The organism is Shewanella sp. SG44-2, from assembly GCF_014164215.1.
Lineage (GTDB): Bacteria > Pseudomonadota > Gammaproteobacteria > Enterobacterales > Shewanellaceae > Shewanella > Shewanella frigidimarina.
The window spans coordinates 1-46,944 of sequence record NZ_JACJEU010000032.1 but is presented as its reverse complement, the minus strand read 5'-3'; the positions used below and the strand labels follow the sequence as shown (position 1 = coordinate 46,944).

The 46,944-nt window shown below is 39.6% G+C and carries 45 protein-coding genes and 2 tRNA genes; 14 read left to right on the top strand and 33 right to left on the bottom strand.

Features of this window, described 5'->3' with window-relative positions:
• The 21 genes from H5181_RS20610 to H5181_RS17795 all read right to left on the bottom strand — a co-directional run.
• The coding region (locus H5181_RS20610; RefSeq protein WP_220491829.1) for a hypothetical protein at positions 1–309 on the bottom strand (309 nt) is incomplete at its 3' end.
• A complete protein-coding gene (locus H5181_RS17890) occupies positions 310–1,137 on the bottom strand; it encodes a hypothetical protein (RefSeq protein WP_182751668.1) in 828 nt (275 codons plus the stop codon). It lies immediately after the preceding gene.
• 160 nt (positions 1,138–1,297) lie between these two features.
• Positions 1,298–2,173, bottom strand: a complete 876-nt coding sequence (gene rfbD, locus H5181_RS17885) for a dTDP-4-dehydrorhamnose reductase (protein WP_182751667.1) — start codon at positions 2,171–2,173, stop codon at positions 1,298–1,300.
• A gap of 1 nt (position 2,174) precedes the next feature.
• Entirely contained in the window at positions 2,175–3,044 is an 870-nt protein-coding gene (rfbA, locus tag H5181_RS17880; protein ID WP_182751666.1) for a glucose-1-phosphate thymidylyltransferase RfbA, read from the bottom strand.
• 52 nt (positions 3,045–3,096) lie between these two features.
• Entirely contained in the window at positions 3,097–4,167 is a 1,071-nt protein-coding gene (gene rfbB / locus H5181_RS17875; protein ID WP_182751665.1) for a dTDP-glucose 4,6-dehydratase, read from the bottom strand.
• A gap of 3 nt (positions 4,168–4,170) precedes the next feature.
• A complete protein-coding gene (wecB, locus tag H5181_RS17870) occupies positions 4,171–5,298 on the bottom strand; it encodes a non-hydrolyzing UDP-N-acetylglucosamine 2-epimerase (protein ID WP_162023646.1) in 1,128 nt (375 codons plus the stop codon).
• A 174-nt stretch (positions 5,299–5,472) separates the two neighbouring features.
• Complete coding sequence (locus tag H5181_RS17865) at positions 5,473–6,444, bottom strand: Wzz/FepE/Etk N-terminal domain-containing protein (RefSeq protein ID WP_162023647.1); 972 nt, start codon at positions 6,442–6,444, stop codon at positions 5,473–5,475.
• Between the two features lie 207 nt (positions 6,445–6,651).
• Entirely contained in the window at positions 6,652–9,399 is a 2,748-nt protein-coding gene (locus H5181_RS17860; protein ID WP_182751664.1) for an SLBB domain-containing protein, read from the bottom strand.
• 462 nt (positions 9,400–9,861) lie between these two features.
• Positions 9,862–10,371, bottom strand: a complete 510-nt coding sequence (rfaH, locus tag H5181_RS17855; protein WP_182751663.1) for a transcription/translation regulatory transformer protein RfaH — start codon at positions 10,369–10,371, stop codon at positions 9,862–9,864.
• A 591-nt stretch (positions 10,372–10,962) separates the two neighbouring features.
• Positions 10,963–11,520 (bottom strand): DUF4136 domain-containing protein, encoded by a 558-nt coding sequence (locus H5181_RS17850; protein ID WP_182751662.1) that lies wholly within the window; start codon positions 11,518–11,520, stop codon positions 10,963–10,965.
• A gap of 249 nt (positions 11,521–11,769) precedes the next feature.
• Positions 11,770–13,515, bottom strand: a complete 1,746-nt coding sequence (locus tag H5181_RS17845; protein ID WP_182751661.1) for a sugar phosphorylase — start codon at positions 13,513–13,515, stop codon at positions 11,770–11,772.
• Positions 13,516–13,541: 26 nt separating this feature from the next.
• On the bottom strand, positions 13,542–14,762 hold the full coding sequence (locus tag H5181_RS17840; RefSeq protein ID WP_059744135.1) for a hypothetical protein: 1,221 nt from the start codon (positions 14,760–14,762) through the stop codon (positions 13,542–13,544).
• 1 nt (position 14,763) lies between these two features.
• Entirely contained in the window at positions 14,764–15,624 is an 861-nt protein-coding gene (locus tag H5181_RS17835; protein ID WP_182751660.1) for an HAD-IIB family hydrolase, read from the bottom strand.
• A gap of 975 nt (positions 15,625–16,599) precedes the next feature.
• The gene (gene ruvX, locus H5181_RS17830; protein WP_102036446.1) at positions 16,600–17,019 is read right to left on the bottom strand and encodes a Holliday junction resolvase RuvX; all 420 of its coding nucleotides are present in this window, start codon (positions 17,017–17,019) and stop codon (positions 16,600–16,602) included.
• A gap of 179 nt (positions 17,020–17,198) precedes the next feature.
• Positions 17,199–17,759, bottom strand: coding sequence for a YqgE/AlgH family protein (locus H5181_RS17825; RefSeq protein WP_011638298.1), 561 nt, complete (start codon positions 17,757–17,759; stop codon positions 17,199–17,201).
• A gap of 33 nt (positions 17,760–17,792) precedes the next feature.
• Positions 17,793–18,122, bottom strand: coding sequence for a stress response translation initiation inhibitor YciH (gene yciH / locus H5181_RS17820; protein ID WP_102036447.1), 330 nt, complete (start codon positions 18,120–18,122; stop codon positions 17,793–17,795).
• 335 nt (positions 18,123–18,457) lie between these two features.
• Positions 18,458–19,471 carry a ferrochelatase gene (gene hemH, locus H5181_RS17815; protein WP_182751659.1) on the bottom strand — a complete coding sequence of 338 codons (1,014 nt, stop codon included), beginning with the start codon at positions 19,469–19,471 and terminating at the stop codon, positions 18,458–18,460.
• Between the two features lie 253 nt (positions 19,472–19,724).
• Positions 19,725–20,258, bottom strand: a complete 534-nt coding sequence (locus tag H5181_RS17810) for a glutathione peroxidase (RefSeq protein WP_123776346.1) — start codon at positions 20,256–20,258, stop codon at positions 19,725–19,727.
• Between the two features lie 128 nt (positions 20,259–20,386).
• On the bottom strand, positions 20,387–21,490 hold the full coding sequence (locus H5181_RS17805) for a hypothetical protein (protein ID WP_011638302.1): 1,104 nt from the start codon (positions 21,488–21,490) through the stop codon (positions 20,387–20,389).
• 238 nt (positions 21,491–21,728) lie between these two features.
• Positions 21,729–22,841: a PilT/PilU family type 4a pilus ATPase gene (locus H5181_RS17800; protein WP_123776348.1), complete on the bottom strand. Its 1,113-nt coding sequence runs from the start codon at positions 22,839–22,841 to the stop codon at positions 21,729–21,731.
• Between the two features lie 12 nt (positions 22,842–22,853).
• Positions 22,854–23,891: a type IV pilus twitching motility protein PilT gene (locus H5181_RS17795; protein WP_011638307.1), complete on the bottom strand. Its 1,038-nt coding sequence runs from the start codon at positions 23,889–23,891 to the stop codon at positions 22,854–22,856.
• 27 nt (positions 23,892–23,918) lie between these two features.
• On the opposite strand from H5181_RS17795, the gene H5181_RS17790 reads away from it, so the two are divergent.
• The 8 genes from H5181_RS17790 to H5181_RS17755 all read left to right on the top strand — a co-directional run bounded on the left by H5181_RS17790 (position 23,919) and on the right by H5181_RS17755 (position 31,425).
• A complete protein-coding gene (locus tag H5181_RS17790; protein WP_182751658.1) occupies positions 23,919–24,605 on the top strand; it encodes a YggS family pyridoxal phosphate-dependent enzyme in 687 nt (228 codons plus the stop codon).
• A 303-nt stretch (positions 24,606–24,908) separates the two neighbouring features.
• Positions 24,909–25,727, top strand: a complete 819-nt coding sequence (proC, locus tag H5181_RS17785; protein WP_182751657.1) for a pyrroline-5-carboxylate reductase — start codon at positions 24,909–24,911, stop codon at positions 25,725–25,727.
• Positions 25,728–25,962: 235 nt separating this feature from the next.
• Complete coding sequence (locus H5181_RS17780) at positions 25,963–26,511, top strand: YggT family protein (RefSeq protein ID WP_182751656.1); 549 nt, start codon at positions 25,963–25,965, stop codon at positions 26,509–26,511.
• Positions 26,512–26,531: 20 nt separating this feature from the next.
• Positions 26,532–26,846: a DUF167 family protein YggU gene (gene yggU / locus H5181_RS17775; protein ID WP_182751655.1), complete on the top strand. Its 315-nt coding sequence runs from the start codon at positions 26,532–26,534 to the stop codon at positions 26,844–26,846.
• A gap of 74 nt (positions 26,847–26,920) precedes the next feature.
• On the top strand, positions 26,921–27,343 hold the full coding sequence (locus H5181_RS17770) for a DUF4426 domain-containing protein (protein WP_165872337.1): 423 nt from the start codon (positions 26,921–26,923) through the stop codon (positions 27,341–27,343).
• 206 nt (positions 27,344–27,549) lie between these two features.
• Positions 27,550–28,224 (top strand): RdgB/HAM1 family non-canonical purine NTP pyrophosphatase, encoded by a 675-nt coding sequence (gene rdgB / locus H5181_RS17765; RefSeq protein ID WP_182751654.1) that lies wholly within the window; start codon positions 27,550–27,552, stop codon positions 28,222–28,224.
• Positions 28,225–29,364, top strand: a complete 1,140-nt coding sequence (gene hemW / locus H5181_RS17760; protein ID WP_182751653.1) for a radical SAM family heme chaperone HemW — start codon at positions 28,225–28,227, stop codon at positions 29,362–29,364.
• Between the two features lie 204 nt (positions 29,365–29,568).
• Complete coding sequence (locus H5181_RS17755) at positions 29,569–31,425, top strand: DUF885 family protein (protein ID WP_182751652.1); 1,857 nt, start codon at positions 29,569–29,571, stop codon at positions 31,423–31,425.
• A 455-nt stretch (positions 31,426–31,880) separates the two neighbouring features.
• Here H5181_RS17755 and H5181_RS17750 read toward each other — a convergent pair whose 3' ends face one another.
• The 5 genes from H5181_RS17750 to trmB all read right to left on the bottom strand — a co-directional run bounded on the left by H5181_RS17750 (position 31,881) and on the right by trmB (position 36,272).
• Positions 31,881–32,822: a LysR family transcriptional regulator gene (locus H5181_RS17750; protein WP_011638316.1), complete on the bottom strand. Its 942-nt coding sequence runs from the start codon at positions 32,820–32,822 to the stop codon at positions 31,881–31,883.
• A 410-nt stretch (positions 32,823–33,232) separates the two neighbouring features.
• Positions 33,233–34,045 (bottom strand): YggN family protein, encoded by an 813-nt coding sequence (locus H5181_RS17745; protein ID WP_011638317.1) that lies wholly within the window; start codon positions 34,043–34,045, stop codon positions 33,233–33,235.
• Between the two features lie 227 nt (positions 34,046–34,272).
• Entirely contained in the window at positions 34,273–35,187 is a 915-nt protein-coding gene (gene glsB / locus H5181_RS17740; RefSeq protein ID WP_011638318.1) for a glutaminase B, read from the bottom strand.
• 6 nt (positions 35,188–35,193) lie between these two features.
• Positions 35,194–35,520, bottom strand: coding sequence for a YggL family protein (locus H5181_RS17735; protein ID WP_011638319.1), 327 nt, complete (start codon positions 35,518–35,520; stop codon positions 35,194–35,196).
• Positions 35,521–35,555: 35 nt separating this feature from the next.
• The gene (gene trmB / locus H5181_RS17730; RefSeq protein WP_182751651.1) at positions 35,556–36,272 is read right to left on the bottom strand and encodes a tRNA (guanosine(46)-N7)-methyltransferase TrmB; all 717 of its coding nucleotides are present in this window, start codon (positions 36,270–36,272) and stop codon (positions 35,556–35,558) included.
• Positions 36,273–36,521: 249 nt separating this feature from the next.
• Here trmB and mutY point away from each other — a divergent pair, with 249 nt between their 5' ends.
• Positions 36,522–37,595, top strand: coding sequence for an A/G-specific adenine glycosylase (mutY, locus tag H5181_RS17725; RefSeq protein ID WP_182751650.1), 1,074 nt, complete (start codon positions 36,522–36,524; stop codon positions 37,593–37,595).
• 34 nt (positions 37,596–37,629) lie between these two features.
• Positions 37,630–37,908 (top strand): oxidative damage protection protein, encoded by a 279-nt coding sequence (locus H5181_RS17720; RefSeq protein ID WP_011638322.1) that lies wholly within the window; start codon positions 37,630–37,632, stop codon positions 37,906–37,908.
• Positions 37,909–37,999: 91 nt separating this feature from the next.
• Here H5181_RS17720 and H5181_RS17715 read toward each other — a convergent pair whose 3' ends face one another.
• Complete coding sequence (locus H5181_RS17715; protein WP_182751649.1) at positions 38,000–38,575, bottom strand: YceI family protein; 576 nt, start codon at positions 38,573–38,575, stop codon at positions 38,000–38,002.
• Positions 38,576–38,678: 103 nt separating this feature from the next.
• Positions 38,679–39,236 carry a cytochrome b gene (locus H5181_RS17710; protein ID WP_182751648.1) on the bottom strand — a complete coding sequence of 186 codons (558 nt, stop codon included), beginning with the start codon at positions 39,234–39,236 and terminating at the stop codon, positions 38,679–38,681.
• A gap of 974 nt (positions 39,237–40,210) precedes the next feature.
• Between H5181_RS17710 and H5181_RS17705 the strand changes: the two genes are divergently transcribed.
• Positions 40,211–40,286: transfer RNA gene (locus H5181_RS17705), tRNA-Phe, on the top strand.
• 6 nt (positions 40,287–40,292) lie between these two features.
• Positions 40,293–40,368 (top strand) — tRNA-Thr (locus tag H5181_RS17700).
• Positions 40,369–40,515: 147 nt separating this feature from the next.
• Here the strand turns inward: H5181_RS17700 and H5181_RS17695 are convergent.
• The 3 genes from H5181_RS17695 to H5181_RS17685 all read right to left on the bottom strand — a co-directional run bounded on the left by H5181_RS17695 (position 40,516) and on the right by H5181_RS17685 (position 43,161).
• Positions 40,516–41,217: a SapC family protein gene (locus tag H5181_RS17695; protein ID WP_011638325.1), complete on the bottom strand. Its 702-nt coding sequence runs from the start codon at positions 41,215–41,217 to the stop codon at positions 40,516–40,518.
• Between the two features lie 240 nt (positions 41,218–41,457).
• Positions 41,458–42,744 (bottom strand): NAD(P)/FAD-dependent oxidoreductase, encoded by a 1,287-nt coding sequence (locus tag H5181_RS17690; RefSeq protein WP_182751647.1) that lies wholly within the window; start codon positions 42,742–42,744, stop codon positions 41,458–41,460.
• Between the two features lie 78 nt (positions 42,745–42,822).
• Positions 42,823–43,161: a P-II family nitrogen regulator gene (locus H5181_RS17685; RefSeq protein ID WP_011638327.1), complete on the bottom strand. Its 339-nt coding sequence runs from the start codon at positions 43,159–43,161 to the stop codon at positions 42,823–42,825.
• Between the two features lie 424 nt (positions 43,162–43,585).
• Here H5181_RS17685 and H5181_RS17680 point away from each other — a divergent pair, with 424 nt between their 5' ends.
• On the top strand, positions 43,586–44,107 hold the full coding sequence (locus H5181_RS17680) for a GspH/FimT family pseudopilin (protein WP_162023664.1): 522 nt from the start codon (positions 43,586–43,588) through the stop codon (positions 44,105–44,107).
• A gap of 499 nt (positions 44,108–44,606) precedes the next feature.
• Complete coding sequence (locus tag H5181_RS17675) at positions 44,607–45,119, top strand: GspH/FimT family pseudopilin (RefSeq protein ID WP_011638329.1); 513 nt, start codon at positions 44,607–44,609, stop codon at positions 45,117–45,119.
• A 19-nt stretch (positions 45,120–45,138) separates the two neighbouring features.
• Here the strand turns inward: H5181_RS17675 and H5181_RS17670 are convergent, their stop codons facing one another.
• Together H5181_RS17670 and H5181_RS17665 are read right to left on the bottom strand one after the other, a co-directional pair.
• Positions 45,139–45,555, bottom strand: coding sequence for a type IV pilin protein (locus H5181_RS17670; RefSeq protein WP_162023665.1), 417 nt, complete (start codon positions 45,553–45,555; stop codon positions 45,139–45,141).
• 2 nt (positions 45,556–45,557) lie between these two features.
• Positions 45,558–46,944: pilus assembly protein (locus H5181_RS17665; protein ID WP_259397078.1), on the bottom strand; the 1,387-nt coding region annotated here is incomplete at its 5' end.

Sequence of the window (46,944 nt, the reverse complement as noted above, 5' to 3'; positions counted from 1 at the left end):
CGCAGATGCTAGTACACCTATATATATATTAACACTTAAAGAAAATCCGACAACGAGAAAAAATGAAAAAAACAAAATTGAATTTGCATATTTAAATGCTAAACCTATTTCATCATCAAAACTTTTATCACCATAGAATCTAAATATAGCTGCGGGTATCTGTAATGATAAAATAGGTATTAAAAAAAACTGCATCACTTGGTATGTAGATATTTGTCCAACTTCTTTAATATCTAGAAACTTGGCGAAAATAAACAAACCAAAAAAGGAACATGCTTTAGCTAGAAATAAAAATATGTACTTTGTCATTTACCCTACTAATAACTTAAAAAATATGTAACTTTTAAATTTAATTGAATATTTAACCGCAACATAAACCAAATATGATTCTAATAATATTCTTAGAACTCCATTAGGGTATGTTGCTCTAAAACCAAAAACCATATCACTAAATCTAACTGATGCTCTGGATGTATTATTACTATCACTCAACTCAGATAAGTCATGGCTTATTACCGATTCTAGCAAATAAATCCCAAACCCTAATTTATTATAATCTAATAAAAACTTAGTATCCGTAAAATAAAATTTAAGACGCTCATCATATTTAATTATATCTTTTTTCACTAATTCTACTTTTACGACCAGCCCACTATTAATAGCAACAATATCTCTGTCTTTAATGATACCTTTCCTATCTTTTAGTGTTGGGTCTAAAGTACCGAAAAAAAGTCGTAACCGCCCAGGACTGACTAGTGTGTCTCCATGAACTACTTTAGGAAGTAATAAGTAAACATTCATATCATTAATTACTTGGTTTATTTCACTGATATAATCATCTTCAATGATTGAGTCTTGATCGAGTAATATCGCATAATCAGAATCTTGTTCTAATAGGAATCTATTATATATAATAGGCAGTGCTTTATTTTCGAGGCTTTTAACTATTTCAATTTCAAATTTATCTTTTATTTCTTCATTTAGATAAATATTTTCATCGGAATACTTATTCATCCATATTTTCAATACGGGTTTATAATCAATATTCCGTAAATCTAAATTTGAAATAGCAATAAGTGATAATGATTCAATTAAATCAATTCCGTATGTTACAACTAAAATACTAACTTTTTTCATGTGAACTCATCAATTTATATCTTGATTATACTTTTATAACAAAAAGTTATATTTTTATATAAATGAAATTATATTTCAATTGGATTTATTCATAAAGTATCGTAGAGATTTTTTTTACTTAGGAAAATAGACATTTTGTATAAATTTAATACAAAAAAATTTATTTATTTTTTATCACATCTAACAATGCTTCTTGCCAATTACTTTGTTTAATAGAAAAATTATTTAAAATTTTATGGCAATCAAGTTTAGAGTTCGCAGGTCGTTTAGCCGGCGTTGGGTAGTCTGAAGTTGTAATAGCACTTAATTGGATTACATGAGAAATAATTTTTTGATCTAATGCTATTTCAAAAATCTTTTTAGAAAATTGAAACCAACTTACATATGGAAAACCTGAATAGTGATATATACCATATGCTTTATTACCTGATACTATTGATTTTGCAATCTTAATAATTGCACAAGCGATATCACCTGCATAGGTTGGGCCACCAAACTGATCAGCAACAACATCCAAGGAATTTTTAGTTTTCGCCAAACGAAGCATAGTTTTAACAAAATTATTGCCATGCTCACTAAAAACCCAAGCTGTTCTTAGTATAATATGCCTAGAACACGCTTGTGCAACTGCTTGTTCACCAGCCAGTTTACTGAGCCCATACTCACCTTGGGGATTGGTTTTATCAGACTCGGTATAAGAAGCACTACAGTCGCCAGCAAATACATAATCTGTCGAGATATGTATAATTGCGGCATTAATCGTATTAGCAGCAACCGCTAGGTTATGTGGCCCATCTCGATTAATAGCATAAGCTAATAAACTTTCTTGCTCTGCCTTATCAACAGCGGTATAGGCAGCTGCATTAATAATGATGTTTGGATTGAATTCCGCGATTATTTTATTAACTTCACTTTCGTCTGTAATATCAAGCTGAACACGGTCTAATGCTAGCAAGGTGACATCTGACATTATGCTTAGTTGGTCGACTAAACAACTGCCAACTTGGCCATTCTTGCCTGTAATTAAAATCTTCATATTATAATCCGTTAGCTAAACGAGCTAAATATTGACCATAGTTATTCTTCATCATTGGCTTTGCTATTTCAGCAAGTTGCTCTGCGGTTAACCACCCATTACGCCAGGCAATTTCTTCTAAGCAGGCAACTTTTAACCCTTGAATATGTTCAATTGTTTGTACAAAAGATGAGGCTTCGTGCAAACTTTCATGGGTACCTGTATCTAACCAGGCAAAGCCACGGCCGAGCAACTCAACATTTAAGTTGCCTTGATTTAAATACATTTCATTTAAGGTGGTAATTTCTAACTCACCACGGTGAGATGGCTTAACTTTTTTTGCCATTTCAACAACACTATTATCGTAGAAATATAGACCTGTAACAGCATAATTAGACTTAGGTTGAGTAGGCTTCTCTTCTATTGATATTGCTTTCATGTTTTTATCAAATTCAACCACACCAAATCTTTCAGGGTCTTTGACTTGATAACCAAATACTGTCGCCCCCTCTTCTCTATTTCCAGCACTCTTCAATGTTTTGCTAAACGACTGGCCATAGAAAATATTATCACCCAAGACTAAACATACTTTATCTTTACCGATAAACTCTTCACCGATGATGAATGCTTGTGCTAGACCATCTGGTGAAGCTTGCACGGCATAACTTAAGTTTATGCCAAAATCTGAACCATCTCCTAATAGACGTTTAAAGCCTTCGTTGTCTTCTGGTGTGGTGATTACCAAGATGTCTCTTATACCAGCAAGCATTAAAGTCGACAATGGATAGTAAATCATTGGTTTGTCATATACTGGTAACAACTGTTTAGATACACCTCTTGTGAGTGGGTATAAACGCGTTCCTGAACCGCCAGCTAAAATAATTCCTTTCATAAATCCTAAAACCTTATACGTTAAACATGCCAAATATTATAAAAATATACGATTAAGAGTTTATGCCTAAGCGTTCACGTTGATAGCTACCATCTTGTACATGTTGACACCACGTTTGGTTAGCTAAATACCATTCTATTGTTTTACGTAAACCCGTTTCAAATGTTTCTTCTGGCTGCCAGTTAAGCTCATTGCTCATTTTGCTGGCATCAATTGCATAGCGACGGTCATGACCAGGACGATCTGTCACATAAGTGATTTGCTCAGCGTATGGTGTGTCTTTTGGCATTAGGGTGTCTAAAATACTGCAAATGGTATTGACCACTTCAATATTTTGTTTCTCGTTGTGGCCACCAATATTGTAAGTCTCGCCTACTTTACCGGACGTCACCACTTTATAGAGTGCACGGGCATGGTCTTCAACATAGAGCCAATCTCGAATCTGGTCGCCTTTACCGTAGATAGGAAGAGCTTTACCTTCTAGCGCATTTAGGATCACTAAAGGGATTAACTTCTCAGGGAAATGATACGGACCGTAGTTGTTAGAGCAGTTAGTCACAATGGTAGGTAAACCGTATGTGCGTAACCACGATCTGACAAGGTGGTCACTTGATGCTTTCGATGCTGAATAAGGGCTACTTGGGGCATAAGACGTGCTCTCAGTAAATAATGGCAGCTTACCATCCTGCTCATCAGGATGAGGTAAATCACCATATACTTCGTCTGTAGAGATATGATGAAAACGAAATGCTTGTTTGGCATCGGCTGACAGAGTATTCCAATACTCACGAGTTGCTTCAAGTAATGTATAGGTGCCAACGATATTAGTTTGAATAAAATCTGATGGTCCAGTGATAGAACGGTCCACGTGAGACTCCGCAGCTAAATGCATCACAGCATCTGGCTGGTGTAGCTTGAAGACTCGGTCTAATTCTACTCGATCGCAAATATCAACTTGCTCAAAAACATATCGTTGACTCGACTCAATACTTACCAATGATTCAAGGTTACCAGCATAAGTTAATTTATCGACATTGACGACGCTGTCTTGAGTATTATTGATAATATGACGTACAACTGCAGAGCCAATAAACCCCGCTCCACCGGTTAATAATATTTTCATCAATCAAACCTTAGCTAGTATATTTAATATCTTCTGGCATGCAAAACCATCGCCGTAAGGATTGTGAGCAAAACTCATTTCCTTATACGCCGTGTTGTCCACCAAAAGCTTATTCAGATTATTTACAATTGCATCTATATCAGTACCCACTAACTTCACAGTTCCAGCATCTATAGCTTCAGGTCTTTCTGTCGTGTCACGCATAACGAGTACTGGCTTACCTAAAGAAGGAGCCTCTTCCTGAATTCCACCAGAATCGGTCAAAATAATATAAGAGCGAGTCATTAAGTAAATAAACGGCAGATACTGTTGCGGTTCAATTAGGAAGATATTCTCTATACCATCTAAGATCCGATTAACAGGTTCTCTGACATTTGGATTTAAATGCATTGGATAAAGGATCTGACAATTTGGATGAGCCTTAGCAGTCTGCGCTAATGCTTCGCAAATTCGTTCAAAACCACCACCAAAACTTTCACGACGGTGACCTGTAACCAAAATCAATTTTTGAGCTTCGTTCAGGAATGGAAACTGCAATGCCAAGGTTTGTTTTAATACTTCATCCGACTCAATCTTATCTTTAACCATTAAGAGTGCGTCAATGACCGTATTCCCAGTGACTGTAATATCATCGATATTAACATTCTCTGTTAACAAATTTAGTTTAGATGTTTCAGTTGGGGCAAAGTGATATTTAGCAAGTACACCGGTAAGTCTTCGGTTGCCTTCTTCTGGCCAAGGAGAATATATGTTTCCTGTCCGAAGACCAGCTTCCACATGACCAACTGGAATTTGCTCGTAATATGCAGCCAAGCTTGCTGCAAATGTTGTCGCGGTATCGCCATGAACAAGTACTACATCAGGTTTAAAATCTTGCAGTACTGGTTTTAACTCTTGAATAATTTTAGCCGTTATATCATTTAGCGTTTGGCCCGCTTTCATCAAATTGAGATCATAGTCTGGTGTAATATCGAAGAGTTCAAGTACTTGATCAAGCATTTCTCGATGTTGGGCAGTGACGCAACATTTCGCTTCAAACCGTTCATCAGATGCTAAAGCATGAACTAGCGGAGCCATCTTAATAGCTTCTGGGCGAGTTCCAAATATTGTAAGTACTTTCTTTTTCGTCATGACATCAGACCTAGTTTAGAAGAACATCTACAAAAAGATGTTGAATAATTACACATTAATACGTCAGTATTAATGTTACGATTTTAGACAGGTTAATCGTCGCTAATCTAAATAGAACGTAGGTTTTTACAAAAAACTATTTCAATAGTCTCTTTATTTAACCTTTTTATAATTTTATTTTTTAAAAAAAGACCTAATTAATACCAACATAACGGATAATATGCCGCCTAATATTAAACCTAACAAACATATTAATGCTCGCTTGGGTTTAGCTTTTTCTTCTGGAATTAATGCTGGGTCGATGGTTTTAAACACATATTCGTCACGAACTTCGGCAAACATAATAGTTTTTGCCTGTTCTTCTATTAATTTATACAAGACGGAACGTATATCTGCAATATTTGTCTGTTGTATCTGAGTCTTTAAAAACTCTATACTTTTCTCAGCTTCAGCGACATCTCTCTGTTTCATTTCTGTATTAATATCAGCAACTAACCAGTTAACCCATTGCTGTGCTACTTGCGGAGATAAATGTTCTATATATACAGTAACCATACCAGTATCTTTTGCAGAATTAACTGCAAAAATTTTACTGAATTCTTTATATGCTTCTTGCATTGATGGTTTTGCTTTAAACGGGGCATCAACTATACGAAGCCATTTTTTATCACTTACATTATATAGCTCATCATCATAGTTGATTGTATTACTAGCCATATCCCACGTTTTAGCTGCCATCAAGTCAGGTAAAATACTATGTTTTTGAATAAAGTCACTGATAAATTGACGAGACTTCATCACTTCGATAGCCATTTGGGTTTTATCGACACCACCGCCGCCACCTAAGTTGATGCCAGCCATGCTTGCCAGGCCACCAAACTGTCCTGCAAGTGCAGCTAAACCACCACCTTGCTCTGTGTCTGCAGGTGTTAACAGCGCTTCTGACTTATAGATATTAGGCTGGTTAATGGCAAAAATAACAGCGCCGATTGAAAATACAGCAGTGATGGCAATAATTAACCACTTGCCTTGCCAAATAACAGCAAAAAGTTCGCGTAAATCGATTTCGTCCTTTTGAACGCTTTCTGTTGCTTGTTGTGAGGTAAGGTTTCCATCATAAGCAGGTTGTAGGTTTTGTTTAGTCATAAGTCTTTTTTGTCTGGGAAGCAGTGCGCTTCGCTTCTAGATTCGAGGACGCTTCGCGGCTAGGTTCTATAAAATCTTGGTAGCAAGCGATATCAAGAGATGACAAGCGGTTAGGGGCAATTGCAAGCCAAGTACCTAGGTGCTCGACCGCTCTATCCGTGAGCGCAGCGTTCGCTTGTTATCGCTTTTTCATATCAGCGAAGCGGGCTAGATCCCTGAAATAGCAGCAAAGGCTACAGCAGAGTTATAAATAATCTGGGTGACTTGCGACCAAAGGGTTAAGTTATCTTTGTACTCTGTGTCTAGAGGGACAATAACAGTGTCTCCGGCTGAAATTTGAGAGTCGGAACTAAACCAGATACTCTTAGTTGGCATCATCACTGAACCATTGGCTTTTATAACATAAATTCGGTCTTCGTCTCCGCGCTCTCTAGAGCCACCAGACAGTTGTAAATATTCTTCTAACGTTAAGCCTTCTTTAAATCTATGCGTTGAAGGATGCTGAACCTCACCCATTACTGCAACTGTTTGCTTGGTCGTTGGAACATACAATACGTCACTGTCTTCAAGTTGAAGATCGGCTTCTGGGATACCTAATTTAATTGCATTTAAATCAACAACCAAACGACCTACCGCTTTTATGTTTTCCAAATCAGTTAACATTAACTGTACTTCTGAATAACTACTGGCTAAACCGTCTTTTGATACACCACGAGTCGCAATGTCTCTGCGAAGTTGATCGGCTAACTTCTTAATTTCGAGCTGCTCTTGTAAACGAACGGATTCACGAACAAATACTGACGCTGAAGGATATGCAAATTCAGTAAACCCACCTGCTCTAGCAATCACGTCTGATAGCCTTTCACCACGTCTAATGTTATATGTACCTGGAAACTTAACTTCACCTTTGATTTCAATAACTTTTCTTTCTTGCCACTCTGGAGTCGTCAGAATAGTGACCATATCACGACCTTTTAGCTCGAGATTGTCTTCTTGACTGCCATTAATTGCTGCATGAAGGTTAATGGTTTTATGGATAATATCAGATACTATTGACGTAGTATGTGTGCGTGTTAGTTCTGCTCGCTCAATGTAGGCACCTTCTAACAACCCACCAGCGGCTTTAAGCAAGTCGGTTACGTTAGCGTTATTTGTTAAAGGATAAACACCTGGATGGCGAATTTTACCTGCTATAGCGACAATTCTTATGCCTTGTTGTGCGTTACCCTGAAGAGTCAGTTTGGTTACGATAGGATATAATAACTCTTTTCGCGACATCACATTACTGAGCTTGATTAAGTCGCGGTCTTCAAAAAGATTTGATAGCATTTTGGCGACTTCGCTACTGACTAGCGACTGTTCTTCAGATTCTTTTTCACTTAAGACAACGCCCGCAATCTCGTTGGTATATTTTTTTGCTACTGAATTGTCTAATGTTTCGAACCCTACTTTGAAAAGATCTGCATCCAGTAATGAATCACCTTTCAATGCTTCAACTTTATTCACTCGTTTCTTTACTAACGAGTTTAATTCAAAGCGATTTTGAGTATCGTCATTAAAGTTAAATATCATCACTTTATCACGAGGCTGTAAAGCCAGGTTTTGTACAGAATTAGGAGAAGTAATGGCTTCACCTGGGGCAAACTGTAACGTCTCAATATCGCCGTGCTTATTTATTTCTCGAATAATTAAGCCATAATCTAAATCAGCAGATATGAGTAAATCCCCCCAAATTGATGGCATAAGATCGCTAATACGCTGTTGCTTCCATTGATATTTACCAGGGCGAACCACTGCACCAACTACCGTAATGGCATCTTCGTACTGATTAGAGGCATTTTTAACTCGAATGTAATCGCCAGCTTTAGCTAAAGTGTTGTTACCTTTGGCGGATGTTAAATCGACATTAACTATGGTTTTTAATCCATTAGTATTATAGCGCTCAATACTGCTATTTTTCGGATAGGCACCTTGTTTAATACCAGCAGCCATATTGATAACATCTGCAATGGTTTCGTTCTTTTTCAGTTCATAAATAGCTGGGCGCTGTACTTCACCAGCAACACTGACTAAACCGCCGATTGATGGGATGAATACCACGTCACCAGAACGGAGATTAATGTCTCCAGATGCATCACCACGAAGTAATAAATCATATAAGTCGAATGAGCCAATAAGCTTACCACTACGCTTAACTTGCACGTTACGAAGACTACCAATTTCATTTACCCCACCAGCAACGAATAACGCCTGAGTGATGGTTGATAAACTTGATACGGTATATGAGCCTGGTTTGTAGGCATCACCAGCGATGAAAATGCGAATTGAACGTAATTCACCCATGGTGATATTTGATTCAATGCCAATCATTTGCTGCTTTATGCGCTTAGACAGTTCTTGACGTAAATCGGAAAAGCTTAATCCGGCAACAGATACAGGACCTAAATCGGGAATTTGTACTGTACCATCACGATTAATGGTTAAACTGTATTCGTTGCTTTCTTTGCCGTATAACTGAACTTTAATAACATCACCAGGACCGACCATATAATCACTTGGTACAGGAACATCTGTTACTGGTGCAAAAGTTGTTGGTTCACCTTCAAACATTTCGTAACCGAAACGTTTTAGTGCGTCTTTGTCACTGTCTTCTTTAAAATCAAATTCATTCTTTTTATTTTTTTCTGTGTATTGATCTTTATCTTCTTTGTTGCCTTTATCATCACGGGGTTCAACTACGTTAGGATTAGTAACGTTAACAGAATTATTAGAGCTACCTGAAATCATTGATGGATCGATACCATACTGACGGGCGATTCGTTCCTGTTCTGCTTTAGGTAATTGTTTAAACTGTTCAAGCATCTGCGGTGTAGGTGTAACAGCATTTGCTTGTGTTGTTAAAATAATAAGGGCTGATAAGCCAGCTATTAACACGTTTTTGGTTTTATGTAACACCAGGTATCTCCAATATTATTTTTTTAATTAAAATGGTTCTAGGAACTCGCAGGCTCGCCAGAGGACGAACTTCGTCCTACTAGTGTTGCTGCGCTACTAGGGACAGCTTTGCTGTTAAGATTTTATAGCATCTAGCAGCGAAGCGCTCTCGCATCTAGATTTTTGATTATCGATTTTAAGACACGCTACCGCCCATGGATTACGGCTTCCAACATGCCCTTCGCTGTGCGAAATATATCTTTATCGCCGATATAATCTAAATAATCGGCGCGAAATTATACCTAAACGATAACTTTAATGTTGTAAGTAAATTGTTTTTTACTTACCTACAAATAGTAAAGTATATAAAAACATTAATATTGGTTCTTTTTTCCGACCAATTGGTCAAATAACAACCAAAGTTAAATATGTGAATAGACAATATCCTACAAGATCTAGGGCGGAAGTCTTAACATACTACTATTATTCTGTTTTGCTACCAGAAACAGGCGTTAGATTCGTCAACTCAACTAAAATCCTTTTCTGTTGCCCCATGATGTTAAATAACACATGGCAACGTTTATCTGGATTATTCTCGTCGAATATTGCTTCAAGGTCTTTAAACGGTCCATCGACAAATTTGACTTTATCGCCTTTGCCTAACGGTTTTACCTCTTCTGGTACATAACCTTGAACACGCCTTTTAAGCGCTGAAATAATTCTGTCGTCAATGGGAGTCATATCTTCTCGGCAGCCAACAATACGATTAGCACCACGTGTATTGTGGATTTTGCTTACACTGGTGACGAGAGGATCAAAATAGATAAACAGGTAACTAGGGAAAAGTGGTGCCGTAACCATTTGTGGTTTGTTGCGGACCATTTTTTGTTGGGTGATCATAGGTAAATAACTTTCGACTTCTTGCAAAGCTAAATTTTGCTGAGCACGTACTTCATGACGTGGTTTGCAATACAGTAAATACCAAGATTTCATTAATGCTCGCTTGTTTAAATTTGCTCATCTGTTTGAGCAAGTGACATCCCATTCACGGCTTGGGATATTAACAAAATTACTTAGCTTTTTGAATGAGTTTTTAGGCCTTAGTGCCTATAAATACAGCGTTTAAGTCATCATCTGGTTTTATATTAAGCAATAACACCATCATTTATTATCTACATTCAGAAGTAACTAATTGATTTATCGTTCGACATTTACTTAACACCTTTATCGCACGGAACTCCGTTAATCTTACTTTATGTATAATAAAAAGTTCTTAGTAATGCCAATCTGCATACGTTAGCTGTTAAAGATGGTAAAAGTACTGTCTCAACATGCGTCAATATCCTGAAAATCTCAACAGATTAAACAACATATTGACGATCTTTTATATCATGTTATTTCACTTCCATTTACGACAATCACAATCTGACTTTATCGATGTTTCAATTAATGACTCCATCGATAAATTATTGAAAAATGTTAATCATAAAGGTCAATTTGAGGCGATATAGGTATTTCTAGCCTACATAAAACAAAGCCTCGATAAACGAGGCTTTTATTAGACACTTTATGTTGCCTTAAAGTTTACTTATTTGGTTTGGGCGGATAATTCATCATTACTGTGCCAATTGCTTGATTTATAGTGCTAATTCGCTCTTCTGGGGTACTTTGTTCACGTACGGTATCAGCAACAGTACCACGCCAAATCAACTTACCCGTTTTGTTATCAACTAAGTCGACCATTAATGTACCAACATCGTATTCACGCACGGTGGTTTCACTATGAAGACTGCCACCTAATCCCCAACGAGGGCCGTAATATGGGTTATAACCGTAGTGACTATTAAAGGTATCGATATTAATTTTTTTATCGACTTTAGTGATGTAGTTAACTAATAAATCTGCATTTTGTTTGTCGGCTTTGCTGATGCCTTTTTGGCTTAATTGAGTTTCGATTGCAGCACGGATGCGTTGGTCCATGAGTCCGTCTAAATGATAGCCCGCATCGTCATTTTTTTTCTCTACCCATGAATAGGTTTTATATTGATCAAATGATACCGATGGGTCGAAGTCTGAAGTAGATTTCAAGGTACTACATGCGCTCAATGCTAACACTGCCGCAGCGATAATTAGGGTTTTCATACAGGCTCCAAAAACAAGACGTTAATGTTTATTAGCTTATAGAGAGCAAAGGCGTTGTCAAGTTAACAAGATTTTATAAAATAAAGAACGCTAGACTCTAGGACGCTTCGCGGCTAGATGCTATAAAATCAACAGCCTAGTATCGCTGCGAGTCAATCTTAGCTGCGAAGCTGTTTTAGCAGGACGTAGTCCGCCCTCTGGCGAGCCTGCGAGCTCCTAGAACCTAGCACCTAGCGGACCTAGTCCGCCCTAGATATGTACATTGCTTATCCACACGGTTTGGTAGGGTTGCAGTTGCATGGTTTGGGTGATGTCTTCTATTGGTTGTCCACTTAATAGATCAACCCAGTGTTCTGCAATTATAAGATTAAGTTCATTAATGCGAAGATCGGTGATTTGGTCTGATACGTTGCTGATACAAAATATACTTTGTTTACGATTACGACTTTGACGCCAAAAACCAAATAGCTGTAACCCTAGATGTAAGGTGAATTGTGTCGCATTGGGATGAAATGCAATTTGCTGAGTTCGGATATTGATTAAATTGGTCAGCTCGGTTAGCACTTGGCTATGATCGCTGCTGGCATCATTTAGTTGTTCCGTTAATTGATTGAGACCCCAACGATGACGGTTAATGGCGCGATTATGTGAAGTATTGGCCAGCTTTTGATAGTCGTTGCGGGTTCCCAATAAACTATGGATATAAATTCCAGGAATACCTTCGAGCGCTAACATAATGGTATGAGCGCACACAAAACGTTGCATCCCCCACTGGTCTTTACCTTTAGTGGTGCCTTGTAGCGCATCAAACAAGGCAATGTTCATTTCATAAGGTTTTTGGAGGCCATCTTCTGTGGTTCTGGATGATATTTGGCCGCCAAACTGTTTCATGGTGTCGACCAGAGTATCAATCTCATCTTCTTCAAGTAAGCCTTCTGCCGGGCGTAAACCAATACCATCGTGAGAAGCTATAAAATTAAAGTAGGTGGTGCCGTCTTGTGCGGGCGGCATACTCATAAGCCAACGCTTTAAGTATAAGCAACTGCCGGTAATAAGACTGTTGATCAGTAAAGGCGGCAATGAGAAGTTATAAATACAATGTGCTTCGTTCGCATTACCAAAGTAAGTTAAGTTTTGGGTGTTGGGAATGTTGGTTTCGGTAATGATGATGGCGTCTTGCTGAGCATGTTCAATTAATGTCCGTAATAAACGTATAACTTCATGGGTTTGCGGTAAGTTAATTGATTTATTACCGACTATTTTCCATAAAAAGGCTACTGCATCGAGGCGAAAAATACTCACACCCGCATCTAAATACTGACGAATGATACGAACAAACTCGATTAATACCTGTGGATTACGAAAATCAAAATCAACTTGATCATGACTAAAGGTACACCACACATGTTGAGTGCCGCTTGGTGTCTCTGTTGGTCTTAATAATGTTGACGTTCTTGGCCGAACCACCGCGCTTAAATCATCATCTGGCTCGGCAGTAAAAAAGTAGTCATGGCCCACGCCCTCACCTTTGCAGAAGTTCTCAAACCATAGGCTCCGACTAGAGCAATGATTGATCACTAAATCTGACATCAATCGCCTTTTACTGGCAATAGCACTGATGTCTGCCCACGATCCAAGGCCTTCGTTAACACTTGAATAGTCGATAACCGAGAAACCATCGTCAGAACTGTAAGGGAAAAACGGTAAAATATGCACAGCATTGATGCAACTTAAATAGCTGTCGATAAATTGTGCCAGCGTGGTGAGTGGCTGCTCACCTTGTTGGATCACACTGTCGCCATAAGTGATCATAATGATGTCTTTTTCAGACCAATGATTTACAAAGGGTTCGGGCACTTGGCAATACTCGGTGATACGCATTATATCGATGAGCTGTGCAGCCAATGCTGGCACACTTATGTCAATGTCGACATCGTTGTAAATACAACTAAGTTGTTGCTGCAGCTTTTGCTGTAATCCATCCATTACTGACATAGGGTGTCCTCTGGTCGATTTTGATGTTAGCTAAACTCAGCATTATCGGCTTCAACAGCAGCTTTAAGCTGCTCGAGCACGTCTGGCATGGCACTCACGACTCGGCTCCATGTTGGCATAAACGGGGTTTCCATTGGATTATCTAAAAAGCGTTGCCCTGCTGTGACAATATTTTGGGCAAACATTTCAACCGCTTTTTCTTCTAAATGTATATCGGTGGTTAAGCCGTTCATTAATGCATCATTATGATAGGTTTCGACATAATCGAGGGCGACACGGTAATAAGTAGCTTTGAGAGTTCGGAACGATTCAGTGCTAAAAGTATGTCCTTGAGTGGCTAACTTTCGGAAAAAGGCTTTAGTGATATCAATCGACATTTTAGACAAACCCGCGTCTTCATTATCCAATGATAAATCTTGATGTTTATGATCATAATTGTCAGCGATATCAACCTGACAAATACGATTATGGGCATAGTTACGCTGCATTTCTGACAGCACACCAATTTCTAAGCCCCAGTCACTTGGAATACGTAGGTCGTTGAGCACGTCTCGTCTAAATGAAAACTCACCCGCTAATGGATAACGAAAACTGTCCATATATTCTAAATATTCGTTGTAACCAACCACTTTTTTAAGTGCTTTAATCAACGGTGTGACTAATAGACGTGACACTCGACCATTAATTTGTCCATTAGAAATACGTGCATAGTAACCTTTACTAAATTCATAGTTAAACTGTGGGTTAGCGACCGGATAAAGCAGTCTAGCGAGTAATGATTTTTCATATGTCACGATGTCACAATCATGCAGTGCAACCGATTCTGTTTTACCTGAAGCCAAAATATAGCCCATGCAGTACCAGACATTTCGGCCTTTCCCCAGCTCTTTGGGGGCTAAGCCTAGCGCCTGCAGTTTGGCATCCAGCGCTTGTAAGCGTGGCCCGTCATTCCATAGTATTCGATGATGCTGCGGTAACTCACCAAAAAAGCTCAGCGCGTGTTTGTATTGTTGTAGATCGGCTCTATCTAATCCAATCACAATTTCTGATAAATACGGCACCTGTTTTAATTTACTAACAATATCTTTAAGTGCGGTGCCTTCTAGCTCTGAATACAGAGATGGCAAAATTAATCCTAACGGGCGCGTTTTTGAAAACTTAATTAAATCTTGCTCAAGCTCTTCATGGCTACGTCGGGTTAGATTATGCATTGTGGTGACAATGCCATTTTGATAAAAGTCGGCCATGTTACGCCCCTCCAAATGGTAGTTGGTTTAGCTGCGATTCAGCCGATGAAGACAATAGAGTTTGCTTAATGCATTCAGCCCAACCTTTAGGGCCGCATTCATTGCTTTTAATACTTTGTTTTGGGGTTGTTAATATGGGAAATGGGTGAACAGGTGACTTAATTTGTATTGCAAGGTCTGCTGCTTCGAGCATGGCATTGTCATTACCACTGTCACCGAGTGCAATTGTGGTCACTGGAACGTTATATTGCTTGGAATAGACATCGGCTAACCATTTCATTGCCTTGCCTTTATCACTATCTCCACCAACATGTAGAAAACGTCCACCCTGCAGGGTATTTGCACCAACGCGTGTCATCAACTCAATAAAGGCTTGTTTATTGGCTTCATTGCCTTGCCAAAGTATTGGCTCTGCATAATGCCTAATCAAAGCTAGTTTGGCATTATCTGGCGACAAATCGGTGATCTCACATAACACTTCAACCGATAAAGATGAAAAACCAATAAAGTCATCGTTAAATGCTTGTGCATGTTGGTTTAATAATTCAAGCCAGTATTGTCGCGGCTGACAAAACTCTTTTACCCAATAATATCCTTCGGTAAACGTCCCCTCTGGCTGTTGGTCAAAATAGCCAATTGGGATGTAAACAACTGCGCCATTTTCAGATATAAATGGTGAGTTAAAACCGATAGTTTGTTGTAGCTTCGCCATTTCGGCAAAGGTTTTACTGGTATTAGCGATAATAGGAATATTGCGTTCATTCAATGCTTCAATCACTTCAATGGCATCACTAAAGCTATAGTCAAAATGGTCCAGCAAAGTGCCATCGATGTCGGTAAAGATAAGTGGTCGTGTTGTCATATCGTATCCCTTTTCAATCATTGAACGCTGACTATCAAGAACGGTATCAAGCGACACAAAGCGATAACTAGCGATAACGAGCTGTGACGAGCGATATCAAGCGATATCAAGCGATAACGAGCGGTGACAAGCTTAAAGCCTAGAAGCTAATTCGCTGCGCGGCTAGATTCTATAAAAGCTGAAAGCCAACGTTCACTCGTTTCCACACCATCCGTTTGTTATCGATTTTTATTGCCCTATTCGTAAACACAGCGTTTGCTTGTTACCTTCTTTCATCATTCTATTTGTAAGTGCACCGTTCGCTTGTTATCGCCCGTTAGCGCTATTTCGTTATCGCTGTAACGCTATTAACTGATTAGGTAGATTCAGGATATGTGCCAAACGTAATAATGTTGCACCTTAATGGCACAAAAAACTTTAACCATTGATATAGTTGATTATATTTTCAGAACAAAAACGATGAAGTAAAAAGTATATTGAATAGGATCAAAGGACATGCGCGACAATGAATAATAGTTGCACCTTTTTGAGGCAGAAAAGAGGATAGCAAGCGGTAAAGAGTGGTAACGAGCGATAGAGCCTAGATGCTAGAACGCTACGCTGCTAGATTCTATAAAATCTTAGAAGCGAAGCGAACTATCCGCGTAGCGACCTAGCACTTAGAATCTAGATCACTAGAGCGCTACGCTGCTAGATGCTATAAAAGCTAAAAGACCTAGTAACTCGAACGGTACTGGAATCTGGTGACTAAATATTAGCAGCGAAGCTGTTCCTAGAAACCAAGCGCTCTATCCGCGTAGCGGCCTAGTACTTAGAATCTAGATCACTAGAGCGCTACGCTGCTAGATGCTATAAAAGCTAAAAGACCTAGTAACTCGAACGGTACTGGAATCTGGTGACTAAATCTTAGCAGCGAAGCTGTTCCTAGAAGCGAAGCGCACTATCCGCGTAGCGGCCTAGCACTTAGGCTCTAGATTAATACTGGTTTTCGAAATAACTTTCGATAATTAACACAGCTGACACAGCATCAACTTGACCTTTGGTTAACGCTTTAAAACCACCCAATTCAAATAAACGGGCTTTAGCATCTGCAGTGGTCAAACGTTCGTCTTGGGTGGCAATTTTAACGCCAAAACGACCATTAATTCGATTAGCGAATTTTCGAGCTCGTTGAGTCATCTCTTGCTCGGTGCCGTCCATGTTTAACGGTAAGCCGACTACAACGAGATCTGGTTGCCATTCTTTTAATAATTTATCGATATCATCCCAATTAGGGATCCCATCAACCGCTTTAATTGATAATAAAGGTGTGGCGCTAGCTGTAATGGCTTGACCTATAGCGACACCAATACTTTTGGTGCCGTAGTCGAACCCTAAAACGGTTTGTGGTTGCATGTATATCTCTTGGTTTAATTTTTAGAGGACGCTTTAAAAGCAACAGCCTAGAGCGCTTCGCGGCTAGATACTATAAAATCTTAGCAGCGAAGCTGTCCCTAGCAGGACACAGTCCGCCCTAGAAGCGCAGCGCACTATCCGCATTGCGGCCTAGAATCTTAACAGCGTAGCGACCTATTTTAAGCATGACCGACTTGGCTAGACATTTGCCAAATATCAAACCCGAGTTGTTGGGTCGCCATGAGCCACATTTGTTCAGGTTCAACATTAAATAGTAACTCTGGTGTGGCTTTGATTGTTAACCAGGTGTTGTCGGCAATTTCTTGTTCAAGCTGATCTTTACTCCAGCCGGAATAACCTAGTGCAACCACAAAATTTTCAGGCGATTTGTCAGAACCAATTGAGGCTAATATATCTCGAGAAGACGTTAGCATAGTATCTTCGCTAATTTCGGTACTGTTGACCCAATGTTGTTGAGGCGTATGTAACACAAAACCACGTTCGGGTGCCACTGGGCCGCCAATGAGCACTTGACTGTCAAGGGAGAATACAAACTCTGGCGATAAATAGAGTTCCATTTGCTCAAGCAGATCTTCAACCTCTACACCGATTGGACGATTAACCATTAGTCCCATGGCACCTTTTTGATCATGCTCACAAATGTATATCACCGAGCGCTCGAAAAATGTGTCATCTAATGATGGCATCGCAATTAAAAAGTGGTCTTTTAAGCTATCCATATGTTATCCCCAATAGTGTTTTAGCGTTTTGTATTATCCACCCGCTAATTTCACAGTGAAATTCAACTTTTCTAATATGGATTTTATTTGTTCGCGATTGTCAGTTTGTACTTCAATGCAGAAGTCTTTAACTGTACCACCACAGCCACATTGTTTCTTCAATTTTTGCGCTAAGTCTTTTAAGGCTTTTTCATCTAACTCGAGCCCTTTGATCACACTTACGCCCTTACCTTTACGACCTTTACTGTCTTTATGGATCCGCACTATGCCGTCGCCGGTTGGTACTTCAACTTGCGGCTTAGGCTGATCAATGCGACCTTTATCAGTGCTATAAACTAATGCGATATTGGGATCTATTCTCATATTATTTCTTTAGCAATAAAACATTATTTGAGTTTAACAAATCATAAAAGCGGAGGCGAGCAGTGAAAGGCGAAAAAGCCTAGAGCGCTGCGCTGCTAGGACGCTACGCGGCTAGAGGCTATAAAATCAAAATATACAGCAAAGAAAGAGCCGGTGACAAGCGATGACGAGCGAAAAGAGCAACAGCCCAGCCGCATAGCGGCCTAGGATCTTAGCAGCGAAGCTGTCCCTAGCAGTGACGAAGTCACGCCCTAGAAGCGCAGCGCACTATCCGCGTAGCGGCCTAGGATCTTAGCAGCGAAGCGCCCTAGCAGTGACGGAGTCACGCCCTATAATTATAGAAAAGGTTTAACCAGATTTGCCATCATATTGATGTGGTCGTCGTTGTCATTTAGGCATTCGATATATCTGAAGTTCTTTCCGCCTGCATTTTCAAATACATGACGATTTTCACCTTTTATTTCTTCTAAGGTTTCTAGACAATCGGCGCTAAATGCTGGGCAAATTACGGCAATGTCAGTAATACCTTTAGCCGGTAGGCTACCAATTGTTGCATCGGTATAAGGTTGTAACCATTTAGCCTTGCCAAAACGAGATTGGAATGTGGCTACATAATCGTCTTCACTAAAGCCTAACTTTTCTACGACTAATCGAGTTGTTTTCATGCAGAAGCAGTAATAAGGATCGCCTAAATGCAGGTTACGCTCTGGCATACCATGAAAAGACATCACTAGTTTTTGTGGTTTACCGTGTAGATCAAAATTTTTTTGAATAGATGCAGCAAGCGCGTCTATAAAATCGACGTTGTCATGATAGGTATTGATGAAATGCAGAGCAGGAATATAACGCCATTTCATTAGCTCTTTGGCCAATGCATCAAACGCAGAACCGGTTGTTGGAGCTGCATATTGTGGGTACAAAGGCAAAACGACTAAGTTATCGACACCTTGTTTGTGCATAGCTTGTAAAGTGCTCGACGTTGATGGAGAACCATAACGCATCGCTAAATGTACACTTGCATCGTACCCTTGGGCTTGTAGATGTTTGGCTAGTTTGGCTTGTTGATGTTGGCTGATAGCCAGTAAAGGTGAACCCTCTTCGGTCCAGACTTGTTGATATAAGGCAGCCGATTTAGCAGGTCGAATACGCAAAATAATGCCGTGAAGAATAATCATCCATATCAGTTTTGGAATTTCGACTACTCTAGGATCAGCCAAAAATTCAGCTAAATAGATGCGAACAGCTGATGCAGTTGGTGCATCTGGTGTACCTAGATTCAATAGTAATACACCGGTTTTGCCACGAGCTTTATGGCCGGTGTCTTTATCTAGCCCTGAAAATCTAGCCAAAGTATCTTCTCCGTTATTGGTATGGATTTACAAATACAGCTCACTTTGAGTAACGCGTGAGCGTAAGTTAAAATTGTATCGCATTCATTTAAAACAAAAAGAGCGCTAGGTATCGATTTTATCATCAAATTACCCGGTACTCGGCAAATATTTATTTACGCTAGCTAACTCATTTGGGTGTTTCTATTAAGTCACTTTACTTATTAGTAGCTGTATTTAGTCGCTAGGTTAAATAACTCAACTTAACTAACGATTACAAAACTGATTCAATCGCATTTTTCAATTCTTCGCTATCGGGTTTCACACGCGAACTAAATTGCTGCACGGTTTGACCGTCAGGCGAAACAACATACTTATAGAAATTCCATTTAGGTGCGGCACTTTTATCGCCCAAGTATTTAAATACGGAGTTAGCTTCATCGCCTCTAACAGGTGATGTTGCCACCATGGTAAATGTAACACCATAATTAATAAAACAAACATCGGCAGTTTTTGCTTCGTCTTTTTCTTCTTGGAAAAAATCATCTGACGGAAAGCCAATCACCACTAAACCTTTATCGGCATATTGTTTGTGTAATGCTTCAAGAGCTTCGAATTGAGGCGTAAAACCACAGTGCGATGCGGTATTAACGATTAATACTGCTTTGCCTTGGGTGAGTTCGCATAAATTTACGTTTTCTGTTGAGTGTAATTTACGAGCTTCAACATTGAGATAATCAGGACAATTTGCAGCAACAGTACTAAAACTTAATGCCATTAAGCCAATTGCCGTTAGGTATTTAATCATTGTTAATTTGTCCTTTACTCAAAGTTTATAAGAATAGATAAAAATAGGCACCGATAAACGAATTTATCGATGCCTAATTAGGTATCACAGGACTGTACGTAGTACTGCTTTATTCAGATCAAAAGTGATTAGAAGTAAAAACCGATATTGATGTTCAAACGTGAATGCCATGATGTATCACCGTTATTGATACCAACGCCTGCACCATCAACAAACCACATATTTTTACCGGCAATCCAATCTACATAAGAATAAAATTTACCTGCAGTGATGGCTACACCAGTCACATTCTGGATAGAATCATCAAGACCTTGACCCGATGCCATCACTTGGCTGTAATCGTTGTAAAAATTCAAATTAGTGATTGGTCCCCAATCAACGTCAACCGATTTAGCAATGTTAACGGTAGCAACATCGGCTTCAGCAGCAATTTCAAATGGATATTGAAATGCACTTAGCGCAATACGTTCACTGTTGTCTATATCATAGTCATAATGAATATATTGTAATTGTAATTGCCATTTTTTCCAGTCAAGTTGCCAATGCGCTGCAGCGGCAAGACCATTGGTGTCTTCACCCACTACGGTAGCTGCATCAGCCATAAAATCTAATTGGCTGTATTGTAATGAACCACCTAACTTATGAGTGACTTCACCAGAAGTAAATTCTCGCTCAACTCGAGCGTTGATTTGTCCTGCCTCTTCATATGGTGAATCGGCTGTTGTGGCCGCATCAAATGAGTAACGATCATAATTAGAACCGTCGCCAATTTCGTCATTAACAAAATAAGCTAAATCGTAACGCCAACCATCTTGTTCATTTTTGTAATGGATACCAGCATCATAATCATCTTCAAAGCCAAGATAATAAGTTGCGCCGAACCAAAATGAATGGGCTGCATAAGGCAATAAACCAAATGGCACTTGGGTTACACCCACTTGCACTGATTGGGCTTCATCAAATTGATAACCCATGTAGGCATGATGAACTACGTCCATGTTTTCATACCAACGATACTGAGCTGAGGCAAATAGGCCATCTTTGCTCTTATAGTTAACGTCAGCACGGAACAGTTCAAACTCAAGTTTGGAGTTGTTGTCGTAATCTTTCCAACCGTAGTTTACGCGTACTGCACCGCCGATATCGACTTCATCTGTGACTGGTACTGCTGAGGCCGCGAATGGGAACAAGATTAGCGAAGATAAGACGGTGAATTTTTGCCATAACTGCATGAAACATCCTTGAAATAACAATGTTATAAAGCGTGATAAAAATGAGTAACATATAATATTTTTAGTTACTAGATAAATGTTTTAATGTACCCGAGTCATCGCATTCTCTACAACAACAGCAGTAATTATAACAATCATAACGGTCATTATAACAAAAAAGGCCGTAAGATGTAGCTTACGGCCTCTCATAAAAAATGGGTCGATTGATAATCCACTCATTTACTGGCTCAAATCATCACTAATCCATGTCGAGGGTAATGCCTTCCATTGACCCTGAAGAAGCTGCTTCGTTATTTCGCAATTTAATCATTAAACGTAAATCATTAGGCGAATCGGCATGATGTAATGCATCGGCGTAACTAATCTCACCCTCTACATATAAATCTAGCAATGCTTGGTCAAAAGTCTGCATCCCTTGCTCGCGTGACTTACCCATGGTTTCTTTAAGTAAATGCAACTCATTTTTAGCAATCAAACTGGCCACTCGGGGAGTATTGATTAACACTTCAATGGCAGCGCGACGACCAGTTCCGTCAGATTTAGGAATAAGCTGTTGCGCCACAATGCCACGTAAATTTAACGACAAATCAAATAGCAACTGGTTGTGTTTGCTTTCCGGTACTAAATGCATAATGCGATCGAGAGCCTGGTTAGCATTGTTTGCGTGTAAGGTTGCCATACATAAATGACCCGTTTCGGCAAATGACAACGCAAATTCCATGGTTTCTTGAGTACGAATTTCACCAATTAGAATGACATCTGGCGCTTGACGCAGTGAACTTTTAAGTGCGGCATCAAATGAGTCGGTATCAATACCCACTTCACGCTGAGTAACTATACTTTTACGATGGTTATGTACAAACTCAACAGGGTCTTCAATGGTCAGAATATGTCCGCGAGCATGAGCATTTCGATATCCCACCAGCGCTGCCAACGAAGTCGATTTACCTGTACCAGTTCCACCCACCATGATGATAAGACCACGTTTACTCATGACCAAATCTTTCAAAATAGGGGGCAGTTTTAAATCATCGACTTCTGGAATTTGAGTTTCGATACGGCGCATAACACAACCGGCTGATTCACGTTGCCAAAAGGCACTGACGCGAAAACGCCCTAAATCTTTAGCCGCAAATGCAAAGTTGCACTCGCTTGTGTCATGAAACTCTTTCTTTTGGACATCACTCATTAACGACTCAACAAACACTAATGATTGCTCTGGTGTTAATCGATTTTCGGATAGTTGACGTAGCTCCCCGTCAATTTTGGCACTGGGTGGAAAACCAGCAGTGATAAATAAATCTGACGCCTTTTTTTCCACCATCATATTTAAAAACGGACGAACATCCATGATCCCAGTTCCTTAGAAATTAGCTTGTTTATTCGAACTCTTCTGCATCGCATCTTCACGGGTAATTAACCCACGATTGACTAAGTTTTGCAGACATTGATCCAGAGTTTGCATACCGTGAGACATACCCGTTTGAATAGCTGAATACATTTGTGCGACTTTATCTTCACGAATAAGATTTCGAATCGCTGGTGTACCCATCATAATTTCATGAGCTGCCACTCGGCCACCGCCAATTTTCTTGATCAATGTTTGTGAAATAACCGCCTGAAGTGACTCAGACAACATGGTGCGGACCATGCTCTTTTCACCTTCTGGGAATACATCGACCACACGGTCAATGGTTTTTGCGGCTGAGGTGGTGTGCAAAGTACCAAATACTAAGTGACCCGTTTCAGCGGCGGTCATGGCTAAACGAATGGTTTCAAGGTCGCGCATTTCACCCACAAGAATAACATCTGGATCTTCACGTAGTGCACTTCTTAGGGCAGCATTAAAGCTGTGTGTGTGTTTGTGTACTTCACGCTGGTTGATTAAGCATTGTTTGTTCTGATGAACGAATTCTATCGGGTCTTCAATGGTTAAAATATGGTCATGTCGATTTTCATTAACGTAATCGACCATCGCAGCCAATGTGGTTGATTTACCCGAACCGGTAGGCCCGGTTACTAATACTAATCCACGTGGATAACTGGCGATTTTTTTAAATATTTCTGGTGCGCCAAGTTGCTCAAGAGACAAGATTTCAGAAGGAATGGTACGGAATACCGCGCCGGCGCCACGGGACTGATTAAATGCGTTAACACGAAAACGCGCCAGATTAGGCACTTCGAATGAAAAATCGATTTCTAGATGTTCTTCATAGTCTTTACGTTGTTTATCATTCATGATGTCATAGACAAGACTATGAACGCCTTGATGATCTAACGCAGGTAAATTAATTTTCCTTACCTCACCGTCAACGCGGATCATAGGAGAAACGCCTGCTGAAAGATGTAGATCTGATGCTTTGTGTTTTACACTAAAGGCGAGTAATTCAGTGATTTCCATTGTAGAGACATCCAGTTAACCAACATTATGACAACAATAGCAGACAGAATATCAATCGCCCAGAGTAGAATTAGTCAAGCGGCGCAAAAGTGTTCACGTTCATCGGCCGAAATAAGCCTACTGGCTGTGAGCAAAACTAAACCCATTAGTGACATAGTTGCAGCTTATCAAGCGGGGCAACGTCTATTTGGCGAAAACTATGTCCAGGAAGGCGAAACTAAGATTAATGCCTTACAGGCAGATTATCCTGATATTGAGTGGCATTTTATTGGCCCGCTGCAATCGAATAAAACCAAAATTGTTGCCGAACATTTTGATTGGATGCATACCTTAAGCCGCGCTAAAATAGCCCAACGTTTACATGAGCAACGTCCAATTAAAAAGCAGCCATTAAACGTGTGCATTCAAGTTAATATTAGCCAGGAACAATCTAAATCGGGCGTTAATGCTGAAGATGTCGCCACGTTAGCACTTACTATTGCTTCCTTAAGCAATCTTAAATTACGCGGATTAATGGCTATCCCAACGGCAACTGATGACATACAACTTCAACAACAAGAATTTAGCCAATTGAAGCAAATCTTTGACCAACTTAAGCAGCAATACCCTAGCGTTGACACGCTATCAATGGGCATGAGCGGCGACATGGACATCGCCATCGCTAATGGCTCAACCATGGTACGCATCGGCAGTGCGATCTTTGGCCAAAGATAAAATCAACAGCCTAGAGCGCTGCGCTGCTAGAAGCTATAAAATCTATAGCAACAGCCTAGAACGCTTCGCTGCTAGGTCGCTTCGCGGCTAGATGCTATAAAATCAACAGCCTACTCGCGAAGTGACTAAATCAAGCAGCGAAGCTGTCCCTAGAAGCGTAGCGATCCTAGCAGTGACGAAGTCACGCCCTAGATCCTAGCAGGACGTACGTAGCGACCCTAGAAGCGTAGCGTCCTAGGGCTGAATTAGGTAACATACACAGTAATTGGACATAAATTCACTCTTTTATTGGATACAGACTTAATGACTCAAGCAAAAGTATGTTTTATCGGTGCGGGCAATATGACTCGTAGCATTATTAGTGGCTTAGTTAAGCATGGCTATCCTAGTGACCTTATTTACGCAACCAATCCAAGCAAAGGTAAGTTGGATGCGTTGCAGCAAGATTTTTCGATTCAAGTTTCTCACGATAATCATGCAGCCGCACAAGCTGCCGATGTCATTGTGCTAAGTGTAAAACCTCAATTAATGGCGGCCGTTTGTGAAGACTTAAGTTCACTCGATTTAGCCAATAAGTTAATCATCACTATCGCTGCAGGTATTCCAGCATCTCGTTATCAAGACTACTTTAAGCAACCGATAAAACTTATTCGCACTATGCCTAATACTCCAACTCAAATTGGCTATGGTATGACCGGTATTTATGCCGATGACAGTATTTCTGCCGAGCATAAAGCAATTTGCGAAACCTTAATGCAAAGCGGCGGTAAAGTGGTTTGGGTTGATAAAGAACCGGAATTAGATCAAGTGATTGCCCTTGCAGGCAGCTCTCCGGCTTATTTCTTCTTGTTTATCGAGTCAATGATCGCCTCTGGCGTCAACATGGGTATGGCTGAAGACAAAGCAAGACTCCTTGCTGAGCAAGCAGCATTGGGTGCTGCGCAGATGGTGATACAAAACCAACAGTTATCGGTAACCGAATTACGTCAAAATGTAATGTCAAAAGGCGGTACTACGGCTAGAGCAGTAGAAACATTCCAACAAGGCGGGTTAGTTGAATTGGTTGATAAAGCGATGACAAACTGTGTTGCTAGAGCCCAAGAAATGGCTAAAACATTCTAACGTTATGAGATGAACGATTATTTAACTTATGATTAATCCCTTTGGTGTAAAATAGTTGCGTAAAACTGAACTTATAAACACCAAACTTGAGTGATAATCCGTTATATTGGTCACTCAGTAAATCGTATCGTTAAATATTAGCGCAGTTAATTTTAGTACTAATTTACACTCAAATCTGCGCTCTAATTTAAGTACAATATTAAGCACTAAATCACAGCAACGTAAGGCAACATACATGAATGCAATGAGTTTTTTAGTCAACACTCTGTTTGACTTATACCTAATGGTCGTCATTCTTCGTTTTTGGCTACAGCTTGCAAGAGCGGATTTTTATAATCCATTTAGCCAATTTGTGGTTAAAGCGACACAACCGATTATCGCACCAATGCGTCGACTATTACCCTCTGTAGGACGTTTTGATACTTCATCAATGGTACTGGCACTGATTGTCGTGTTGGTCAAAATGTTAGTGCTTACTTTCATTGCAGGGGCAACTGTAGACATTGTTACTTTATTATTATTCTCAGTGGTCTCAGTAGTAAAACAAGCTGGCGTGTTACTTTTTTGGATGTTACTTATCCGCGCAGTATTGAGCTGGTTTAACCAAGGTTATAACCCAATTGTGATGGTGATGACCCAATTAACAGAACCTATTTTAGCCCCTGTGCGCAAAGTACTGCCTGCTATTGGTGGCTTGGATTTATCTGTATTAGTGGTATTTATTGCGATGAATTTCATTAACATGTTGTGCGCGCAATATATTCCTTTTTGGTCAATTATTTAGATTTAGAACAAACCTAACTAATGAATCCAGTAAGCTATATTAACGATGAGCAGCAAGGTGACTTGCTGCTTTTTGTTTATGTGCAACCCAAAGCCAGCCGCGATCAAATTGTCGGTTTGCACGGTAACGAATTAAAAATAGCCATCACAGCACCACCTATTGATGGTAAAGCAAATGCTTATCTGTCTAAATATCTTGCAAAAGCCTGTAAAGTAGCCAAAAGTCAGGTTCATATCATTAAAGGTGAACAAGGTCGTCATAAACAAATTAGAATAAGCCAACCTCAGGTTATTCCGCCAGAAATAGCCGCCCTTTTGTCACCGTTTTCTCTATAATAATGTTATTGCTCACGCCCATTAAGGACAAAATTATGTTTCATTCTCTGCGTTTATCTCGCTCATTATTACACATGTTATTGTTGTCACTCATAACCATCACCAGTATTGGCTATGCTCATGCAGAGCAAAAACTACAAGTTGGTCATTTTGATATTCATTACATGGCGCTCAGTAGCACCTTTATTACTCCTGAAATAGCCAAAACCTACGGAATTGAACGTAGCAGTTATAATGGATTGGTGAACATTACCGTGCTCAATACTAATCTAGAAGGGAACCCTGCTATTCCTGTTGAAATATCAGGTATAGCTAATAACTTACTAGATGCCCGCATAACGCTTGATTTTAAAGAGATCCGTGAAGGAAATTCTATCTATTACATAGCAGAAGTGCCATATCGTGATGACCAAGAGGTCAATTTCACAATTGCCATTAAATACGGCAACCAGCTAAACACCTCATTGAAATTCAAACAAAAGTTCTATGTAGATTAAATCATCGATAAAAAGCCTAGAGCGCTGCGCTGCTAGAACGCTTCGCGGCTAGATCCTATAAAATCAATAGCCTAGTCGCCCAACGACTCAATCTTAGCAGCGAATCAGTCCTTAGCAGTGACGAAGTCACGTCCTAGAAGCAAAGCGCACTATCCGCGTAGCGGCCTAGCTACTCCCATAGCCTATCGCAGGGTAGTTAGAGTATAATGACGCCAAATTTACCCTCATCTAAAAAACTTATGCATACCTTAGCCAAACAACAAATTGTTCTTGCCAGTGGCAACAAAGGCAAACTTGCCGAATTTGATCAAATGCTGACAGCATTTAATATTGAAGTATTACCACAGAATCAATTTAACGTGACAGAGGTTGCAGAGACAGGCACTACATTTGTAGAAAACGCCATTATTAAAGCTCGCCATGCCGCTGAAATAACGGGTAAAGCTGCAATTGCAGATGACTCAGGCATTGAAGTTGATGCACTACAAGGTCAACCAGGGATTTACTCGGCACGCTATTCTGGTCCTGGTGCAACTGAAACTAGCAACTACCTCAAGCTACTTGATGCATTGCAAGGTGAAACACTTCGAAGTGCCCGTTTCCAATGTGTACTTGTGTATATGCGTCACGCGAAAGATCCTACGCCAATAATTTGCCAAGCCTCATGGGAAGGAACAATAAACCATGCCCCACAAGGCGAACAAGGCCATGGATATGACCCAGTGTTTATTCCACAAGGTTTTGATTGCTCGGCAGCTGAGTTAACTCGTGAACAGAAAAATGCCCATAGTCATCGAGGCAAAGCACTTGAGTTATTAGTGAGTGCCATGAAAGCCCAAGGTATTATTTTATCGAACAATACTTCTGGCGGTCATCAATAAATGACATTGCAACTACCACCTCTTAGCTTGTATATCCATATTCCTTGGTGCGTGCAAAAATGCCCTTATTGCGATTTTAACTCTCATGGCCAAAATGGTGAGTTACCACAGCAACAATATGTCGATGCGTTACTGGACGATTTAAAACAAGACTTGGCTTATGTTCAAGGTAGAAAGGTGCATACCATCTTTATCGGCGGTGGCACGCCATCGTTATTTGACGCTAGCCAAATTCAACGCATACTTGAAGGCGCACAAGCATTAATCCCTTTTGAAGATAATATTGAAATCACCATGGAAGCCAATCCAGGTACATTAGAGCACGACGACTTTAGTGCCTATCGTGCTGCGGGTGTCACGCGCTTATCTATTGGGGTGCAAAGTTTTTCAAAAGAAAAACTTAATCTGCTAGGACGTATCCACAATGAAGATGAAGCTAAAGTGGCGGCTGAAAAAGCCAAACAAGCAGATTATTTAAGTTTCAATCTCGACTTAATGCACGGTTTACCAAACCAAAGCTTTGACGAAGCCATGCATGATATCGACACAGCAACAGCTTTAGCCCCACCGCATCTTTCTTGGTATCAACTCACCATTGAACCCAACACCTTGTTTCATTCAAAACCGCCACAATTACCAGATGATGAGAACCTGTGGCAAATTTACGAGCAAGGTCAGCAGCGCTTAGCGGCATTAGGTTATGAGCAATACGAAATATCGGCCTATGCCAAACCGGGATACCAATGTCGCCATAATCTTAATTACTGGCAGTTTGGCGACTACCTTGGCATCGGTTGCGGTGCCCACGGTAAGATCACTCTCCCCGACTCAAATCGGATTGTGCGCACCGTAAAAATAAAACACCCTAAGGGCTACCTCGCTGCGGATAAATATACCTTTGAAACCACAGATGTCGTTGAAGAAGACCGTCCGTTAGAATATTTAATGAACCGTCTAAGATTAATGACTCCAATCCCTAAAACTGAATTTGAGCAACGTACAGGTCAATCGGCCGAGGTGGTAAAGCTGGGAATGCAAAAATCAATTGAACGGGGATTATTGACAGAAACCGCAACACATTGGCAATTGACCTCTAAAGGCCACATGTTTGTAAATGATTTGCTGTCTCAATTTATTTAACTTAATCAGCCGATTTAAAAAAAACAATATGACTCGCAGTTTACTTTTTAATCCGGAAACTGCGAGCCAATAATCAGAAAATCGGCTTCTACCACTACATTCCACTTACCTTAAATACACACTTTCTAACATTTCTATTCACACTTTTAGACAAAGCTTGATTAGGATATGCGCCTATAACTTAGGTACTTTGGGAAGATATCAATGTCTATTAAAACTAAAACAACTCTCGTTGCTGTCGCGTTATCAAGTTTATTAAGCGCTTCAGCCATTGCGAACTTGCACAACATGCCGCAATTGAGCCAACAAGAAAGTACAGCGACATCAAGCCAACAAACCGAGTCAGAAAAAGCCAACGCATTGTTTGAAGTCATTTTTATGGAAAATGTGATGGCAAATCCAGTCAATCAAACTTACCTTGGCATAAAACAAGATTACGGCAAGTGGAATAACTTGTCTGACGCTGCTGCCGATGCAGATTTAGCCCGCAGTAAACAGCAACTCACAAGATTGACGAGCCTTGATGCCAACAAACTAAATGAACAAGCGGCCCTCAGTTATGAACTGTTAAAAGCTGGCTTAGAACACAGTATTAGCGATGATAAATGGCGTTATCACACTTATCCGATTAACCAAATGTATGGAGTCCATTCTGTAGTGGCTTCATTTCTGATTAATCAACATCAGGTTACCGATGAAAGTGATGCTAAAGCCTATATTAGCCGTTTGAACGCCATACCAACACTACTGGCACAATTAGAAACCTCGTTAGAAATTCGCGCTAAAAAACATATCATTGCGCCAAAATTTGTATTCCCATACGTAATTTCTGATAGTAAAAACATTATCACTGGCGCCCCATTTACAGATACAGGAAAAGACAGTGCATTATGGGCTGATGCGACACGTAAAATAAATAAACTCGATATAACTGATGGCAGTAAAAAAGCATTACTAGCTGAAGTTAAGCAAGCTCTACTGACTAAGGTAAAACCTGCCTATGAGCAATTAATAACCTATACCAAGTCACTTGAAGCTCGCGCCGATACTCGAGATGGTGCTTGGAAACTGCCTGATGGAGAAGCGTTTTACAATAACGCTCTAGCACGTACCACCACAACCGACATGACCGCAGACACGATACACGATCTTGGCTTATCAGAAGTTAAGCGTATTCATGATGAAATGCGGATCATTATGAAAAAGGTACACTTTGCCGGCAGCTTACAAGAGTTTTTTGTGTTCATGCGCGCTGATAAACAATTTTATTACCCAGAAACTGATGAAGGCAAAACGGCATATCTGGCTCAAGCAAAATCACTGATCGATACTATGGAGTCTCGTTTAGACGAAGTGTTTACTATTAAGCCTAAAGCCGAATTAGTAGTACGAAAGGTAGAAGCGTTTAGAGAAAAGTCAGCAGGTAAAGCATTTTACGACCAACCTGCACCAGATGGTTCTCGCCCAGGAAGCTATTACGCTAATTTATACAAAATGGAAGCGATGCCAAAGTATCAAATGGAAGCACTTGCTTACCATGAAGGCATTCCAGGGCATCACATGCAAATTGCTATTGCACAAGAACTGCAAGGTATTCCAAAATTCCGTAAATTTGGTGGTTACACGGCTTATATTGAAGGTTGGGGACTTTATTCAGAATATTTCCCGAAAGAAATGGGCTTATATGCCGACCCATACTCTGACTTTGGCCGTTTATCGATGGAGCTATGGCGCGCATGCCGTTTGGTGGTTGATACGGGGATACACGCAAAAAAATGGACTCGTGAACAGGCTATTACCTATTATGTTGAGAATACTCCCAACGCTGAATCTGATGCGATAAAAATGGTTGAACGCCATATTGTTATGCCATCACAAGCGACAGCGTATAAAGTGGGAATGATTAAAATACTACAACTACGTGAGCAGGCTAAAAAGGCACTAGGAGCTAAGTTTGATATTCGCGAATTTCATACTGTAATTCTTAAAAATGGTCCATTGCCATTAGACATACTTGAAGAGCAAGTAAACAAGTGGATTAAACAGGTTCAATCACGGTAATTTTCAATAACAGATCCACTCGAACTAACATAAAACGGCAACCTGAGGTTGCCGTTTTTTTGTCAAATTTCACAAAAAAATAACCCCAGAACAAAGTCTGGGGTAAACCAAATAAATTAGGATGATGGTTTTAAGGTTGGCATTATTTTAGTTCGAAAACCATTGCCAACACTGATTCAAAATTTGCTACCTTGCCGATTTGTACGCCGAACTGAAAAGGGGTCATTTCTCAGAAAAACGCAGGGTTCAAATCACTTCGAATCAACTAACTACCATTGTATTGATATCAGAACAGAGTTCAACTAGTTAACAAATGTAAATCGCTAAACCCTTGATTAGCAACTTACTAATAAACTAATCAATCAACCCCTTAAGCAATTTAAAATCAAACACTTAAAACAAAGCCGCAAGGTAAGTCGCGGCTTTGTTTTAAAATAGAAACAATGTTTCCACTTTTACTTACGAAGTTTATACAAATGGTCGAACTTAGCATCCCAATAAGGTGGGCTACTAATGTGCGTTTTAATAAAATCAATGAACGCACTGACTTTGGGAGCTAGATGCTTACGACGAGGATACACAGCTTGTAATGGAAGGTTGTGAGTCAACTGCCAATCAGGTAACAAAGGTACCAATGTCCCTTGAGCGATTTCATCTTCCATTAAGTAACTGGCTAAATATACAATGCCTAAACCACTCACTGCGGCCGATTTCAATGCTGGTGCATTATCGACACGGAAATTGCCTGACACACCAATTTCGCAATAGTCTTCGCCCTTTTTAAATTGCCACATACTGTGCTCATGCCACTCGCCTTGATACACCAAGCAATTGTGCTCAACTAACTGTTCAGGTCGGCTAATGTTACCATGTTGCGCAATATAACCCGGTGAGGCGACTAATAAGAACTGACATTTCATTAATGGTCTTGCCACCATACCCAGCGGCAATTGCTCAGACATAGTTAACAACAAATCTAAGCCTTCACTGACAACATCGACCTTATGATCAAGTAAGCTAACTTGTAGTTCAAGCTCTGGATGTCTTGCCATAAATGCTGGTAAAGCTGGAATAATATGCATGGTGCCAAATGATTGCGATATCCCAACTTTTAATACACCACGAGTTGCATCATTTAAGTTGTGAACACTTGAAACGGCCTGCTCTGCATCACGAAGGAGCTCTTCGCCTTGGAGATACAATAAATTGCCGGCTTCAGTAAGGCTTAAACTGCGGGTTGTACGCTGAATAAGCTGCACGCCAAGTTTATGTTCAAGATCTGCAACTTGAGTACTTACTTTAGATTTAGAAATGCCAAGACGTCTGGCTGCAGCACTAAAACTTCCTGCACGTGCAACATGAGTAAAAATTGCGATAGGTTCTAACAGTTCTAACATGAAAGTCGCCTTAAGCTGGTTACGACATTAATAAAAATTCCAGATATCTGTTAGCCATTGCTGGTAACTAAACCTTGTTAAGCGTCAATATCAACATTCAGATATTATGATTGATGCTATTAAATGAGCATCAAAACAAACTAATACCGTTAATCAACACCAACAAATGAAGATTCTGAAATATAACCACATCTAAAGTAGAGTGTAATTTTGTAATAATTCTCACGAGTATAACAAAAAAAGCTTCTATGGCTCTATATTTATAATTGACAATTTTTTTATCAGAACAAAGCAACACTAGCTATAGCGGTAAAGCAGCTAGAATTGGCACAAAAAAAAAGCCCCTGTGTCTTCAAAAAGAGCACAGGGGAAGGTCAGGTGTCCGGGAAGACAGGTTGAACAAAATAAATTTACTCTTTTAGTTCGCCTAACTTAGCTAATGTATAAGGTGCAAGTTCTGGTATGTCTTTACGAACTTGGCTTTCTAACACTAATAATCCTTCAAAATTATCACAAATTTTATCAGCTCGTTGTTCAAGGCCTTGTGATTGCGATTCAAGCTGTTGCTCGATGTCTTTACCGACATTATCCATTTTTTGTGAAAAGGTATTCATTTTCTCTTCAAATGAACCACCTTCAGAAGACATAATCTGGCTACCTAATGTCATCATTAATGATCCCATTGAGTTGGTGACCATTTGTTCTATCTCTTGCTCAAACTCTTCATTAAATGCATGTTCAATTGAAGACTCTGTTGAACCTAAATAAAACTTATCGCCTTGCTGATACGCCATGGTGTCAATGCGTTTTTGTATCCCTGTCATGAGCTTATCAATTTGGCTACCAGTGGCATCGCCAAATATTGGAGTTAATGCCATATTAACCGCCTGAGATGCCATTACTACAACATCACCGACCAAATCAATTACCTCTGGAACCTGACGAGATAGTTCATCAGAATATTGAGTGAGCAATGTTTGTTGCTTAGCGTTTAAGGTAACCTTTTTACCGTCTACATACAGTTGATCCAGTTCAACGCGATATTTCTCGGATCCATTATCACTAATCTGCAATTTTTTTGGTTCAACGGTAACGTCATAGTTTAATGTCACATTGCACTTTTCATCATTAATTGACATTTTTGCCATAGCTGGAGTCAACGCCCCTGCAGTGAATAACATGCTGGTTAACGCTACACCACAAATCAACTTCTGTTTGGTCATGATAAAAATCCTTTTGCTATACGAATATCAATAATAAGGTCGAATATGAGTGTTATAAAGCACAAGCTATGCCAACAAAGTTAACTCGATGATTTTTAATAGATAAAACAAATATAGAGTTAATGAGTTAACTGATGGATGGGTGATAGCGGAAGTGTATTCGTAAAATAAACCAAAAAGTAGTCTATTTTACGAATCTCAATAATAATTAATTTAGAGGGGTTAAATCAAAAAATGGAACGGCCTAACTTTTGGCTTAACTGTTCTAACATAGCCGTACCGGCCAAGGAGTTTCCATTGATATCCAATTCAGGAGACCATACACAAATAGACATATCACCAGGGATTACGGCAATAATGCCTCCACCCACGCCACTTTTACCTGGCATTCCCACTCGATAAGCAAACTCTCCTGCGCCATCGTATAATCCAGATGTCGCGAGTAAAGCATTGAGTTGCCTAGTTTGCACTGGGGACACTAAACTGTCGCCATCAAGCGTTTTACCGCGGTTAGCCAAATAGAACATCGCACGGGATAAATCAGCGCAATTCATTCTTAATGCACAGTAATGAAAATAGCTTTTAAGCACGGTATTGACGTCGCCCTCAAAATTACCAAATGACTTCATTAAATAGGCAATAGATGCATTACGAGCACTGAACTGGAACTCAGAATCCGCCACGACTTTATCGTAAGATAATGTCGCGTTTTGACTCAATTGACGTACCACTTCGAGCATTCGATGTTTAGGCGCCCCTAAACGAGCTTGCAACAAGTCGGCAATAACAAGTGCACCTGCATTAATAAAAGGGTTTCGAGGTTTTCCACGCTCTAATTCGACCTGTACCAGCGAGTTAAATGAATGTCCTGAGGGTTCTTTACCCACACGACTCCAAATTTCATCTTCGGTATATAAATTAAGTGCCAGAGTAAGGCTAAAGACTTTTGAAATACTTTGAATTGAAAACGGTTCGAGGTAATCACCCGCACCAATTGTTTGACCATCAACGGTGGTAACTGCAATCCCTATTTTATTAGGGTCAACGCAGGCAAGAGCAGGAATATATCCTGCAACCTTGCCTTTACCCAATAGCGATCTTACTTTATCGACAGCTTCTTGAAGTAATAATTGCTCAGGCAATTTAGCTTAACCCCACCAGATATCGTACAAGTCACTGACTTCTAGATTAGATACAGGCTTGTCTTTCCAGAATGCATTCACTGCAGCGGTATCTTCATCAGTACATTTACCGATAGCTTGGGTAGCAATAATACCTTCCCATTGCTTGTGTCCACCACCGTGGAAACCTAATTGACGAGGTTCAATGACTTCAACAAGAAATTGATCTACTAAGTTATCAATATCTGCCTCAGAAACAGACTCATCAAAAGTCCAGTTGATTTCAAAGCCTAATTCTTGAAACTCATCAACTCGTAATTTTTTACGTAAACGACGACTACGATTTTGCGCCATGGTGTATTCTCCGATTGCTGAAAGTGTAGTTGTGATTAAGCAGTACGCTCAAACATGATATCCCATACGCCGTGACCGAGTCTGTGGCCTCTTGCCTCAAACTTGGTAAGTGGACGATGCTCTGGACGTTCGACAACTGTACCAGTTGTTGATTGATTTTTATAACCTTCTGCGGCATTCATTATTTCTAACATATGCTCGCTGTAATTCTCCCAATCGGTTGCCATGTGAAACACACCACCAATTTTAAGCTTACGGCGGATAAGTTGTACAAACTCGGCTTGCACAATCCGGCGCTTATGATGACGTTTTTTATGCCATGGATCAGGGAAAAACAATTGAACGCGCTCAAGTGAACCATCAACAATGCTGTGCTCTAGCACTTCCATTGCATCGTGATGATATACTCGTAAGTTAGTCACTTCAGCAACACCGGCCTCAGAAAGACACGTACCAATGCCTGGCTTATGCACTTCTATGCCAATAAAGTTTTGTTCTGGGGCAGCTTTTGCCATTTGCACTAATGATGCACCCATACCAAAACCGATTTCTAATACGGTATCAGCATCGCGACCAAACACTTGAGTTAACTCCAACGCTTGTGGAGTATAATCAAGTCCCATTGCTGGCCAATGTGCTTCAATTGCTTGAGATTGACCTTTGGTTAAACGGCCTTCGCGTAAAACAAAACTTCTGATTTTACGAATATACTTACCGTCTTCGTTAAATTCAGCTGTGGTAACGTCGCTCATCTTTGCCTCATTGTCTGCGTACTTTATTGTGCTGTTATAACTAATAATTAACTAAAACAGTGCCAAAATATTATTCCAACACTATTTAACTACACATTACGCATTGCTATCTGTAATAGATCGTTTTTATACTCAGTTGGGCATTATACCTAAACTCATTGCACATGTTTACGCTAATTTAGTGCAAACGTGTGATTTTAAATAGCAGGGCCACTTGTGTAATAAAATGGCTATAGCTACACTGCGCCCATGAAAAATTTGACTCCATTTTCTGAGCGTATCATCGCTTGGTATGACCTTCATGGTCGTAAATCGCTGCCATGGCAGATCAATAAAACACCTTATCGAGTTTGGGTGTCGGAGATCATGCTCCAGCAAACTCAAGTCGCGACGGTTATTCCTTATTATGAAAAGTTTATGGCGCGTTTCCCTAGCGTTATAGATCTTGCTAATGCTCATCAAGATGAAGTGCTACATTTATGGACTGGCCTAGGTTATTACGCTAGAGCGCGTAATCTACATAAAGCGGCTCAGCATATTCGTGATGCTTTTAATGGACAATTCCCCACACAGTTTGATGATGTGGTTGCGTTATCTGGAATAGGTAAATCGACTGCTGGCGCAGTGTTATCCTTATCGCTCGGTCAACACCACTCAATTTTAGACGGTAATGTAAAACGAGTTTTGGCACGACATGGTGCTATTGAAGGTTGGCCGGGACAAAAGCACGTTGAACAACAATTGTGGCAATTAACCGATGCGTTAACACCAGCCAAAAACGTTGAAAAATTTAACCAAGCTATGATGGATATTGGTTCAAGTGTTTGTACCCGCAGTAAACCTAATTGTGCTGCCTGCCCTGTAGCAATTGATTGTGTGGCTCAACAGACAGGTCATCAAAGTTTATATCCTGGTAAAAAACCTAAAAAAGTAACGCCAGAAAAATCAGCGTTTATGGTGGTTTTAGTCGATAACAGCGAAGATTCAGTAAAAGTTCAGCTTATTCAGCGTCCACCAGCTGGTATATGGGGGGGATTATGGTGTTTTCCACAATTTGAACATCAAGCAGAATTAGATGATTATTTAACGCTGCATAATTTGACAGAATCAGAGCAAGGGCTTGCAGGGTTTAGGCATACATTTAGTCATTTCCACCTTGATATTCAACCAGTGCTAGTTGAACTATCTGTCGATCAAGCAACAGGCATCATGGAACAAACCTCGGCTCTCTGGTATAACATAGAGCAACCTGCGAAAGTCGGGTTGGCAGCCGCTACAGAACGTATTTTGGCTAATTTAGCCGTACTTTTCGCGACACATTAGTTTTTAATGTAATTAAAGTTAGTAAGGAATCATCATGGCTCGCACAGTTCACTGTCAACACCTAAACAAATCAGCTGACGGCTTAGATTTTCAGCTTTACCCAGGCGAATTAGGTAAGCGCATTTTTGACAATATCGGTAAAGAAGCTTGGGGCTTATGGCAAAAGAAGCAAACAATGCTCATTAACGAGAAAAAACTCAATATGATGAATGTTGATGACCGCAAGTTTCTTGAAGAGCAAATGACTAATTTTTTATTTGAAGGTAAAGACGTTGAAATCGAAGGCTATGTTCCACCAGCTGAAGATGAATAACGCAACAACATAATCAATAACTGTATTAGACAACAAAGCCGCTTAACTTAAGCGGCTTTGTTTTTTGGTTGTTAATCACAAATCCAACAGATTATTGTTTAACGCCTTCCACGACTAATGCTAATTCAACGTTTGCAGAAGCTGGACCTAAATCCATTTTGACACCAAAATCTTTCATTGCAAAAGTGGTTTTGCCACTAAAGCCTGCACGGTATCCACCCCATGGATCTTTACCTTCACCAATAGCAACGGCATCAATGCTTAACGGCTTAGTCACACCATTTAAAGTAAAGTCACCATTAATTTCAAACTGGTTATTTCCTTTATCAACAATTGATGTTGATGAAAAAGAGGCTTCAGGGAATTTACTGGTATTTAAAAAGTCTGCACTGCGTAAATGCTTGTCACGCTCGGCATGATTAGAATCAACACTGTTAGTGTTAATTTTAACATTCACTTTCGCATCTGCGACTTTGTCAGCATCAAAACTGAAGTCGCCAGAAAACTCATTAAAGCGCCCTACTACAAAGCTATAACCCAAATGGCTTACACTAAATTGAATCGATGCATGTGCACCTTGAGTGTCGATAACATAGTCGGCAGCATTAACTGCAACAGGTAACATAAACGTTGCACCGATTAGTGCTGCTATAAGGTGTTTTTTCATGGTTTTTTATTCCTTTAAGTTAATAAGTATGTTTACAGATAAATAAGTAGCGCGGTATCCATCGAGAGTCATTATCAATACACTCGATTGTTAAATAATCCGATTATTTGCCAATACGATTTGGCATCAACATCCTTTTAAGAGTGTTATCTTTATCAATAACATGATGCTTAATCGCACCTGCTGCATGCAAAACAACCAAGCCGATTAAGCTATAGGCAAGGTATTGATGTATAAACCCGGCAATATCAGCTTGTTCATCAATAAAAGCATTAGGAAATGGCACGGCAAACCAGTCAAAAATCCAAATATCTCGGCCATCAGCTGTCGAAATCATAATTCCTGAGCACATAATGAGTAGCATTAACGTATATAGAATAATATGTGCCCACTTCGCCAAACCCTTTTCCCATGGCTGATGATTCGATATCGGATTAGGAGTGTGTGATATCGTTCGCCAAACTAATCTTAATAGCGTTAAACCAAGTAACAGCAGACCGATACTTTTATGCAGATGCGGCGCAGTTTGGTACCAACTACTATAATAGGTAAGATCCACCATCCAATAACCCGCACTAAATAGGCCAATAACTGCGATTGCAGACAACCAATGGATTAAAATAGTCACCAAGCCATAGCCAGCTGGAGTGTTTTTTAACATGTCTTACTTTCCTCTAAAAAAGTTACAATATTCTAACGTTAATTTTAGGAAAGAAAATCAGTAAAATTAGCCGAAATCGTTCTATAAAATAGAAGTGATGAGAGTTAGATAACGTTAACTACACAATGTAATTAAGTAATGACTAATTCGACGTACACCAATTGTAGCCACTAATTATTAAATATCATCTAGGCCCTATTGATCTTTCATCGTTAAAACTTGTTCAAGATAAACGGTTTGTTTTTTATATATCAGGGTGCAAGTATTAGTGACTAAGCCTCTAACTACGCTTATGTCTTGTAACCAACATATTCTATAATGATTAAAAAGACCTTAACCCGAGCCTTTTGACTAGCGTTTGTGACTTCTATAACTAGGTTATCGCCCGCGCATGTGAAATCACTACTCCGAATAAACTCTCCCTTTTATAAAATCGTCACAAATATCCGCACTATTCGTCTTTAAAGTTCAATCGATTTTAAGCTTGCCGTACAGAGTCGGTTCTATTGTGCTAAATAGATGCCTTGGTTACTCAGTTAACGTTAACTAAGATAATTCACTTGACCGAAAGTTCACTCATTTACATGTAAATGGGCATTTATCAGCGCAGAAACTCGATCTTACTGATAACACTAAGACGCCAATCATATGCTGAAAATAAAATTAGACTAATGTTGAGCAAAAAACAGACGGGGAATTCAATTACCGAGCTACTCTTTAGTTATTTTATTTAATCATCAGTAAGCTTCTACGACTTTATTCTTATCGATTAACGCTTAGAAACCACTTTTAGAGTTGAAAATCGATAAAAAACCACCAGTTTGCACATTAACTAGCCGAACGAGTAAAAACATTTGAAAAACCACTTGCACGATAAAAACCATCACTATACTATGTGCGCACTCCAGACGAGACAGGCATTGATTACCAAGTTAATACCTAGTCTGCAGTAATTAACTAACGCTTAGTTAGTTGCCCGAATAGCTCAGTCGGTAGAGCAGAGGATTGAAAATCCTCGTGTCCCTGGTTCGATTCCGGGTTCGGGCACCATATTTAGCCGGCATAGCTCAGTTGGTAGAGCAACTGACTTGTAATCAGTAGGTCCCGAGTTCGACTCTTGGTGCCGGCACCATAAAAACAAAAAAGCCACTCAATGAGTGGCTTTTTTGCATCTGCAGTATAAGTCGAATCAAATATCGGGATTCAGATATTTGATTTAGCTTCTATAAACAAAACAGGCACTCAATTGAGTGCCTGTTTTGTTTAAAAAGCCCGGAGACTATCTACCGAGTACTTCAACCCGAGCTAAACGATTAACTTGGTTTAATGACCCCAAGTGACCATAAATCGGCCCTAGTAAACCGCGCTTTTTAAGTTCGATAAACTCTTCGTCGCTTAATGCATTTAATTTAGCTTCATCAATAAGGTATAAACCATTGATATTGCGTTTCTCTCCGGCGACATCAACAGTAAGAGTCTGATTAATCAGCAGCCCTTTTTCATCTAAAAAACCTAAAATACCGCGAGTAGCTTGATCTTGTTCATAATGGCTAATCAATGCTTGCTTACGCGCTTCTAAAAACGGGGTTTCTTTACCGTCTTCAAACAATGCTTGGCCGTCTGTTTTAGTCACTTCTTTGGCATCTTCGCGAATACCAATCCAGACTTTATCTTTAACGTCTGGGTTAACCACTAAACCAAGAGGATAGTCACGAACAACTGCGGGTATATACAAACCTTGCCACTTACCGTCTTTTACACTTAGATTCTGACCAGGTTTTAGGCCTAACATTGCAACTGATTGAAATTCGTTGGTATCACTGTTTTTAACAAATACGATTGGATACTCAGTGGCAGCACGATTAATTTCATGCAAAGTAACCGGCACGATGTGCTGCTCCGCCACGTGTGAAAAGTCACTTGGAGTCAGTTTTAAATCACCATGCTTGGTTTGTTCTAATAATGTAATCTGGTTGGGCATCTTGGCTCCTTGAAGCACTGATTATCTTCTATGGTATAAGTACAACATCATTGTCATACGTTACGTTAACAAATAATTAATAACTGAAACTACCAAGTTAAATCTTAAATTCAAGTAGATTTAAGCTAAATTGTGTCAATAAACGTCAAATGGCCAATTCTTGTGCAAAATAGGCTTTGTGTTTAACAAAGCCTATTCGTTTATGTTGATAGTCGCTCAACTCTCTATGTGATCACTCGCTTAATGTAACTTGAGCTTTGGACGTTGCCAGCGCAGTAATTTTTGGGCAATACGATATACAGATGCCGAGAACCAACCATACAAGCTAGCTAAATGACGCTGATACAGAGAAATGTACATCAAACGTGCAACATGTCCTTCAACAAAAAAATCGCCTGAACGTAGGCTTCCCATTAAGTTGCCAACCGCCGAAAATCGACTCAGTGATACCAGTGATCCATAGTCTTTATAAACGAAAGGCTTTTCTGGCTGCTGTTTCATCTTCAAAAAAATATTGGCATAGAGGCGATCGGCCATTTGAGCTGCGGCTTGGGCTCTTGGTGGTACCGGCTTACCTGATGGTAAAATTAATTGAGCACAGTCGCCTAAAGCGTAAATATCATCTATGCCTTTTACACGCATACAGTCATCTACATCAATTTGATTACGGGGAGTAACCGGAAGTTGAGTGAAGTTTTCAAATACTTTCGGGCCTTTGACACCTGCTGCCCACACCTTGATATTTGCTTTAATCGTCTCGCCTGTCGCAGTAACAAAACCTTCTTTGGTCACTTCTTTAACCTGAACACCTAAATGCAATTTAACCCCTAACTTTGACAATACCGTTTGCGCTCTTGTACTCACTTGCTCTGGCAATTGAGGCAGAATTTTGGTTGATGCTTCAATTAAATTTATATCTAAATGATCTTTAGATATATTTTGATAACCGTACTCCCTTACTGATTCAATAACATGGTGGAGTTCAGCAGCAAGCTCGACACCTGTAGCCCCCGCACCAACAATGCCAATACCTAATTGGTCTTGGGTTTCATTAAGCTGTAACAACGCATCCATCAGCTTATGATGAAACAGATTCGCACTGTCTAGACTGTCTAAAAAAATACAGTGCTTTTCGGCTCCTGGTGTATTAAAGCTATTTGATACTCCTCCTAATGCTAGAACAAGAGTATCGTATTCAATATTGCGCGCGGCAATGATCATCTCGCCTTCATCGTTAAACACTGGAGCAAGTTGGATTGTTTTAGTACTCGGATCACACTGCTCAATGGCACCACGAATATAGCGGTAACCATTTTTTAATCCGTGATCTCGATATTGTAGGCCTTCGATTGATTGATCTATAACACCAACCGCGACTTCATGTAATTTAGGTTTCCAGATGTGAACGGTATTCTTATCAATCAAACTAATATCGATTAACGGATTTTTACCAAATTTACGGCCTAACTTTGAAGCCAATGCCAGCCCTGCAGCCCCACCACCCACAATAACAATTCGTTGAACCATACATTACCTCAAAATTACCTTATACCAATAACTTCGTCACACTGTGTTTATAGTTATAAAAAAAGGCCCTTATGGGCCTTATACTGCTTCTTCATTTTCTTCGCCGGTACGAATACGAATCACGCGTTCAATATCAGTTACAAATATTTTACCGTCACCAATTTTACCTGTTCTGGCTATATCAACGATAACATCAATCGCACGTTCCAGAATGTCATCTTGGATTACTAATTCAATTTTTACCTTAGGTAAAAAATCAACCATATATTCTGCACCACGATAAAGCTCTGTGTGACCTTTCTGACGTCCAAAGCCTTTAACCTCTGATACTGTCATACCAGTAATGCCAATTTCAGCAAGTGACTCACGCACATCATCAAGTTTAAACGGTTTAATAATCGCTTCGACTTTTTTCATTAAATACTCCTGTCATCGGCTAAGTTTTTGATTAACCTCAACTCGGGATAAGAGATGGGATAAATCGATAAGAAAATGGTTTGTTTCAAGTCTGCAATATCTAACTGGCCATTTGTTTTACTAACAAGCAATATTTACGCGTCAATATGGTGCCTATTACAATTCAATCCACGACAATAAACAGGACAAAAGGAATTTAATAACCATTTATAATCCCATACTGAAGTTGATTAAGCGCATGTCATCATTGCAATTTATATACTCGCTAACATCATCCAAATATCTTACTTGAAAGCGAAGCTAATTGTCGCGGCTATTTTACGTATTTATGAAAAGATATTTCTCAGCGAAGCAGCTGGTTGTTTTCTATACTATCTTAATGTTACTGCAGGACGCAGCTGACCACGTTTAAGGATGAACAAGTATGACAAATTTTAACCGAGTTAAAGGCTTTGGTCTTATTGAAGTTATCGTGACGACACTCGTTGTAATGTTAATGTCACTTATTGCAATTCCATCATTCAAATCAGTTAATGAGCAAGTCAGAGTAAAAAGCAATATCATAACAATTCAGCAATCATTGCAGTTTGCTCGTAATATGGCGATCAATTACGGAAGAAGAGTGACGGTTTGTAATCTCGAAGATAACAATTGCACCAAGCAATGGCATAAAGGATTTACAGTTTTCCTCGATGGTTCACAAAAAAATGAATTATCTGTAGATGATATAATTTTACTTCAAGTACCTTCTTTTAATGAGAATGACTTTGTTTATTACAATAGAACATCAGTAAGATTCCAACCTGATGGTCTCGCGTCAGGAACCAACGGCACTTTTAGGTACTGCCCTAATTCAATTGATAGCCCTTACTCGAAAGCAGTAATAATTAATCAATCTGGCAGAGTACGCTTTTCAAAGAAAAAGGTAACATGTAAAAAAAGGTAACGTCTTATTTACCTAATTGTAGACGAATAAATCCGCACTAGTGGAACCAATACCACAATAGCCCTTCTATAAAAAATATATTGTCAAATGACTTTATACAGACCTTTTCATCGCTTATTATTAATAATAATTTATGCTCTACTATTTTTGTCCGTTGCTTATCCGGTATGAAAAAGTTGATATTTTCCTAAACGTTTTCTGTGAATAACTGTCAGAAAACAGTCTTCACGCGTGGTTCCTCAGAGCAAGCGTTGTAGCATGTCATAAACAAAAATATATGATTAGACACTACTGTGGAGTAAAGTCATATTGGCTATGGCCACTTGATGCTTTACTGATCTATGCCATCTTTATTTTCAAGAACAAACGATTAATGTTGAAAGTGAATTGGTTTAGACTGAAAACAATTAAACAACAGAAAACATGGTATTATTTAACTAAAACATCGGAAAATCAGGCTTATTCCACTAATAATGACTATGTGCAACAAGGATGAATCATGAGAAGAACTAGCGGATTTACTCTTATTGAGTTGATGGTAACAGTAGCCGTTTCAGCAATTTTGTTGGCTGTCGCTGCGCCTTCGTTTACTTCGTTATACAATAATACCCGCGCGGCTTCTGCAATCGGAAATATCGAAAGTTCTATGGCATTCGCAAGAAGCCAAGCTGTTAATTTTGGTAGAAAAGTATCTGTTTGTCCAGGAAATGGGAGTAGTTGTTCGGGGAGTTGGAATAATGGCTACATTATTTTTATTGATGATAATGGAGATAAAACTGCCGACAATGGAACTGAAGTGTTAAAGAGGATACAAGGTTTTAACTCTAAAGATTTTATTAAAGCATCATCTACACTAATAACGTTTGGTATGGATGGAATGCTAAGTAGCACAAGCTCAATAAGTATTCACTATTGTCCGTCTAAGAAAAATAGTGAATACTCTAAAGGCATTAGCATCAGCCCATCGGGGAAAATAGCAGCCATCAACACTGATGTAAATTGCAATTCATAGCGGTAAAAAACAACTAACTTTACCAGCAGTCACTTGGTGTTTTCACCCCATCTGAAGTTATCTCTATTGATGCACACTCTGTATCTCGAGTAGCTTGGACACCAATAGCTTTAGCCTCTATAGTATATCTATTAGCATTAGCTACAGTTGCATCTATTTTATAAAATCCATTCTCGACAACAAAATTACCATCACCATCAACAGAAAAACCAAGTTTTTTCATATTTTTAGTGAACGTTTTATGATCTAAATAATATTGTTCTTGCCTGTTGGCCACATTCATCAAACCAGCTAGCGCATCAGCCCTAGCTCCCTTCGCAACAAATTTAGTATACGAAGGATATGCAATAGAAGCTAAAATCCCTACAATGACGACGGTAATCATTACCTCTATTAAGGTAAAACCAGAGTATGCTTTAGTGATTGTTACTTTCATTTTTAATTCTCTTTCATATGATAATAGATCTGATTAACGCCTAAGCCACCACCGACACATTTGTTATCGCCAGCAGCACAGCCATCATCACCCAAAAGATCTTTTTTGATCATATCATTTGCGACATCGCCAATTCCGATTAAATACATATAGCTACTATTATCACCATTTTTAGGAATTACTAAGGTTGGAGTATCAGGAACCTGTTCGCTCATTTTAAAATAGTCTTGTGAGTTGCTGTAAACTTTCCCTCCTTTATGGAGATCTCGGCCGCGAAGACGTCCTTCACCTGGAACTAAACATGCATTTTCAGTTGCTCCGGTCTGAGGCACATAGGATGTAAAAAATACTTTTCCCTGCACAATTGTTGCGGCGGATAAAGATTTTTCACCAGCATCTGCGAAACGATAATACCAACCTCGCTTTTGACCAAATGTAATTAATGCTGTTTCTTCGGTTGGGGACTCCGTAGTTACATCATATAAATCTGAAATAGTTAATGTATCTGGAACAGTATTCCCAGCAGCAGAGCTATAAGATTTAGAAATAATATTCCTATCTTGGAATACAAAAAACTTATCATTTCTACTTTTATTCAAAGGATTCGCTCTATGACCACTCCCTACAACAACTGCATCGTAAGGGATGCTTTGGTATTGTTTTGAAGTGACACTATTATTGTTTATATCTGTATAAGTATGTTCAGCAACATTACTAAAAGCTGTTTGAGCTATTACTGGCTCAGAATAGAAACGAATATCAGATGCAAGATCCCCTCCTCCCATGCTCGCAAAATGATACGCACTCCATGGGTTTTGGGTGTCTGTCGGTAAACCAGGTAAATCTAAACGCCATACATTAGCACCTGTGTCAGCAGCATAAATACGGTCAGCAAGTTGATCATTATTACTGTCTAGGACAGCAACTTTACTTGGAATACTATCAATAATCCCAGGCATAGATGTATCAGCTCCCGAACCGCCAAAGCTATGCAGTTTAGCTCCAGTTGCAGCATCCAAGATATAAATACCAGCACCTGTTGTGTCATTAGTACCAACACTGGCACCATCTTTTGTATTGGGGTTATATCCCGCACCCACAACTAGAACAGGTTTTGCCTTACCTTTAGAATCTTTCCAACCTGATATCTTCGTCACTACTGGCTCAGACCAAGACTGCCCTAATAACGAATAGTCACTGTTATTCTTAATCCACAGTAACGTTGGGGCTGCATCTTTATCTGTTACATCTAAGGCATAATATGAACTGCCTCCTCTTCGCATCCCCATAAATACCCAAGCTTTATTGATTTTACCATCTGCATCATATTCAAAATAAGGAACTGGAGAACCATCCATACCATAAACAGAATGAACACCTGTTTTAGGA

Excerpts from the sequence above, each read along its gene's own strand:
- H5181_RS17890 (WP_182751668.1), bottom strand. The coding sequence starts at position 1,137 with ATGAAAAAAGTTAGTATTTTAGTTGTAACATACGGAATTGATTTAATT.
- rfbD (WP_182751667.1), bottom strand. The coding sequence starts at position 2,173 with ATGAAGATTTTAATTACAGGCAAGAATGGCCAAGTTGGCAGTTGTTTA.
- rfbA (WP_182751666.1), bottom strand. The coding sequence starts at position 3,044 with ATGAAAGGAATTATTTTAGCTGGCGGTTCAGGAACGCGTTTATACCCA.
- rfbB (WP_182751665.1), bottom strand. The coding sequence starts at position 4,167 with ATGAAAATATTATTAACCGGTGGAGCGGGGTTTATTGGCTCTGCAGTT.
- wecB (WP_162023646.1), bottom strand. The coding sequence starts at position 5,298 with ATGACGAAAAAGAAAGTACTTACAATATTTGGAACTCGCCCAGAAGCT.
- H5181_RS17865 (WP_162023647.1), bottom strand. The coding sequence starts at position 6,444 with ATGACTAAACAAAACCTACAACCTGCTTATGATGGAAACCTTACCTCA.
- rfaH (WP_182751663.1), bottom strand. The coding sequence starts at position 10,371 with ATGAAATCTTGGTATTTACTGTATTGCAAACCACGTCATGAAGTACGT.
- H5181_RS17850 (WP_182751662.1), bottom strand. The coding sequence starts at position 11,520 with ATGAAAACCCTAATTATCGCTGCGGCAGTGTTAGCATTGAGCGCATGT.
- H5181_RS17845 (WP_182751661.1), bottom strand. The coding sequence starts at position 13,515 with ATGTCAGTAATGGATGGATTACAGCAAAAGCTGCAGCAACAACTTAGT.
- H5181_RS17840 (WP_059744135.1), bottom strand. The coding sequence starts at position 14,762 with ATGGCCGACTTTTATCAAAATGGCATTGTCACCACAATGCATAATCTA.
- H5181_RS17835 (WP_182751660.1), bottom strand. The coding sequence starts at position 15,624 with ATGACAACACGACCACTTATCTTTACCGACATCGATGGCACTTTGCTG.
- ruvX (WP_102036446.1), bottom strand. The coding sequence starts at position 17,019 with ATGCAACCACAAACCGTTTTAGGGTTCGACTACGGCACCAAAAGTATT.
- H5181_RS17825 (WP_011638298.1), bottom strand. The coding sequence starts at position 17,759 with ATGGATAGCTTAAAAGACCACTTTTTAATTGCGATGCCATCATTAGAT.
- yciH (WP_102036447.1), bottom strand. The coding sequence starts at position 18,122 with ATGAGAATAGATCCCAATATCGCATTAGTTTATAGCACTGATAAAGGT.
- H5181_RS17810 (WP_123776346.1), bottom strand. The coding sequence starts at position 20,258 with ATGATTAAATACCTAACGGCAATTGGCTTAATGGCATTAAGTTTTAGT.
- H5181_RS17805 (WP_011638302.1), bottom strand. The coding sequence starts at position 21,490 with ATGCAGTTATGGCAAAAATTCACCGTCTTATCTTCGCTAATCTTGTTC.
- H5181_RS17800 (WP_123776348.1), bottom strand. The coding sequence starts at position 22,841 with ATGGATGTTCGTCCGTTTTTAAATATGATGGTGGAAAAAAAGGCGTCA.
- H5181_RS17795 (WP_011638307.1), bottom strand. The coding sequence starts at position 23,891 with ATGGAAATCACTGAATTACTCGCCTTTAGTGTAAAACACAAAGCATCA.
- H5181_RS17790 (WP_182751658.1), top strand. The coding sequence starts at position 23,919 with ATGACAACAATAGCAGACAGAATATCAATCGCCCAGAGTAGAATTAGT.
- proC (WP_182751657.1), top strand. The coding sequence starts at position 24,909 with ATGACTCAAGCAAAAGTATGTTTTATCGGTGCGGGCAATATGACTCGT.
- H5181_RS17780 (WP_182751656.1), top strand. The coding sequence starts at position 25,963 with ATGAATGCAATGAGTTTTTTAGTCAACACTCTGTTTGACTTATACCTA.
- yggU (WP_182751655.1), top strand. The coding sequence starts at position 26,532 with ATGAATCCAGTAAGCTATATTAACGATGAGCAGCAAGGTGACTTGCTG.
- H5181_RS17770 (WP_165872337.1), top strand. The coding sequence starts at position 26,921 with ATGTTATTGTTGTCACTCATAACCATCACCAGTATTGGCTATGCTCAT.
- rdgB (WP_182751654.1), top strand. The coding sequence starts at position 27,550 with ATGACGCCAAATTTACCCTCATCTAAAAAACTTATGCATACCTTAGCC.
- hemW (WP_182751653.1), top strand. The coding sequence starts at position 28,225 with ATGACATTGCAACTACCACCTCTTAGCTTGTATATCCATATTCCTTGG.
- H5181_RS17755 (WP_182751652.1), top strand. The coding sequence starts at position 29,569 with ATGTCTATTAAAACTAAAACAACTCTCGTTGCTGTCGCGTTATCAAGT.
- H5181_RS17750 (WP_011638316.1), bottom strand. The coding sequence starts at position 32,822 with ATGTTAGAACTGTTAGAACCTATCGCAATTTTTACTCATGTTGCACGT.
- H5181_RS17745 (WP_011638317.1), bottom strand. The coding sequence starts at position 34,045 with ATGACCAAACAGAAGTTGATTTGTGGTGTAGCGTTAACCAGCATGTTA.
- H5181_RS17735 (WP_011638319.1), bottom strand. The coding sequence starts at position 35,520 with ATGGCGCAAAATCGTAGTCGTCGTTTACGTAAAAAATTACGAGTTGAT.
- trmB (WP_182751651.1), bottom strand. The coding sequence starts at position 36,272 with ATGAGCGACGTTACCACAGCTGAATTTAACGAAGACGGTAAGTATATT.
- mutY (WP_182751650.1), top strand. The coding sequence starts at position 36,522 with ATGAAAAATTTGACTCCATTTTCTGAGCGTATCATCGCTTGGTATGAC.
- H5181_RS17720 (WP_011638322.1), top strand. The coding sequence starts at position 37,630 with ATGGCTCGCACAGTTCACTGTCAACACCTAAACAAATCAGCTGACGGC.
- H5181_RS17715 (WP_182751649.1), bottom strand. The coding sequence starts at position 38,575 with ATGAAAAAACACCTTATAGCAGCACTAATCGGTGCAACGTTTATGTTA.
- H5181_RS17710 (WP_182751648.1), bottom strand. The coding sequence starts at position 39,236 with ATGTTAAAAAACACTCCAGCTGGCTATGGCTTGGTGACTATTTTAATC.
- H5181_RS17695 (WP_011638325.1), bottom strand. The coding sequence starts at position 41,217 with ATGCCCAACCAGATTACATTATTAGAACAAACCAAGCATGGTGATTTA.
- H5181_RS17690 (WP_182751647.1), bottom strand. The coding sequence starts at position 42,744 with ATGGTTCAACGAATTGTTATTGTGGGTGGTGGGGCTGCAGGGCTGGCA.
- H5181_RS17685 (WP_011638327.1), bottom strand. The coding sequence starts at position 43,161 with ATGAAAAAAGTCGAAGCGATTATTAAACCGTTTAAACTTGATGATGTG.
- H5181_RS17680 (WP_162023664.1), top strand. The coding sequence starts at position 43,586 with ATGACAAATTTTAACCGAGTTAAAGGCTTTGGTCTTATTGAAGTTATC.
- H5181_RS17675 (WP_011638329.1), top strand. The coding sequence starts at position 44,607 with ATGAGAAGAACTAGCGGATTTACTCTTATTGAGTTGATGGTAACAGTA.
- H5181_RS17670 (WP_162023665.1), bottom strand. The coding sequence starts at position 45,555 with ATGAAAGTAACAATCACTAAAGCATACTCTGGTTTTACCTTAATAGAG.